Annotated in this window: 56 protein-coding genes and 1 pseudogene (2 of these 57 only partly in view); 27 read left to right on the top strand and 30 right to left on the bottom strand. The window is 55.1% G+C overall.

Features of this window, described 5'->3' with window-relative positions; translation table 11 throughout:
• From QP802_RS01055 to QP802_RS01065, 3 genes are all read left to right on the top strand, one after another.
• Window positions 1-533, top strand: partial view of a CinA family protein gene (locus QP802_RS01055; RefSeq protein WP_070976737.1) — the 3' portion only. It extends 34 nt beyond the left edge of the window; only the last 533 of its 567 coding nucleotides appear in the window; the start codon falls outside the window, past its left edge; it ends in the stop codon at window positions 531-533.
• On the top strand, window positions 533-907 hold the full coding sequence (locus QP802_RS01060) for a helix-turn-helix domain-containing protein (protein ID WP_083290921.1): 375 nt from the start codon (window positions 533-535) through the stop codon (window positions 905-907). Before QP802_RS01055 ends, QP802_RS01060 begins: the two co-directional genes overlap by 1 nt.
• Window positions 908-997: 90 nt before the next feature.
• Window positions 998-1,825 (top strand): PspA/IM30 family protein, encoded by an 828-nt coding sequence (locus tag QP802_RS01065; RefSeq protein ID WP_070977168.1) that lies wholly within the window; start codon window positions 998-1,000, stop codon window positions 1,823-1,825.
• A 76-nt stretch (window positions 1,826-1,901) separates the two neighbouring features.
• Here the strand turns inward: QP802_RS01065 and QP802_RS01070 are convergent, their stop codons facing one another.
• Genes QP802_RS01070 through QP802_RS01080 form a run of 3 tightly spaced genes read right to left on the bottom strand, consistent with a single transcriptional unit; the run spans window position 1,902 to window position 3,791 of the window.
• Entirely contained in the window at window positions 1,902-2,519 is a 618-nt protein-coding gene (locus QP802_RS01070; protein WP_407933399.1) for an energy-coupling factor transporter transmembrane component T family protein, read from the bottom strand.
• Window positions 2,509-3,204 carry an energy-coupling factor ABC transporter ATP-binding protein gene (locus QP802_RS01075; protein ID WP_284817458.1) on the bottom strand — a complete coding sequence of 232 codons (696 nt, stop codon included), beginning with the start codon at window positions 3,202-3,204 and terminating at the stop codon, window positions 2,509-2,511. Before QP802_RS01075 ends, QP802_RS01070 begins: the two co-directional genes overlap by 11 nt.
• A gap of 14 nt (window positions 3,205-3,218) precedes the next feature.
• Window positions 3,219-3,791 (bottom strand): biotin transporter BioY, encoded by a 573-nt coding sequence (locus QP802_RS01080; protein WP_070362325.1) that lies wholly within the window; start codon window positions 3,789-3,791, stop codon window positions 3,219-3,221.
• Between the two features lie 75 nt (window positions 3,792-3,866).
• Between QP802_RS01080 and QP802_RS01085 the strand changes: the two genes are divergently transcribed.
• The 5 genes and pseudogenes from QP802_RS01085 to QP802_RS01105 all read left to right on the top strand — a co-directional run.
• Window positions 3,867-4,082, top strand: coding sequence for a DUF3046 domain-containing protein (locus QP802_RS01085; protein ID WP_083290922.1), 216 nt, complete (start codon window positions 3,867-3,869; stop codon window positions 4,080-4,082).
• Between the two features lie 210 nt (window positions 4,083-4,292).
• On the top strand, window positions 4,293-5,402 hold the full coding sequence (recA, locus tag QP802_RS01090; RefSeq protein WP_071572547.1) for a recombinase RecA: 1,110 nt from the start codon (window positions 4,293-4,295) through the stop codon (window positions 5,400-5,402).
• A 3-nt stretch (window positions 5,403-5,405) separates the two neighbouring features.
• Window positions 5,406-6,008: a recombination regulator RecX gene (gene recX, locus QP802_RS01095; protein WP_284817459.1), complete on the top strand. Its 603-nt coding sequence runs from the start codon at window positions 5,406-5,408 to the stop codon at window positions 6,006-6,008.
• Window positions 6,009-6,107: 99 nt separating this feature from the next.
• On the top strand, window positions 6,108-7,634 hold the full coding sequence (gene miaB, locus QP802_RS01100; protein WP_256020332.1) for a tRNA (N6-isopentenyl adenosine(37)-C2)-methylthiotransferase MiaB: 1,527 nt from the start codon (window positions 6,108-6,110) through the stop codon (window positions 7,632-7,634).
• 20 nt (window positions 7,635-7,654) lie between these two features.
• Window positions 7,655-8,242, top strand: a pseudogene (locus tag QP802_RS01105) (Rv2732c family membrane protein); the annotation flags it as partial.
• On the opposite strand, the gene QP802_RS01110 reads toward QP802_RS01105, so the two are convergent.
• Complete coding sequence (locus QP802_RS01110) at window positions 8,239-9,291, bottom strand: GNAT family N-acetyltransferase (protein ID WP_284817460.1); 1,053 nt, start codon at window positions 9,289-9,291, stop codon at window positions 8,239-8,241. The pseudogene QP802_RS01105 and the gene QP802_RS01110 overlap by 4 nt on opposite strands.
• 11 nt (window positions 9,292-9,302) lie before the next feature.
• Window positions 9,303-10,682, bottom strand: a complete 1,380-nt coding sequence (locus QP802_RS01115) for a DUF349 domain-containing protein (protein WP_369822077.1) — start codon at window positions 10,680-10,682, stop codon at window positions 9,303-9,305.
• Between the two features lie 578 nt (window positions 10,683-11,260).
• Between QP802_RS01115 and QP802_RS11165 the strand changes: the two genes are divergently transcribed.
• Together QP802_RS11165 and miaA are read left to right on the top strand one after the other, a co-directional pair.
• On the top strand, window positions 11,261-11,440 hold the full coding sequence (locus QP802_RS11165; RefSeq protein WP_350338458.1) for a hypothetical protein: 180 nt from the start codon (window positions 11,261-11,263) through the stop codon (window positions 11,438-11,440).
• On the top strand, window positions 11,437-12,351 hold the full coding sequence (gene miaA / locus QP802_RS01125; protein ID WP_240492805.1) for a tRNA (adenosine(37)-N6)-dimethylallyltransferase MiaA: 915 nt from the start codon (window positions 11,437-11,439) through the stop codon (window positions 12,349-12,351). Before QP802_RS11165 ends, miaA begins: the two co-directional genes overlap by 4 nt.
• Here the strand turns inward: miaA and QP802_RS01130 are convergent, their stop codons facing one another.
• A complete protein-coding gene (locus tag QP802_RS01130; protein WP_070362331.1) occupies window positions 12,352-12,867 on the bottom strand; it encodes a hypothetical protein in 516 nt (171 codons plus the stop codon).
• Between the two features lie 16 nt (window positions 12,868-12,883).
• Complete coding sequence (locus tag QP802_RS01135) at window positions 12,884-13,648, bottom strand: hypothetical protein (RefSeq protein ID WP_070976745.1); 765 nt, start codon at window positions 13,646-13,648, stop codon at window positions 12,884-12,886.
• A gap of 127 nt (window positions 13,649-13,775) precedes the next feature.
• Here QP802_RS01135 and hflX point away from each other — a divergent pair, with 127 nt between their 5' ends.
• Window positions 13,776-15,293 (top strand): GTPase HflX, encoded by a 1,518-nt coding sequence (gene hflX, locus QP802_RS01140; RefSeq protein ID WP_070362333.1) that lies wholly within the window; start codon window positions 13,776-13,778, stop codon window positions 15,291-15,293.
• Window positions 15,294-15,312: 19 nt separating this feature from the next.
• On the opposite strand, the gene nagB is transcribed toward hflX, so the two are convergent.
• On the bottom strand, window positions 15,313-16,074 hold the full coding sequence (gene nagB, locus QP802_RS01145; RefSeq protein WP_070362334.1) for a glucosamine-6-phosphate deaminase: 762 nt from the start codon (window positions 16,072-16,074) through the stop codon (window positions 15,313-15,315).
• Window positions 16,075-16,136: 62 nt separating this feature from the next.
• Between nagB and QP802_RS01150 the strand changes: the two genes are divergently transcribed.
• The gene (locus QP802_RS01150) at window positions 16,137-17,429 is read left to right on the top strand and encodes a uracil-xanthine permease family protein (protein WP_070362335.1); all 1,293 of its coding nucleotides are present in this window, start codon (window positions 16,137-16,139) and stop codon (window positions 17,427-17,429) included.
• Window positions 17,430-17,487: 58 nt separating this feature from the next.
• Here the strand turns inward: QP802_RS01150 and QP802_RS01155 are convergent, their stop codons facing one another.
• From QP802_RS01155 to lexA, 5 genes are all read right to left on the bottom strand, one after another.
• The gene (locus QP802_RS01155; RefSeq protein ID WP_070363496.1) at window positions 17,488-17,757 is read right to left on the bottom strand and encodes an HPr family phosphocarrier protein; all 270 of its coding nucleotides are present in this window, start codon (window positions 17,755-17,757) and stop codon (window positions 17,488-17,490) included.
• 67 nt (window positions 17,758-17,824) lie between these two features.
• On the bottom strand, window positions 17,825-19,879 hold the full coding sequence (locus QP802_RS01160) for a PTS fructose transporter subunit IIABC (RefSeq protein WP_070362336.1): 2,055 nt from the start codon (window positions 19,877-19,879) through the stop codon (window positions 17,825-17,827).
• A 22-nt stretch (window positions 19,880-19,901) separates the two neighbouring features.
• Entirely contained in the window at window positions 19,902-20,870 is a 969-nt protein-coding gene (locus QP802_RS01165; protein WP_070362337.1) for a 1-phosphofructokinase family hexose kinase, read from the bottom strand.
• 159 nt (window positions 20,871-21,029) lie between these two features.
• Window positions 21,030-21,815, bottom strand: coding sequence for a DeoR/GlpR family DNA-binding transcription regulator (locus QP802_RS01170; RefSeq protein ID WP_284817462.1), 786 nt, complete (start codon window positions 21,813-21,815; stop codon window positions 21,030-21,032).
• A gap of 136 nt (window positions 21,816-21,951) precedes the next feature.
• Window positions 21,952-22,635, bottom strand: coding sequence for a transcriptional repressor LexA (gene lexA / locus QP802_RS01175; protein WP_070976759.1), 684 nt, complete (start codon window positions 22,633-22,635; stop codon window positions 21,952-21,954).
• 205 nt (window positions 22,636-22,840) lie between these two features.
• On the opposite strand from lexA, the gene QP802_RS01180 reads away from it, so the two are divergent.
• Window positions 22,841-23,233 (top strand): hypothetical protein, encoded by a 393-nt coding sequence (locus tag QP802_RS01180; protein WP_143000867.1) that lies wholly within the window; start codon window positions 22,841-22,843, stop codon window positions 23,231-23,233.
• Window positions 23,234-23,282: 49 nt separating this feature from the next.
• Complete coding sequence (nrdR, locus tag QP802_RS01185) at window positions 23,283-23,744, top strand: transcriptional regulator NrdR (RefSeq protein ID WP_070362341.1); 462 nt, start codon at window positions 23,283-23,285, stop codon at window positions 23,742-23,744.
• A 13-nt stretch (window positions 23,745-23,757) separates the two neighbouring features.
• Here the strand turns inward: nrdR and hrpA are convergent, their stop codons facing one another.
• Window positions 23,758-27,669: an ATP-dependent RNA helicase HrpA gene (gene hrpA / locus QP802_RS01190; RefSeq protein ID WP_284817463.1), complete on the bottom strand. Its 3,912-nt coding sequence runs from the start codon at window positions 27,667-27,669 to the stop codon at window positions 23,758-23,760.
• 15 nt (window positions 27,670-27,684) lie between these two features.
• A complete protein-coding gene (locus tag QP802_RS01195; RefSeq protein ID WP_070479000.1) occupies window positions 27,685-28,641 on the bottom strand; it encodes a hydrogen peroxide-inducible genes activator in 957 nt (318 codons plus the stop codon).
• Window positions 28,642-28,777: 136 nt separating this feature from the next.
• Here QP802_RS01195 and QP802_RS01200 point away from each other — a divergent pair, with 136 nt between their 5' ends.
• Window positions 28,778-29,374 carry a peroxiredoxin gene (locus QP802_RS01200; RefSeq protein WP_252930837.1) on the top strand — a complete coding sequence of 199 codons (597 nt, stop codon included), beginning with the start codon at window positions 28,778-28,780 and terminating at the stop codon, window positions 29,372-29,374.
• An 84-nt stretch (window positions 29,375-29,458) separates the two neighbouring features.
• Window positions 29,459-29,983, top strand: coding sequence for an alkylhydroperoxidase, AhpD family (ahpD, locus tag QP802_RS01205; protein WP_256000254.1), 525 nt, complete (start codon window positions 29,459-29,461; stop codon window positions 29,981-29,983).
• Window positions 29,984-30,018: 35 nt separating this feature from the next.
• Here ahpD and QP802_RS01210 read toward each other — a convergent pair whose 3' ends face one another.
• Both QP802_RS01210 and QP802_RS01215 read right to left on the bottom strand, forming a co-directional pair.
• Entirely contained in the window at window positions 30,019-32,562 is a 2,544-nt protein-coding gene (locus QP802_RS01210) for a DEAD/DEAH box helicase (RefSeq protein ID WP_284817464.1), read from the bottom strand.
• Window positions 32,563-32,598: 36 nt separating this feature from the next.
• A complete protein-coding gene (locus QP802_RS01215; RefSeq protein ID WP_083290923.1) occupies window positions 32,599-33,639 on the bottom strand; it encodes a PAC2 family protein in 1,041 nt (346 codons plus the stop codon).
• 136 nt (window positions 33,640-33,775) lie between these two features.
• Here QP802_RS01215 and QP802_RS01220 point away from each other — a divergent pair, with 136 nt between their 5' ends.
• On the top strand, window positions 33,776-34,933 hold the full coding sequence (locus QP802_RS01220; RefSeq protein ID WP_256008124.1) for a DUF4192 domain-containing protein: 1,158 nt from the start codon (window positions 33,776-33,778) through the stop codon (window positions 34,931-34,933).
• 13 nt (window positions 34,934-34,946) lie between these two features.
• Here QP802_RS01220 and QP802_RS01225 read toward each other — a convergent pair whose 3' ends face one another.
• The 5 genes from QP802_RS01225 to QP802_RS01245 form a co-directional block, all read right to left on the bottom strand.
• Window positions 34,947-35,633: a metal-dependent transcriptional regulator gene (locus tag QP802_RS01225; protein ID WP_284817465.1), complete on the bottom strand. Its 687-nt coding sequence runs from the start codon at window positions 35,631-35,633 to the stop codon at window positions 34,947-34,949.
• 139 nt (window positions 35,634-35,772) lie between these two features.
• Complete coding sequence (locus tag QP802_RS01230) at window positions 35,773-36,768, bottom strand: sigma-70 family RNA polymerase sigma factor (protein WP_070478945.1); 996 nt, start codon at window positions 36,766-36,768, stop codon at window positions 35,773-35,775.
• Window positions 36,769-36,860: 92 nt separating this feature from the next.
• On the bottom strand, window positions 36,861-37,295 hold the full coding sequence (dtd, locus tag QP802_RS01235) for a D-aminoacyl-tRNA deacylase (protein ID WP_256005076.1): 435 nt from the start codon (window positions 37,293-37,295) through the stop codon (window positions 36,861-36,863).
• Window positions 37,296-37,297: 2 nt separating this feature from the next.
• A complete protein-coding gene (locus QP802_RS01240; protein ID WP_256000248.1) occupies window positions 37,298-38,851 on the bottom strand; it encodes a DUF7782 domain-containing protein in 1,554 nt (517 codons plus the stop codon).
• Between the two features lie 4 nt (window positions 38,852-38,855).
• Window positions 38,856-39,332, bottom strand: coding sequence for a DUF3099 domain-containing protein (locus QP802_RS01245; RefSeq protein WP_256005073.1), 477 nt, complete (start codon window positions 39,330-39,332; stop codon window positions 38,856-38,858).
• 51 nt (window positions 39,333-39,383) lie between these two features.
• Between QP802_RS01245 and QP802_RS01250 the strand changes: the two genes are divergently transcribed.
• Entirely contained in the window at window positions 39,384-39,638 is a 255-nt protein-coding gene (locus QP802_RS01250) for a DUF3039 domain-containing protein (protein ID WP_070363499.1), read from the top strand.
• 65 nt (window positions 39,639-39,703) lie between these two features.
• Window positions 39,704-41,416, top strand: a complete 1,713-nt coding sequence (locus QP802_RS01255; protein ID WP_070363498.1) for a DEAD/DEAH box helicase — start codon at window positions 39,704-39,706, stop codon at window positions 41,414-41,416.
• A 62-nt stretch (window positions 41,417-41,478) separates the two neighbouring features.
• On the opposite strand, the gene QP802_RS01260 is transcribed toward QP802_RS01255, so the two are convergent.
• Window positions 41,479-42,918, bottom strand: a complete 1,440-nt coding sequence (locus QP802_RS01260) for an RNA polymerase sigma factor (protein WP_070478953.1) — start codon at window positions 42,916-42,918, stop codon at window positions 41,479-41,481.
• 210 nt (window positions 42,919-43,128) lie between these two features.
• Window positions 43,129-43,911, bottom strand: a complete 783-nt coding sequence (gene ppgK / locus QP802_RS01265; RefSeq protein WP_070363500.1) for a polyphosphate--glucose phosphotransferase — start codon at window positions 43,909-43,911, stop codon at window positions 43,129-43,131.
• A 292-nt stretch (window positions 43,912-44,203) separates the two neighbouring features.
• Here ppgK and QP802_RS01270 point away from each other — a divergent pair, with 292 nt between their 5' ends.
• On the top strand, window positions 44,204-44,497 hold the full coding sequence (locus QP802_RS01270; RefSeq protein ID WP_070363501.1) for a DUF4193 domain-containing protein: 294 nt from the start codon (window positions 44,204-44,206) through the stop codon (window positions 44,495-44,497).
• A 26-nt stretch (window positions 44,498-44,523) separates the two neighbouring features.
• On the opposite strand, the gene QP802_RS01275 is transcribed toward QP802_RS01270, so the two are convergent.
• Window positions 44,524-45,030, bottom strand: a complete 507-nt coding sequence (locus QP802_RS01275) for a DUF3093 domain-containing protein (protein WP_070362354.1) — start codon at window positions 45,028-45,030, stop codon at window positions 44,524-44,526.
• Window positions 45,031-45,115: 85 nt separating this feature from the next.
• Here QP802_RS01275 and dut point away from each other — a divergent pair, with 85 nt between their 5' ends.
• From dut to dxs, 4 genes are all read left to right on the top strand, one after another.
• A complete protein-coding gene (gene dut / locus QP802_RS01280) occupies window positions 45,116-45,586 on the top strand; it encodes a dUTP diphosphatase (protein WP_070362355.1) in 471 nt (156 codons plus the stop codon).
• Window positions 45,587-45,670: 84 nt separating this feature from the next.
• The gene (locus QP802_RS01285; protein WP_070478954.1) at window positions 45,671-46,534 is read left to right on the top strand and encodes a DUF3710 domain-containing protein; all 864 of its coding nucleotides are present in this window, start codon (window positions 45,671-45,673) and stop codon (window positions 46,532-46,534) included.
• Window positions 46,534-47,787 (top strand): class I SAM-dependent RNA methyltransferase, encoded by a 1,254-nt coding sequence (locus QP802_RS01290; protein WP_083290926.1) that lies wholly within the window; start codon window positions 46,534-46,536, stop codon window positions 47,785-47,787. Before QP802_RS01285 ends, QP802_RS01290 begins: the two co-directional genes overlap by 1 nt.
• Window positions 47,788-47,860: 73 nt before the next feature.
• The gene (dxs, locus tag QP802_RS01295) at window positions 47,861-49,798 is read left to right on the top strand and encodes a 1-deoxy-D-xylulose-5-phosphate synthase (protein WP_070478956.1); all 1,938 of its coding nucleotides are present in this window, start codon (window positions 47,861-47,863) and stop codon (window positions 49,796-49,798) included.
• A 12-nt stretch (window positions 49,799-49,810) separates the two neighbouring features.
• Here dxs and QP802_RS01300 read toward each other — a convergent pair whose 3' ends face one another.
• A complete protein-coding gene (locus tag QP802_RS01300) occupies window positions 49,811-51,007 on the bottom strand; it encodes an HRDC domain-containing protein (RefSeq protein ID WP_070478958.1) in 1,197 nt (398 codons plus the stop codon).
• Window positions 51,008-51,024: 17 nt separating this feature from the next.
• Window positions 51,025-51,600: a DUF3000 domain-containing protein gene (locus tag QP802_RS01305; RefSeq protein WP_070362359.1), complete on the bottom strand. Its 576-nt coding sequence runs from the start codon at window positions 51,598-51,600 to the stop codon at window positions 51,025-51,027.
• A 189-nt stretch (window positions 51,601-51,789) separates the two neighbouring features.
• Between QP802_RS01305 and hemQ the strand changes: the two genes are divergently transcribed.
• Window positions 51,790-52,491: a hydrogen peroxide-dependent heme synthase gene (hemQ, locus tag QP802_RS01310; RefSeq protein WP_070362360.1), complete on the top strand. Its 702-nt coding sequence runs from the start codon at window positions 51,790-51,792 to the stop codon at window positions 52,489-52,491.
• 55 nt (window positions 52,492-52,546) lie between these two features.
• On the opposite strand, the gene msrB is transcribed toward hemQ, so the two are convergent.
• From msrB to QP802_RS01325, 3 genes are read right to left on the bottom strand one after another with little or no spacing between them, the layout of a single operon-like run.
• On the bottom strand, window positions 52,547-52,966 hold the full coding sequence (gene msrB, locus QP802_RS01315; protein ID WP_070976779.1) for a peptide-methionine (R)-S-oxide reductase MsrB: 420 nt from the start codon (window positions 52,964-52,966) through the stop codon (window positions 52,547-52,549).
• The gene (locus QP802_RS01320; RefSeq protein ID WP_246814948.1) at window positions 52,905-54,221 is read right to left on the bottom strand and encodes a glycosyltransferase family 87 protein; all 1,317 of its coding nucleotides are present in this window, start codon (window positions 54,219-54,221) and stop codon (window positions 52,905-52,907) included. The genes msrB and QP802_RS01320 overlap by 62 nt, the downstream gene beginning before the upstream one ends.
• Window positions 54,222-54,244: 23 nt before the next feature.
• Window positions 54,245-55,000, bottom strand: a complete 756-nt coding sequence (locus QP802_RS01325; protein WP_284817466.1) for a pyrimidine reductase family protein — start codon at window positions 54,998-55,000, stop codon at window positions 54,245-54,247.
• A gap of 50 nt (window positions 55,001-55,050) precedes the next feature.
• Between QP802_RS01325 and QP802_RS01330 the strand changes: the two genes are divergently transcribed.
• Both QP802_RS01330 and QP802_RS01335 read left to right on the top strand, forming a co-directional pair.
• Window positions 55,051-56,346, top strand: a complete 1,296-nt coding sequence (locus tag QP802_RS01330) for a hypothetical protein (protein ID WP_284817467.1) — start codon at window positions 55,051-55,053, stop codon at window positions 56,344-56,346.
• Window positions 56,336-56,791, top strand: the beginning of a protein-coding gene (locus tag QP802_RS01335) for an asparagine synthase-related protein (protein WP_070976789.1). Its footprint extends 519 nt past the window's final position; 456 of the gene's 975 nt are visible here — the first part of the coding sequence; it begins with the start codon at window positions 56,336-56,338; the stop codon falls past the right edge of the window. The genes QP802_RS01330 and QP802_RS01335 overlap by 11 nt, the downstream gene beginning before the upstream one ends.

Below are 56,791 nucleotides of genomic sequence, written 5' to 3' on the forward strand. Positions count from 1 at the left end.
TTACTAAGAGGGGTGCAACAGTTGGGCTTTGTGAATCGCTCACTGCCGGTTTGGCAAGTGCCGCACTCGCAGGCGTTCCGGGTGCCTCCGCAGCGCTACGAGGCGCGATGGTGACTTACGCGACTGAGTGCAAAGTTACCTTGGCCGGCGTTCCCCAGGACGTCATCGATGAGTTTGGACCTGTTTCTCCGGTGACCGCGAAAGAGATGGCGAAGGCGGCAAAGCGGAAGCTCGACGCGGACTGGGGCCTTTCGCTCACTGGTGTGGCCGGGCCCAGTGAACAGGATGGCCACCCTGTTGGTGAGGTCTGGGTAGGGATCGCCTCAAGTGATGGTTGTGAAGCAGTTCTCGCAGGCGACATACTTTCCGACGCCCCTCTCGTACGCGGAACCATTCCAGGATTCAGACAGGCCCGAAACTTGCTACAGGCGCCGCGCAACGAGGTACGCGAGTGGGCTGTTGAAGCAGCGCTTCGCGTCCTGTTGCATGCCGTGCGGGAACAAAAACACGTTGAGGGGAGTTATACCAAGTGATGACTACGACACTTCTAATCGATACGCCGCTTGAGCCCTCGTTCGATGCACAGGATGAGGTCGCTTTTCCATTTCGCGAGTCTGGAACCCGCCAGAAAGAACCGCTGCTGAGAGAGGCGCTAGGAATGTCACTGCGAGCTTTCCGGGCGGATAAAGGCGTGACGTTGCGATCTCTTGCTGCTCAAGCCCGCGTTTCTTCTGGTTACCTCTCTGAGCTGGAGCGTGGGCGCAAGGAAGTTTCCTCAGAGCTGCTCGCATCGATTTGCGAAGCACTGGACACTACGGTTTCAGAAGTTGTTCTCGAGGCTGTTGCGAACCTTTCACTGCAATCGATGAACGATGAATTCGCTACGGCTGATGCGATTCACGCATAGCGGAGCAGCGCTGTAACAGATAGAATACGAAACAGTTTGGCCGTGGACACGGCCAATTTCAATGCTCAGCGAAAGGTAAAACGCAACACTATGGCAAACCCGTTTTCAAAATTCTGGAACTACCTGATGGCACTTTTCGACAACAAGATCGAGGAGAATGCTGATCCAAAGATCCAGATTGAGCAAGCAATTTCCGAGGCTCAGCGCCAGCACCAGGCGCTTTCGCAGCAGGCAGCCGCGGTTATCGGTAACCAGCGTCAGCTGGAAATGCAGCTGAATCGTCGCTTGGAGGAAGTCGAGAAACTTCAAGCGAACGCTCGCCAGGCGCTCCAATTAGCAGATAAGTCCCGCTCCAACGGTGACGCACAGAAGGCGACCGAGTATGAGAACGCTGCTGAGGCGTTCGCGGCGCAGCTTGTTACCGCAGAGCAGGGCGTTGAAGACACGAAGGCGCTGCACGACCAGGCACTCCAGCAGGCAGCACAGGCAAAGCAAGCTGTGGAGCGCAACGCGGCACACCTGCAACAGCAGGTCGCTGAGCGCTCGAAGTTGCTGTCGCAGCTTGAGCAGGCCAAGATGCAGGAGAAGGTTTCCGAGACCATGCGCTCGATGAACTCGTTGACCGCCTCCGGCCCGAACTTGGACCAGGTTCGCGACAAGATTGAGCGCCGCTACGCGAACGCACTGGGTGCTGCAGAGCTCGCGGAGAACTCGATCCAAGGCCGCATGGCTGAGGTGGAGCAGGCTGGAATCCAGATGGCAGGCCACAGTCGGCTCGAGCAGATTCGCGCAGAGATGTCTGGCGAGTTGACCTCGGGAAAGGAACAGCAGTCGATTGAGCAGGGCAAGACCGGCGCCCCGCAAGCAAGTGAGGACGCCGTCGCACGTCGGATGCGTGAGCTCCGCGGCGAAGCCTAAAGCGTGGTAAAAAAGCTCCAGGATTTCTATAGAAACCTGGAGCTTTTTGCTTTGCCCTGCGAAGGATTGAACGCGGTTAGTCGAGCGCGCCACGAGCGACAAGTGCATCGCCGATCTGTTCCGCCCTTCGGATACTTCGCACGATGAGCGGTACGCCAAACGCGAGGGGAGAAAATCCCAGTCCTCGGGCCTTGCGGGCGTCGAGAACTTCCTGCGATGTCTGCAAGATGAGCGGAATGAGACGGAGCGTGAGGGCGATGGCGAGGCTGATTTTCTCAGTTGGTATTCCGAAACGGCCGAGCGGTTTGAGGCCTTCCTCGAGCGATACAAGGAGCGCTTCAACTGTTGTGGTCAGAGTAAGAAGGTTTGCGGCGAGAATCGTTGCGAACAACGTAATCAGCGTGACGCCAGCAAGTCCGATGCCATTTTGCCAGACAAGGAATGCGCCCAGTATTGCGAGCAAGGGAAGAATTGGCACGAGCTGATTGGCAACGATTCGGATCGGAATTCTTGCCACGATGTACAGAACGAAGATCAAGCCTAGCAACGTGAGCGCGATTGGGAACGTACGCCCGAAGTTGGTCGCTATGAGGATGTACAGAATGAGCAGTACGAATTTCTTCTTTGGGCTCATACGGTGGAGCAGCGTTTTGCCTGGGATGTACACGCCCATTGGTAGCGAGTCAATCTTCACTGTTCGGCTCCATTAGCTGAGTGTAGAACTGAATCGTGTCTGCTGGTGTGCCGTCGTATGCAATGACGCCGTCGTTGACACAAATTACTCGGTCGAAGTCACTGAGTAGCTCTAGATCATGGGTCACCACGATTGTTTGTTGATCAAGCGAGTTCAATTCAGCGATTATTCGCCGACGGTTTCTCAGGTCAAGCAATGTTGTTGGCTCGTCTGCGATGATGGTGGTCGGTTCAGTCACCAGTACCGCGGCCAGCGCGAGAAGCTGTTTCTCGCCGCCAGAGAGCGTATGAGGTGATTGTTCTGCCTTGTGCAAGAGTTTGAAGCGTTCCAGTACCTCATCGACGCGTTGCTCTTTCTCTGCCTTAGAGAGCTTGAACTTCTTCAATGAAAACGCCACGTCATCGTGGACTTGGGGCATGACGATTTGGCTTTCTGCGTCGGAGAACACGAACCCGACACGTCGGCGGACTTCAGCGCTGCGAGTTGCAAGCGGAATTCCGTCGTAGAATACCTCGCCTGTGCTCGGCTCTTCGAGCCCATTGATAAGCTGGACGAGCGTTGACTTGCCAGAACCGTTCGAGCCAATGATGCCGATCCGATGTTCCTGCAACGTGAGTGAAAATGGTTGGAGCAGTGTGTTGTCATTACGTACGACGCTCACGTCGTTGAAGCTGATCTGCGGCATGGAAATAATCCAGTTTATGCGCGACGGAGTGAGGGGAGTGCAGCGCGAACTGCGAATGCGATGAACACAATCACTAGCACCTTGGCGGTGTCAGGGATGACAAACGGTAGCTGTGCTGCCCATGCAGCGCCAAAGGTCATGTTTGCGCGTGCCATCAATCCAAACACCCCAAAGAAGTACTGCAGGAACAGGCCAGCGAACCCGGCTCCAAGAAGGAGGGCGATATTCACGAAAGAGCTCTTGCTGGAAGCGCGGTAGGCGATGAGACCTGCAACAAATGCGCTTGCGATGTAGCCAACCAGATATCCGATTGTAGGGCTTCCCAGGGCATAGACGACGGTGCGTCCACCTGCGAGAACGGGAAGAGCAAGTCCGATGAGGAGGAACAATAGCACTGTGTAGGTTCCCCGTTTAGGGCCGAGCACGAGCGCCGCGAGAATACAAGCAGCGTTCTGCATGACGATTGGAACGCCGGCAGCGCCGACTGGAATAGAGACAAACCCGAGTACGATGATCACCGCCGCGAACACGGCGATGTATGCGAGGTCTTGGGCTTCAATCTTTGATTGCGGAATGCTTTTTGACATAGCGAGAATAGTACTTGAACAGTGTTCAGTTCGCTATGAAATCGTATTGATTTTTCTGCGCGTATATTTGAGGCCATGCGATTAACGGAGTTTCACCAACTCGTCCAGGATGAATTTGGGTCTGATCGGGCGTCATGGATTATTGAGGCGCAACTTTTGCCTCGTCATGGGTGTACCGCCGCAGAGGTTATCGAAAATGGAGGCGATTTGCGTCAAGCCTGGGACGAACTTTGTGACGCCTTTGATGTTCCAGAGGCGCGTCGCCTTGGCGTAGATCGGCCGGGTTTCTAGCTGCTCTCGCCGTTTTGTACTTTTAATTCGAACATGTATGCGTGTACACTCTGATGATGTCTCGGCACTTGCCTATAGTCAGATCCAGATTTAGAAGTCATCGGGAACCGTAACCCTCGAAGGTGAGTCTAAACATGTGTGTGGGCGATGGCGTATGCAAAAACGCCGCCGCCGAACTCGAACAGAATGAACATTAAGGAGAACATGTAAATGGCTGCGAAAAAGAAAACCGCATCAGCCGCGAAAGATCGCCAGAATGCGCTAGATGCTGCACTCGCAATGATCGAGAAGGATTATGGCAAGGGGGCTGTGATGCGTCTCGGTGATGAGAACAGGCCTCCAATTCAGTCGATTTCATCTGGGAATACGGCTATTGACGTCGCTCTGGGGATCGGTGGGTGGCCACGCGGCCGCATCGTTGAGATTTACGGACCTGAGTCTTCCGGTAAGACAACTGTTGCGCTTCACGCCATCGCTTCCGCGCAGCGGGCCGGCGGAATCGCAGCTTTTATCGACGCCGAGCATGCTCTGGACCCGGATTATGCCCGCAAGCTGGGCGTCGATACTGATAACTTGCTCGTTTCTCAGCCAGATACAGGGGAGCAGGCACTGGAGATCGCGGACATGCTTGTCCGATCTGGCGCGATTGACATCATCGTCATTGACTCGGTTGCCGCACTGACGCCTAAGGCTGAAATTGAAGGTGAGATGGGTGACTCTCACGTTGGCCTCCAGGCTCGGTTGATGTCGCAGGCACTGCGGAAGATGACAGGTGCGCTGTACAACTCCGGCACTACAGCGATTTTTATTAACCAGCTGCGTGAGAAGATCGGCGTCATGTTCGGTTCACCCGAGACAACTACGGGCGGTAAAGCGCTGAAGTTCTACTCCTCGGTTCGTTGTGATGTCCGACGTATCCAGACGTTGAAGGACGGACAGGATTCCATCGGAAACCGAACCCGCCTCAAAGTAGTGAAGAACAAGGTTTCGCCACCATTCAAGATCGCAGAGTTTGACATTATGTACGGAGAGGGCATCTCTCGGGAATCGTCCATTATTGACATGGGCGTAGAGAACGGCTTCGTGAAGAAGTCAGGTTCCTGGTTTACCTACGAAGGCGATCAACTTGGACAGGGCAAGGAAAAGGCGCGCAATTTCCTGAAGGAGAACCCGGACCTTGCGGACGAGATCGAGCAAAAGATTTTCCGTGCATTGGGGGTTGGCGAATTTGCCGATGATGATGCGCTGACTGATGACCCAGTAGACATGGTGCCAAACATTGACTTCGACGACGAGGAAGAGCCAGCGAAGGCGAAGTAATACGTGGCAACACCAGATCCGGAAAAGATTCAACGCCTGCGGGACGCACTTGCCGAATGGGAAGCTACCGGTGGGAATGGAGAACTCTTCAATTATGAACGTGAAGAAGCCCTCGCTCCAGTGCGGCAGCGTGCGTTAAGGTTGCTGGATCAGCGACCGCGATCAGAGCATGAACTCAGGGAGCGTCTTGTCAAGGCTGAGTTCCCAGCGCCTCTCGTTGATGAGGTACTGGCGTCTCTTCGCGCATCCTCGCTTCTCGACGATCGTCGCTTTGCCCATGAATGGGTTCGACAGCGGGCGAAACGTCGAGGAAAGTCGAGAAGCTTTCTGGACCGCGAGCTCAGGGAAAAAGGAGTCTCAGAAACAGATCGGCGCGCCGCGCTCGCACAAATCAGTGACGAGGACCAACACGCAATTGCTGAAGCCCTCGCGGAAAAGAAGGCGCGAGAAGTGAAAACACCACCAGCGGGGCACGCGGAGTACACCCGCGCGCTGCGCAGGGTTGTCGGAGTGCTGGCGCGTCGAGGCTTTCCACAAGGTATGTGCATGTCTATCGCAAGAACTGCACTAGATACAAGGGTTGAATCACTTCGAGAGACTTCCTAGGGAGCAATTTGCGGCGTTTGGGCGGGGTAGTTGGCAGTGGCTAGAATGTTCAGCCGTGCCTGCGTAGGCCCGCGTAATCAACCAGGAAAGGCGAACCAGATGGCTGCATCAAGGACATACGAAGTACGAACCTTCGGATGCCAAATGAACGTTCATGATTCGGAGCGGTTGTCGGGTCTGCTGGAAGATTCGGGGTACGTGGCAGTTGAAGATGGGCAGGCCCCAGACCTCATCGTTTTCAACACCTGTGCCGTGCGTGAAAACGCAGACAAGCGTTTGTACGGAACGCTTGGACATTTGAAAAAGGTTAAGGAATCGCAGCCTGATTTGCAGATTGCGGTTGGTGGATGTCTGGCGCAGAAAGACAAAGACCATGTTATCCAGAGAGCACCGTGGGTAGATGCGGTCTTCGGGACCCACAATATGGGCTCACTGCCGGTACTGCTGGAACGTGCACGAGTACAGGGCGAGGCGCAAGTTGAAATTGCAGAAGCGCTCGAAGTATTTCCTTCTGTTCTTCCAGCGAAACGTGAAAGTAGCTATGCGGGCTGGGTTTCGGTGTCTGTCGGGTGCAATAATACGTGTACATTCTGTATCGTTCCGAGTCTGCGTGGCAAAGAAGTTGATCGCCGTCCGGGCGATATCCTCGCCGAGGTACAGGCGCTCGTGGATCAAGGCGTCTTAGAAGTCACTTTGCTTGGCCAAAACGTCAATGCTTACGGTGTGCATTTCGTTGACGAGGAAATGGAGCGAGATAGGTCCGCGTTTTCAAAACTGCTACGAGCGTGTGGCGAGATCGATGGCCTCGAGCGTGTTCGCTTCACCTCCCCGCACCCCGCAGAGTTTACATCTGACGTCATCGACGCAATGGCAGAAACCCCGAACGTTTGCCCGCAGCTACATATGCCGTTGCAGTCGGGGTCTGACAAAGTACTCAAGGACATGCGCCGTTCGTACCGATCCAAGAAGTTTTTAGGCATTTTGGATGAGGTCCGTGAGAAGCTTCCTGAGGCTTCGATCACCACCGATATCATTGTCGGATTCCCAGGCGAGACGGAAGAAGACTTCCAGGCAACGCTTGATGTAGTTGAGAAGGCACGATTCACGTCCGCCTATACATTCCAGTACTCACCGCGCCCTGGGACCCCGGCGGCTGAAATGGAAAACCAGGTTCCGAAAGCTGTGGTGCAGGAGCGGTTCGAACGACTGCTTGAACTCCAGGAACGAATCAGCCTGGAAGAGAATGAAAAGCTCGTCGGATCTGTGCAAGAACTCCTTGTTCAGCAGGACGAAGGTCGAAAGCACGAGACGACTCACAGAATGTCAGGACGCGCTCGCGACGGCAGGCTCGTGCACTTTGCTGTCGATGAGGCCAATCGATCTGCCATCCGTCCGGGTGACATTGTTACCGCTCGTATCACCGAAGCAAAGTCATATTTTCTGATCGCGGATTCTGGTGTGCTTTCACACCGACGCACACTCGCGGGTGATCACGCTGAGGCAGGCGAGGTACCAACGACTGCACCTGTTGGGGTGGGACTTGGAATTCCTACGGTTGCACGTCCAGACATCGTTCCAGTGACTAACGTAAGCAACACTGGCTGCTGCACGACTCCTGAAGCGTAAACCACGCGACTACTGGAAGGGAGACTTCAATGAAAATGGAATTAGGATCCGCGCGCTGGGTACTCGGTATTGCAAGTATTGGGTGGCTTGTTGCGCTGTTTTTGCCCTTCGTTGGTGACATTCCCGGATGGCAGGTGCTCGCGGTGGGCGAAGGCGCCCGCAGTGCAGATACCAAGATCACGGAGTACGTATTTGTATGGCTAGGCTTCTTAGGCGTAGGCGTTTGCACGTCGCTAGTGACGGTTTCGCGACGTTTCGGAATGGCCACAGCCGCGTGGATGATTTCAACAGTTGCCCTGGTTAGCTCGTTGCTGGCAGTGTGGCTGCGGAAGTCGAGTACCGGTGTTGCAGGAACGTTTCAGCACGGGCCCGGGTTTTACCTAGAAGTTGTCGCGGTACTCCTGGTCGTGTTGACGTACATTCCGTTGTTCGTGCGAAAGACAGCGGTTGCCCCGGAACTGCTCCGGAATCAGCCAAGCGAAATCGACGCGGATATCGCGGATGCGCAATTGAATGCGACGCGGACTCATCAGGAGCAAGAAACGAACCCACTGCTTGTCGATGACCGACGGGCGAACGCGGCACGACGCCACAAAAGAAGCAACTAGCTATCGAGCTTTGGTACGCCCTTCTGCCAGGCCGTCGCCTGGCTTATCCCGGTTGGGGCATAGTGGTCGAGAATGTGGCTCGCACCCGGCTGCGGGTTGGGATAAGAAGCGTAGATCTGCTTCGTTTGTGGCCAAATCGAGAGCGCGGCTGATATCGCAGAAGCCAAGGCGCGCTTGCCTAAACCGAGTCCCCGGTTTGCCTCCCGTACGTACACCAGCCCGATTTCTGCAACAGAATCTGCGTCATTCTCGAATTTTGCTACTTCTGCAAGCCCGACCGGTTTCCCTGAGACATCACGGGCAATGGCGGTGATCTGGGAGCCGCCGCGGTCCTTGAGACGTGCAGCAGCGTCCTGAAGACGGGACGCTGACCACTGGACAGGCTCGAGCGATAATGAGCCACGAGGGTATTTCGCTGCGGACTCCTGGAGAGTAGCTAAGAAGGAGGGCAGATCAGTAGGGTCGAATGCCATGTCTTCAATCACGTCGCACCTATCATTCTGGTCAGGCGCCACGATAGCGTCCGCGTTGATAATTGCCTGTCGCTCACAGTGCGCCGGCGTGTAGCCGTCAGCGCGAAGGAATGGGTGCTCCGGTGCCCCCAATGGCTCCGTGATCCAAATCTGACGGATGGGACGGTGCAACTCTGCAGAAAGCGCGTCAATCAGCGCGAGCGCACTTCGCCATACGTGCGCCGGCTGATCCTCTCCGGGAAGAGGAGCGATGGAGGCGTCGATAGTGACGTTCGCTTCTAACACATCGACGTCCTCAAGTAGAGGAAGCGATATGAGCACCCAGCCTTCGACGTCGTACAGATCATCCTCAGTCAGCACTGGGTAACCGAACGCTCCAAGGGGCCGTGGCGCTGGTTTGCTACACAGCGCGAAGAGAAGCGCTAACGATTCTTCGGATCCCTCCAGGCGTTTCGCGAGATGGGCTGCACTCACTCCGGAGTGCGCTTCTCCCGTAATGTCCTGGATAGCAAGCGTGACTGAGAATGCGTAGGAGGAGACTGCGGCGTGTGACGGGTCGGCACTCCCTACGATCAAGGGATATAGCACTACTGCTCGTCGACGGCCTTCGCTGCGACGTTGGCAAACTCCTGCCACTGCTCGGCCTGTTCACGGAGCTTCGCCGCCTTGGAGGAATTCCCGGCTGCCTCAGCTTCCTGAGCCTGCTGCAGGAAGTGATCAGCTTTCTCCTGGAACTGATTCACCCGCGCTTGTGCCTCAGGGTCTGCTTTGCGCCATCGTGATTCCTCTGCATCCGCTACGCGCTGTTCCAGCCGAGCAATCTTGTCTTCGTACGTACGGACCTTGTTGCGAGGCACAAATCCAATTTCGTCCCACTTCTCCTGGAGCTCACGCAGCTTGGCACGTGCCGCACCTAGACCCTTCTCTGGAGTGATGAGCGCATCGTACTCATCTATAAGTGCGTCCTTAGCTGCAGCATTTGCTTCAAATTCGCGGTCGCGCTCCGCGTTTACGGCGTTGCGGGCGGCGAAGAAGTGATCCTGAGCAGCGCGGAACTGTGCCCACAGCTCATCGTCGACGCCACGTGGGGCGCGTCCGGCTGCTTTCCACTCATCCATCAGAGAGCGGTAGGCACGGGCGGTGGCGTTCCAATCCGTTGAGTCCTGGATTGCCTGCGCGCGGGCGATGATATCCTCCTTGATACGACGAGCCGTTGCGCGATTCCTATCGAGCTCAGCGAAGTGAGCCCCACGACGGCGATTGAAGGCATCGCGTGCACGCGAGTAGCGCTTCCAGAGCGCGTCGTCGGTTGTGCGATCGATACCGCGGATCGTCTTCCATTCTTCGAGGATCGCTCGAATCCTGTCCCCGGCAGCCTTCCAGTCCGTAGACTTCTCGGCGATCTCCTCAGCCTCGGCCGCTAGACTTTCCTTTTTGGCAATTGCGTTAGCCCGTCGGGTCTGCTTGAGTTCCTTTGCTTCGTGTTCCGCAACCTCTGTTTTGCGCAGTAATTCTTCTAGGCGTGCCTCGAGCGCTGCGAAGTCGCCAATTGCGGCGACGTCTTTCAGCGAGTCTTTCAGCTCAGTCACGCTGCGATGCAGAGTGTGTGCGTCCTCTGGGTGTGCAGTGAGTCGCGCCTCCAGGACTTCAGTTTCGACGATGAGGTCGTCGAAACGCTGCCCGTAGTGGCGAAGTCCTTCCTCGGGAGACCCGGCCTGCCAAGATGCGATCTGACGCTCAACGCCGTCACGGGTGACAAAAACATTGCCGGCATCATCGACGCGCCCGAACTTCGACGGATCAGTGTTCGCTGATGACGACTGAGCATGCGCGAGTGGAACAACCCGCTGTGAAGGAACAGACTGTGCCGCACCTGGACGAGGTCCGGGCTTCGGCGTTTGCTTCGGCATGGCAGCCGGGTTCGGACGTCCAGCTGGTGGCTGTGGCTTTGGAGTCGAGGAAGTCATGAAACAGTCCTTTCACAAATAGCTGTGCCGCGCGTCACGGCGCCGAGATACATAATCGACGGCATTCTCGTCTTCATAACTCTAGCGTGTTGCAGACGAACATGCGTCATGTGTCATGGTTTCAACTCCGAGAAAACCCCACTATGGTGGGCGAGGTGAATGAAGCCCGTGCCTGCCTACTTGTCATGCCTGGTTCGCCAGCTCTCGTGCGAGAACTCGCACCTGCTGACGAACCGTCGCAGCGTTTGCTGAACTCAATTAGAGAGACAGCCGGAAAACTGACGAAAACTATTGACATTGTGTGCAGCCACGACAGGAGATGGGCAACGCACCTTGCTGGCTCGTTTGCTGCCTGGGGAGCACCACACGTCGAAGTAGGAGGTGGGCACGTATTAGGCGAACTTGTCGCCAGATACTGCCTTCACGGGGCTACGGTGCGTGAGAGTCGTGAGCACCTGTTGCCGTTAGATCCTTCAGTGCTCACAGTGATGGTAGTCGATGGACCTGCAGGGCTGACAACTCGCGCCCCGCTAGCGTTAATCCCTGCGGCTGCTGATACGAACGACAAACTCCAGGCTTTGTTGTCAGGAAAGCAAAGCTCCCTGATCCGTGAGCAGGAAATGCGAGACGCAGGAGTACTGGAACCAGATATTTGGCTTGAGCTACAAACACTGCAGCCAACGAAGGCCACACTCGTAGACGTAGACGACACGTTGGGCGTTGGTCGGTATGTTGCTTACTGGGAGGTAGAGCAGTGAACAAGGAGATCGGACACCAACCAGTAGCAATCGTCGGCCCGACGGCTTCAGGTAAGTCCTCGCTGAGTCTCGCGCTTGCGCACGAACTCGATGGTGAGATTGTCAACGTTGACTCGATGCAGCTTTACCGCGGGATGGATATCGGCACTGCCAAATTACCTCTCGCGGAGCGACAAGGAATACCGCACCACCTGCTTGATATCTGGGAGGTTACGAAAACCGCCAGTGTCGCAGAGTATCAGCAACGAGCGGTGGAGACCGTTGAGGAGATCTCCAATCGAGGAAAGCTGCCGATTCTCGTTGGTGGGTCCATGCTGTACATGCAGTCACTTGTCGACGCTTGGCAGTTCCCGCCAACCGACCCCGAAGTCCGCGGGCGCTACGAGTCTCTATTGAAGGAAATCGGAATAGATCGCCTTCATGCGCAGCTAGCTGCAGTTGACCCTGTGGCGGCGTCGATAATTGAAGACCGTGACCCCCGGCGCACAGTGCGTGCACTCGAAGTCATTGAGCTTACTGGTAAGCCTTTTCAGGCATCTCAACCCCCCAAAAACGCCCCTACACGCTGGGGTACGCGCATGATTGGGCTGGAGACAACCCCAGAGTGGCTCAACCCGCGGATTGCGCAGCGTACTGATGCGATGTTCGAGCAGGGGCTCATCGATGAGATTCATCGGTTGGTGGGCCAGGGATTAGCGAAGGATTCGACTGCTGGCAGGGCTATCGGATACGCCCAAGGACTTGGAGTTATCGACGGCCACCTCACCATCGACGAAGCCTGCGAGGACACCAAACTGCGAACGCGGCGCTATGTGCGGCGTCAGAAATCCTGGTTTAGGCGCGACAAACGAATCACTTGGATTGACGCGGCGAACTATGACGTTGCGGAACTAGTAGCACAGCTTGGTTGATTACGACGGACCAATTTCTCGAGCAGCGTTACGGGCAGCCACCCAGGCGTCCTCAAGCTCGAGGGCGCGCTCGTCCGCAATTCGAATGAGTTTTTCAAGGTGGACGCGTTCCAAGTCCGGTGACTGCAAGTAGGTGTCAACGCGCGCGAGAAAGCGCTGTGCCGCACTGTACTTGAGATGAAATTCGCTGATTTCTGGTACAGAAAGATCGGTGTTCGCAAGCGCGGGAAAATGAAGCGTGCGGTCGGCCAACGCCTGCGTCGAGCTACCATGTTGCAAGTTATCAAATGCTTCAACGATGTCGCGGATGTCATCGCACGCAATCAGAAGCGATGAGCGAAGCGACTCTACTTCCGGGTTAGGAATAAAACGCCTGCGGGTCAAAAGCGCCGTGACACCAATCAGCCCGGCGATGATGGCGCCAGGAGTCTTGAGGAGCAGCACAAGCAGCACCATGACGGCGAAGATCAGGGCGCCCCACAGTGCTATGGAAAGATCACGACGTGCTGGATCCATGAGTAGTGCCTAGTTCCTAGCAGCCGCCACCGCAACCGCAGGAGCCACCACAACCACCACATCCGCCACCTGTAGGCACCGGGATGGTACCGACCATGACGGCGTTGCCTGCGATGACTTGGTCGCGTTGGGGGAGATCGCCATCAGGTAAGCAAACGTCGAATGGAAACGCCCCGTCGACTGAAACATGAATGAAGCGGTCACCCGTCAACTCCGACGTGCGGTATTCAGCTTCCAGCACGCGTGCGGAAAAAGTGGCTTTTGCATCGGGGGAGGAGGCTGCCCCAGTTGCAATCGCTTCGGCTCCTGCAGAAATGACTGTGCCAACCGTGCTACCAGGGTGCTCCTCAAGATAAGCAGAGGTGGATTCGTACGTGCTCACATCGAGTGCAAGGGCGGTCACGCTGAGCTCTTGCCACTGGATTGTGGGCTCATCGACGATCAATGGCTCCTGCGCCAGGTTTAGCGTCAGAGATCCGATTGGATTCCCATGTGGATCCACAACCTCAGCAAGCGCAACCACATCGGTTGCCGGGGTGATGTGCGCGTTTGTGCGTGTGATGCCCTCAAAGCCGGCAAAGGTGGCGAAAGGCTCAACTGCCAAGATATTCAGCTGCGCACCAGAGTGGTCCTGGTATTGGACCATTTGGCCGCCACGTACCTCACCGATAACACCGAGGCGACCGGATGCGATTGCAGCTTCTACCGCGTCTTGCCACTTAGGAAAGCTCAGGCCGATCGCTGCCAGATCCTTGTTTTCAGTCAGAGGTTGTTGGTTCATAAATGTGAAGCCTAGTCGAATGCGCTCTGAGGTGAAGAAATGTGGTGGAAGAAAAATGGGTGGGCTACCGTTGAGCAAGGAAGAAAGCGAAAAAAGTTACGTATACCCACTATTTTTGAAAGCTTGCATGAATTCGAAATCAACCACTCCTGATTCGCATGAGGCGTTGCTGGATGAAGCGTTTCGCCATAACGCACAGACGCGCACCGAAACCTCGGGAACAGACCTATCGACGCCAACACAGGGCGCACTCGACCTAGAGGAACGAAACTCGTTTCGTCGCGTAAACACCACGACAGAGCTGCGCAACGAAGACCGGGAAGACATCTACGAAGTCGAGTACCGTAAACTGCGGCTCGAGCGCGTCATCCTTGTTGGAGCATGGACTGAAGGTTCCACTGCCGAAATGGAAGCAAACATGCGGGAATTGGCAGCACTGACCGAAACCGCAGGCGCTGAAGTTATTGACATGCTCTATCAAAAACGAGATAAGCCGGATCCAGGGACATACATTGGTTCCGGAAAGGTGAAAGAGCTGCGCGAGATTGTCGACGCCAGTGGAGTGGACACCGTCGTATTCGACGGTGAGCTATCCCCTGGTCAAATGGTGGCGCTAGAGGAAGCCCTCAACTCTAAAGTGATCGACCGAACGATGCTCATTCTGGATATCTTTGCTCAACACGCAAAGAGCAAGGAGGGCAAAGCACAAGTTAGCCTCGCGCAGATGGAGTATCTCTACACCCGTACCCGTGGTTGGGGCGGCAACCTTTCGCGCCAGGCCGGTGGTCGTGCGGGTTCGAATGGCGGCGTTGGTTTGCGCGGTCCTGGTGAAACCAGAATTGAGGCAGACCGGCGAAGGTTGCGCTCAGAGATGGCAAAGCTGCGTCATCAATTAGCAGACATGGAGACTGTTCGTCAGATTAAGCGCGCGAAGAGGCAGAGCTCGACGACACCCAAGATTGCGATTGCCGGATACACGAACGCAGGGAAGTCCTCACTCATTAACGCAATGACGGACGCCGGCGTGCTTGTGGAAGACGCATTGTTTGCAACGCTTGACCCATCCACGAGACGCGCAACGCTGGCTGATGGGCGAAACGTCGTTTTGACGGACACAGTTGGTTTCGTTCGGCACCTGCCGACCCAGTTGGTCGAGGCGTTTAAGTCGACGCTGGAGGAAGTGAGCAATGCAGACCTTTTGCTACACGTCGTTGATGGAGCAGACGAGTTCCCACTCAAGCAGATTGCTGCCGTGAGCGAGGTGCTGGCAGAGATCACGCGAGATAAAGATTCCGAATTGCCTCCGGAGATTGTGGTCGTCAACAAGATTGACTCCGCTGACCCTGTGGTTTTGGCAGAGTTACGCCACGTGTTTGACGCGACCGGTCGGGAAGCGGTGTTTGTCTCAGCGCTCACGGGTGAGGGTATTGCTGAACTCGAGGGAAAAATCGAGATGTTCCTGAACACGCTCGATGAGCATGTAGTCATGCTGATCCCCTACACCCGAGGAGATGTTGTCTCACTCGTCCATGAACACGGGACGATTCGCTCCGAAGAATATGAAACCGACGGCACCAGGATCGATGTCCGCTTGCCACGAGTTCTGGCGCGCCAGTATGACGAGTTTGTCCAGCAGGTCTACTAGAGACTGCTGGAGTGGTGAATTAACGCCAGTAGGCGTCGATCTCCTTGTAGAACTCCACATCGCCGAGGCCGGATGCTGCGGCTTCGTCGAGTAATATGCACACATCGTTGTGCATTTGCAGCGATGAGGCAGGGCAGAAAGAGCTCAAGGGCCCTTCGATCATTGCTTGGACAGCCTCGGCCTTCGCTGCACCGGTAGCGATGAGGAGGATCTTCTTCGCTTCCAAGATGGTGCCGATGCCCTGTGTCATTGCCTGGCGAGGCACTTCATCTTCTGACTCGAAGAAGCGTGCGTTGTCAGCAATGGTCCGCGGGCGTAGATCAATCAGTCGGGTCCGGGAACTCAGCGAGCTGGTCGGCTCGTTGAAAGCGATATGGCCGTTCGCGCCGATGCCGAGCAGCTGAATGTCGACACCACCGGCGTCTTTCATCATGGACTCATACGTCGCAGCCTCTTGCTCCGGATCGGCCGCTGAGCTGCTAAGCGAGTGCACGGCCGCGTCATCGATATCGATTGATGCCGTCAGCTCGCGTCGGATTGTGGACCAGTATGACTGCTCGTGGTGTTGATCGATTCCGTAGTATTCGTCGAGCAAGAATGCGTCACAGTCGGCGAAGCTGAGGCCTTCCTCGCGGTGCTTTCGGATTAGTGCCTGATACGTTGGACTCGGTGTCGAGCCAGTAGCAAGACCAAGCGTTGCACCTTGCTTGACGAATGGTTCAATCATGTTTGCAGCGAAATCGCCAATTTCGTCTGCCGTGCGGCGAATGAAAATCTCCATGCGTATTACGCTACTTTGCCCAATTCGCTTTCGGCAATTATCTAGCGACATAATATGAGCCTGTGAGTAAAACTATTGGATGGACCTTGCATGGCGACGGGCGCCGCGTTCTGCCCGGCGCGGTGGTCGCCCCTGATGAACGCCTTTCTTGGCCTCGAACAATTGGCATCGGCATGCAGCATGTCGTAGCAATGTTCGGAGCCACACTTCTCGTTCCAACGTTGACGGGATTCCCTGTAAACACAACGCTGCTGTTTTCAGGACTGGGAACCATCATCTTTTTGCTGATTACCCGTAATAAACTGCCTAGCTACCTTGGCTCGTCATTCGCTTTCATCGCGCCGCTGTCTGCGTCGTCCCAGTACGGAATCGGCTCTCAGTTGGGCGGGGTACTCATCACGGGTCTGACGTTGATTGCAGTTGGCTTTGTTGTTCAACTTGCAGGCAAGAAAGTTATCGACGCCGTCATGCCTCCCACGGTCACTGGTGCCATCGTCGCGTTGATCGGTTTCAATCTTGCGCCGACTGCCGTTTCTAATGTGGAAACTCAGCCCGGGGTCGCGTTTGTCACGCTCGGCACGATTGCTCTGCTGACTGTCGCTGCGAGGGGAATGCTGTCTCGTCTGAGCATTCTGATCGGCGTCATCGTCGGCTGGGTGTTTGCGGCGCTCACTGGCGGGTTATCGGATGATGCACTGGACACAATTGGCGCTAGTCCTTGGATCGGCTTGCCGCAGTTCCATACGCCAGAGTTCCACCTCTCAGCGATTTTGGTGACGCTTCCTGTCATCGTCGTGCTGATCGCGGAGAATATTGGTCATGTCAAGGCAGTTTCTGAGATGACGCAACGCGACCTGGACCCATACCAAGGCAGGGCGTTGATCGGTGACGGTATCGCGACGACATTGGCTGGTGGCTTTGGCGGCTCTGGTACAACGACTTATGCGGAGAACATTGGCGTGATGGCTGCTACCAAGGTTTACTCGACGGCTGCGTATTGGGTCGCATCGTGTTTCGCGATCGTTTTGGCGTTCATCCCGAAGTTCGGCGCAGTCATCTTCACAATCCCAGCCGGTGTGCTGGGCGGAGCGTGCCTGGTTCTTTACGGCCTGATTGGAATGCTTGGTGTACGTATTTGGCAGGATAACAAGGTAGATTTCACGAACCCGGTGAACCTAACAGTTGCGGCTGTGGCACTCATTGTTGGTATCGGCAACCTGTCGTTCACTGTCGGTCAGGTGACGCTTGAGGGCATTGCCCTGGGGTCGGTCGGCATCATCGTGTTCTATCCTCTGTTGAAGTGGATTTACAACACAGTGGGTGAGGGGCAGTTCAACGCTGCATCTCGAAAATAGCTCGAACAAGCAAAAGCCCGAGCGCTCAGATGTAGCGCCCGGGCTTTTGTTGTGGGATTTACTCTTCGTCGAGGTTCTTCTCGATCAATGCGGCAATCTTTTCAACTGCCTCACTGTTGTCAGAGGTAACGGTGACCTCATCACCGAACTCGGCGCCCATTGCCATGATCATCAACGAGGAAGCAGCATCCGTCTCTTCCTCGTCCTCGTCACCGACAAGGGTCAGGATGACCTCGTCATCGTATTCACCGGCGGCGTCAGAAATAATGGTTGCTGGACGTGCGTGCAGTCCAACGGTGGATCCGACTTTAACTGTCTTTGAAGCCATGTGCTTCATCCTTTCTGCTTTGAAAGTATCTATCGAGTTTCTGTATTCAGTTTAGGGGCCTGTGTCCTTAGTTCGCCACCGCTGCAGGTTCTGCTTGGGCAGCGACCTTCTGGATCTCCTCGTTTGGCCAGAACTGCTTAGCGACGATGACCGCTACAGTTGCGACCGCCACGCCTGCAATGAGCGCGACGAACAGTCCCCACCAAGGCTCGTAGGCAAAGAGCACGAAGAGACCACCGTGTGGAGCCTGCACACCAACATTGAGTGCCATGCTGACCGCGCCAGCAGTGGCGCCACCGAGCATCATCGAAGGGATAACGCGGAACGGGTCAGCTGCAGCAAACGGGATTGCGCCCTCGCTGACAAACGACAGTCCGAGGAGCCATGCGGATTTGCCGTTCTCTTGCTCCGCCGGGGTAAACAATCCTTTGCGGAGGAACGTCGCGATTGACAGTGCGATCGGGGGAACCATGCCAGCAATCATTACAGCCGCCATAATTTGGAAGCTTGCCTCCGTTCCCGCAGACAGACCAGCGGTTCCGAAGAGGTACGCCGCCTTGTTGACTGGGCCACCTAGGTCAAAGCACATCATGAGCCCGATGATGACGCCGAGCAGGACCGCAGAGGATCCGCTCATCGACTCAAGCCAGCCCTGCAGTCCCAGCATGAGAGACTCAAGCGGACGCCCCAACAGTAAGAACATGATGAGGCCGATAGCAAGGGAAGTCAGCAGCGGGATGATGACCACTGGCATCAGGGACCCGAGCCAGCGCGGAACCTTCCATGTCTGGATCCAGTATGCGATCAAACCAGCCAGCAGACCTGTGACAAGGCCGCCGATAAAACCTGCGCCAACCATGACGGAGATAGCACCGCCGATAAATCCTGGCGCGATACCTGGACGTCCTGCAAGGCCATACCCGATGTAGCCGGAGAGCGCCGCAACAACGAAGCCCATGCCCATCTGGCCTGTCGCGAACATGACAGCACCGAGATACAGAAGCCAGCCGGAACGGCGGAACGTCATCATTTCACCGTCGACATCGATTGTATGTCCAGGCAGGTGGGTCGGGGAGAAGTTCGTGACGAGGGACTGCCAGCCATTCGCCATGTCGTATCCGCCGAAGAGGAAACCAAGCGCGAGGAGCAGGCCGCCTGCTGCAACGAAAGGCACCATGTACGACACACCGGTCATTACAGCTTGCTGGATCTTCTTTGGCCAGCTTTCACCAGAGGAAGCGGAGTCTTCTCGCTGCTCCGATCCCGCCGTGGTGACTCTTGGTGCATTCGGATCGTTTGCAGCGGCAATGGCCTCGTCGATCATCTTGTTTGGCTCGTTGATGCCACGCTTTACTGGACTATCAACGACCGGCTTGCCTGCAAAACGTGCTTTGTTACGCACAGCAACATCATGGGCGAAGATTACGGCGTCAGCACTGTCGATGTAGGCCTGATCCAGAGGATCGCCGCCGGAAGAACCTTGCGGCTCCACCTGAAACTCGACATCATCGCGAGCCTGCGCAGCTTGTGTCAGAGCGTCGGCTGCCATGTATGTGTGGGCAATGCCGGTCGCGCACGATGTAACAGCTGCAATCCTAAACTTTTTCACGCCATCGGTCTTGCCCGTCGCAGCGGGAGTAGGTGCTGCGGCAGTTTTCTTCTTAGGAGCAGCGTTGACGACGTCCAGCACCGCGTTGACGACCGTTTGCTCATCCTTTGCCTCGCGGAGCTGAGTTACGAAGTCGCCGCGTACCAAGGCACGTGCGAGCTTGGAAAGGATCTTCAAATGCGCCTTACCGCCGCCTTCAGGAGCAGCGATCAAAAATACAAGCTCTGCGTCTCCATCTGGCCCCGAGAAGTCAACGGGCCGCTGTAACCTGGCAAAAACCAACGTTGGGGTTTCGACTGCTTCGGTGCGGCAGTGGGGGATTGCAACACGGCCATTCACACCGGTGCCAGCTTTCTGCTCACGGGCGTAAGCTGCGTCGGCTAGCTTCAAGCTGTCGCTTGCTCGGCCTGCGTCCTGGGCTTGCTGCGCGAGGTGTTCGATGACCTCTCTTGGCGTCGACCCGTAGTCCACATCGAGACTAACGAGTTGTGGAGTGATGATGTTGTCACTCATGGTGGACTCCTGTTCTCTTAAATTATGAATCGATTTCTACGACTTGGGTTTGTTCCAAGTTGATGTCGTCAGGGCTTGGAATCCCGGTACCTGGTAGGCCTGCTGCAGCAGAGCCATAGGCGACCGCGGTTTGGAGGCACTGGTCCAACGGCAGGCGTTGAGTGCGAGCCATAACATATCCAGCAAGTGAGCTGTCGCCTGCTCCAACGGTAGATTTCACAACAGTCGGTGGGGGCGTTGCTGCCCAGGCAGAGTCTGCGGTGACCAGGCAAGCACCTGCGCCACCGAGGGTGACGAGAATTTCTTTAGCCCCTCGCTGAATCAAGCGTTTCGCTGCCTGAACAACCTCGGAGTAGTCTCCGGCTGAAGCGCTAGTCTCTAGTACATGCCCATCGGCTCCCACCAATTGCGCTAATTCAAAAGCGTTGGGTTTCAGGATATCGGGGGCTGCAGATTCAAGCTGATCTCCCAGCTTTACCAGGGGTTCGTCTGATGTGTCGACGGCCACCAGTACGTCTTCGGCGAGCCTCAATCGGATTTCTCGGGTCAACGTTGCGTAGAGATCCGCCGGGGCTCCACTTGGCAGCGACCCTGCCATGACGACGGCCTTACATTCGCTGCTATGCGAATCAAGCGCGTCGAGGAACCCCTGCTGGACATCAATGGTGTATTGAGGGCCAGGCTCATTGATTTTGGTAGTCGTACCGTCGGATTCAGTAATCGCAGTATTGGTACGGATATTGCCCTCAACCGGGATGAAAACAAAAGGAAAACCGAGTCGGTTAGCAGCGAACTTGAAAGGGTCGCTTTCCCCGCAGGGAACTACAGCGAGTGCCGCTCTTCCAGCCTTCGCTACGGCGTGGGCCACGTTGACGCCTTTTCCGCCAGCTTCTCGCGTAGCGGTAATGGCACGGGCGACTTCGCCGCGACGCAACGTTGCTACAGAAAGCGTTGCATCTGTACTTGGATTCGGAGTGAACGTCAGAATCATGTGGCGCATCCTTAGAGTAATTGGTGCTCTGTGGGGTAGCGCCTACCGAAAGTCTGTTGTGCAGCTGCAGTATCGAAAAGCGCTACTAAAGCCATAATGCCCGATTATGTCCGTTAATGCAATAGAACGGGCACAATCGGGCATTTGATTCCTTTTGTTTCACTCTTCGGCAAGGACGACCTTGATTCCACGCTCCCGCAATTCGCTGACAAAGCTCTCTGGTACGTCTGTGTCGGTAACAACGACGTCAATTGCGTCTAGCGGCGCAAAGCTAACTAGATAATCATTGCCGAGCTTCGTGGAGTCGCAGAGCACAACTACCTTGCGTGCATTGGTGACCATTGAAGATTTGACCGCAGCCTCTTGGGCGTCGGCGGTAGAGAGGCCGTGGTCAATAGTCAAGGCATTCGTGCCAATAAAAGCAACATCTGCACGCATAAGCGCGAGAGTGCGTAATGCCGTATCGCCTACAACAGCTTGGGTGATTGCACGGACTGTCCCCCCGAGGAGCTGAACGTCTGTAAGCCCGCAGGATGATAGGTCTAGCGCGATCGGGAGGGAGTTCGTAACTATAGACCAATGTTGTGTTTTTCCTGCTGCGGCAATAAGATCGGCCAGTCCATTGATGGTGGTGCCGGCGTCGAGAAAGATGCCAGCGCCAGGATCCTCTGGGAGAAACTGTGTCGCAGCGCGCGCGATCGCCGATTTGGCGGTCGGTGCCGACCGGAACCGGGCATCAAGAGAAAACTCTGTGGTGAGAAATGATTGGCTAGCGACGGCTCCGCCGTGAACGCGGTGGACAATTCCTTCATTATGGAGAATTGCCAAGTCCCGCCTGATGGTCTCGGCTGTTACATCAAACCGTTCGGCCAGCTCCGTAACATTCACGCGTCCTTCGACTGCGGTAAGTGACGCGATCTGCCTTCTTCTCTCTTCGGCGTACATACAACTCCTCCGTGGGGCAACCACGAATCAGCAGGGTTCAAAAATTAGGTTGCCCCTATTGTTGCAAAACCGTGCGCCCGAATGCTTTTACATGTGTTTGATAGCCCCCGGTTGGGGGCGAAATGGCGAAAAATGGCTACAGGGTCCGGAAAACAGAGACCACTTTGCCCATAATCTCGGCGTCGTTGCCTTGTATCGGAGAAAAGGCATCGTTATGAGGAATGAGCCATACTCCGGAAGAGTCCTTATGAAACTCCTTGACAGTTGCCTCCCCGTCAATTAGCGCTGCTACGAACTCGCCCTCTTCGGCAACATGTTGTGAGCGGATGACTACCCAGTCACCATTGAGAATGCCTGCATCGCGCATTGATTCTCCAACCACCTGAAGCATGAAGAGGTCGCCGCTATCGAGTAGTTCTTCCGGCAGGGGGTAGTAGTGTTCAATGTTTTCCTCTGCCAGGATCGGAGTTCCAGCGGCGATTTGGCCGAGGACAGGGATCATCCGTGCTGGAGAAGTTCCATCAATGTCCGCATCGTCTTTCGGTGTAACCGAACCTCCCATAGATTCTGGCAGGTGGCGGAGGTCTACGGCTCGTGGCTTGTTTGGGTCACGGCGAAGGAACCCTTTCTTTTCGAGCTCCTTCAGCTGGTAGGCGACAGAAGAAGTTGATTGGAGTCCTGCGGCGTCGCCGATCTCTCGAATGCTTGGTGGATAGCCACGTAATACGACGGCGTCGCGAATGACTTGAAGGATTCGCTTTTGTCTGTCTGAAAGTACGCTCATATCGAACTTTTCACTGGTTGTGTTCTTGCGTGCCATGGGTCCTCACATTGAGTCTCGATAGTGTCTTCTGTACAGAATATATCAAAGAGGGCAAATATGTTCGATAGTTGGGGGGGGTTGTGGGGATCTGATATGAGATGGTATAAATCGAACATAGAAGTTAAATCGAACAAATACGCTAAAAATGTTTCGCGTGAGATGAGAAACCTTCGAATTCGCGAAATGAAGTAAGGGGCATTTTATGAGCATCATTGACCAGGCGAAAATAATTTCTACTCGTGCTGATATGGCGGGAGCTCCACTTGCACCACGGTCTTCAATGCCAGCTGAAGTGTGGGATTTTGTACCCATGCGGGGTGATCGAGGGGGTGAGCCGTCACGCCACGAGCAGGTTATCAACCAGAACTTTCGTTGCCGCTGGGCGGCTGCAGATGCTCCCGAGCCAACCGTTTATTCTTCCGCCGAGCCTCAAGAGCAGCGAGCAAACGTTCTAATGGGAGCCCTTCTTGGGGTAACTATGTTCGTCGCTGTACTTATCTCGGGCGATTTCGGTAATAGCGAGTGGGACTCGGTGTCGCGGGACGATTCGAACGTTGCTCATAGCTATGAAGTCGCTTCTGCAGCGCAACGTTAACCCGCTAATGTAGGGGGTGATAACTGTTCTCCGAGAAAGTGGGGTGTAGATGTACTGTCCGTTTTGTCATCACGAACAATCGCGAGTTACAGATTCTCGTGTTGTAGACGGGGGCTCTGCTATCCGGCGGCGGCGAGAGTGCACATCGTGCGGGGGCCGATTCACAACGATCGAGAAGGCCGTGCTGACCGTTGTGAAGCGCAATGGAGTAACTGAACCGTTCGACAAGGAAAAGTTGATCGTTGGTGTTCGGCGTGCTTGTCAAGGCAGGAACGTTAGCGACGACGCATTGAAGCGGCTAGCGCAGCAAGTAGAGGAGACGGTTCGGGCCCAAGGAAGTTCTCAAGTTGCGGCAAATGACATTGGACTGGCGGTATTGGAACCGCTTCGCACACTGGACGAAGTTGCGTACCTGCGATTTGCCTCGGTGTACAAGTCTTTTGAAAGCGCCGAAGATTTTCAGTCGGAAATCCGCTTGATGAAACGACGCGAGCGAGAGGGACTGGAATAAAGTCCGAGGCTCACTAGCGAAGTTTATCGACCATTTTTTCAATACGACGCACGCTCACAGGCTTTTGGGTGCCAAGGTGTTGTGCAAACAAACTCACTCGCAGCTCCTGAATTCGCCACATCACGTCCTTGTATGCGCGTGTCTTCCTGCGTTGGGCAGGGAGCTGTTCCAATCGTCGCTCTAGGTAAGCCTTAGCATTTGCTACTTCAGCCTGCCGCTCTTCGTCACGTTCCGGTTCCGCTTCTAGATGCTCAAGCCGTATCTGGATTGCCTCTATGTAACGGGGGAGGTGCTGTAGGTGTTGCATGCCATGAACCGTGATAGCGTTCGCGGGCAGCATGAATGCTAGTTGCTCCCGAATATCGTCAATCGCAGGACCAGACCAATTCTTGAGCTCTTGCATCAAATCTGAGTATGCAGCGAGACCTGGCGCGATCGATACAATTGATCGTCGGACAGCTCCCGGAATAGTCGGTTTAATTCTCGCACATAGTGCGTCGAAATCAGCAGGTGACCTCACAGGGCCGCCGGCTTGAATCATCGCGTCGCGGATTGCTGCAATGCGAGCGTCTTCGACAAGGCCGGAAGCCCCGCCATGTGGATACCTATCAACAGCGACACGTTGCTGTAGTGGCAGTCCCTTCGTCATCTGAGTATCGGAAACCTCGATTGCCCGCAGCAGCAACGTGAGCGTTGCCGTCATCATTGATGCATCAGCACTCGCCCGGGTTGGATGCACAGCAACGCGAACGCCTTTGGGAGTCACCTCGAGCGCAGGATAGGCCTCGACTTTGTTGCCATCAATGGTTGTGGTCGTACTTTCGGGAATATCGCCGAGTGTGTCTTCGGTCCATACAGGAACTTCGGCAGTTTCAGAGTGGCGGCTTGCTTTCGCGACTGAAGAACGAATCTGTGTGGCCCGACGCTTCTTCAAAGCAAGGAGACTCTTGTCTGAGTCGACAATCTTCCCACGTTTATCAATGACTGCAAACGTTATGAGCAAGTGCGGTGGCAGCAGGTGCGTGCGGAAATCATGCCCGCTAATGCCGCTGGCACCCAATTCAGTGAGGACCTGAGCCAGTGCTTCGGTAACCGACGTGCGTGGATCGAACGTCATACGCTCAAGTGCACGGTCAGCGAAGTCTGGAGCGGGGACGACGCCCTTGCGTAGTGGTTTCGGCAGTGAACGAATGAGTTCAGTCAGCAACTCTTTACGTAGCCCAGGTACAAGCCAGTCAAATCCGACTGATTCAACGCTGGCCAGTAGAGGCAGGGGAATTGCGATGGTAACACCGTCGTAGGCGGTTCCAGGCTCGAATTTGTACGACACATCGAACCGCATCGACCCTTGTGACCATGACATTGGAAAGTCTTCTGCAGAGATAGTCTGGGCAGAATCGTCAACGAGTTTACTTGGATCAAAGTGAAGATATCCGGGATCGAGCTGCCGTTGCTTCTTCCACCAACTGTCAAAATTGTTCGCTGTTGTGACTGAATCCGGCAGTTTCACGTCGTAGAAATTGAATAGAGTGTCTTCGTCAACGACGATGCCCCTACGCCGTAGCTTTTCTTCAACTTCTGCGGCTTCGCTTAGCAACAAGCTGTTGTGTTCGAGAAACTTATGAGTCCTCGTCCAATCGCCGTCAATGAGTGCGTGACGAATAAACATCTCGCGCGCAGCCGTAGGATCAACGCGGTGGTAGGGGATAAGTCGGTCTCGCACGATAGGGATGCCGTACAATAACGATTTTTGATGAACCATTGCGCATGCGCGTTTCCGTGACCAGAACGGTTCTGAATAGACATGTTTCAGGAGTGATCCTGCCGCGTGCTCGATCCATGAGGATTCTACTTTTGCCACGTCTCTGGCCCAAAGCCGCGAGGTTTCTACAAGCTCGCTTGCCATCAAAAACTCTGGTGGGGTCTTGGCCAGCGATGACCCTGGGAAAATCAGGAAACGGGTACCACGAGCACCTTGGTATTCCTTGCTGTTTCCGTCGCGAGCACCGATATTCGAAAGTAAGCCAGTGAGCAATGCTCGATGAATCGAGTCAGCGTCACGTTTCGTTGTCATTGTCATTGCTTTGTCGACGTCCCAGCCCAGTCGACGTTCGACGTCGCGGAGCTGACGAACGAGGTCGTGCCATTCACGAATTCGCATATAGTGCAAATACTCACGCTTCATGCGCTTTCTGAACTGATTGCCTGAAAGCTCTTCACGGAGACCTCCGACGTAATCCCAGAGCTTGAGCGCTGAAAGAAAGTCGGATGTCTTGTCTTTGAAGCGTGCATGGGCTTGGTCTGCTTGTGCCTGAAATTCCAGGGGGCGTTCGCGCACGTCTTGAATCGACATATGGGCGACAACTGCGGTGACATCCTCCAACACCCGGTAGCGTTCGGCCTCGACGAGCATGCGAGCCATCTTGGGGTCGACTGGGATTTTCGCAAGCGTATGGCCAATTTTCGTGAGTTTTGGAAGTTCACCCTTTGGTATTGCTTTGATTGCACCGAGCTCGTACAAGAGCGTAAGGCCATCGCGAATAGCTTTGTCGTCTGGGGATTCCACGAATGGAAAGTGCCGCATGTCGCCGAGATTGAGAGAAATCATTTGCAGGATTACACTTGCCAAGTTGGTCCGCAATATTTCAGGGTCAGTAAATTCCGGGCGTGAATTAAAGTTCTCTTCCGAGTACAAGCGGATAGCGATACCGTCAGCAACACGTCCACAACGGCCCGAGCGCTGGTTTGCTGAGGCTTGGGATATCTCCTCAATTGGAAGACGCTGTACTTTAGTCCGCGTTGAATACCGTGAAATGCGAGCGAGGCCAGTGTCCACAACGTAGTGAATTCCCGGCACTGTGAGCGAAGTTTCGGCGATGTTCGTAGAGAGGACGATCCTACGCCCGCTATGTGGGGAGAAGACGCGGTGCTGTTCTGCGTTCGAAAGGCGTCCGAAAAGTGGCGCGACTTCAACATTCTTCCAATGCTGCTTTTCAATTGCTTCCATGCAGTCACGGATGTCACGTTCTGAGGCGAAAAAGCAGAGGATGTCACCGTCGCCTTCTGCCATCAACTCCTTGATGGCGTTGATAACACCGTCAATCATGTCAATATCAATTTCACGATCGCCGGCATTTTCGACGAGCGGACGGTAGCGCACCTCAACCGGGTAGGTACGACCTGAAACCTCAATAATCGGGGCGGGGTTGCCTTCTTCGTCACAGAAGTGCTGCGCGAAGCGTTCGACGTCAATGGTGGCGGACGTGATGATGACCTTCAGGTCGGGGCGTTTAGGGAGAAGCTCCTTGACGTATCCAAGCAAAAAGTCGATGTTCAGGGAACGCTCGTGCGCCTCATCGATAATGATGGTGTCATACGCGTTGAGGAACCGATCACGCTGAATCTCCGTAAGGAGAATTCCGTCTGTCATGAGCTTCACTGAGGTAGTGGTGCTGACCTTGTCGTCGAAGCGAATAGCGTAGCCGACCGATTCTCCAATGCTCTGACCTAATTCGTCCGCTATGCGTTCAGCGACAGTTCTAGCAGCGAGACGGCGCGGCTGAGTATGCGCGATACGCCCTCGTCGACCGCGGCCGAGCTCGAGCAGCATCTTAGGAATCTGGGTGGTCTTGCCGGATCCAGTTTCACCAGCAATAACAGTCACTTGGTGGTTCGCGACAGCTTCTAAGATGTCATTCTTGCGCTGAGAAACCGGGAGTGCATCTGGGTACTCGATGTTCGGAATGAGTTCATCCCGCGCCCGAACGACGTGCAAGCTTCGGGCAATTGCCTCTTCAACTTTGTTAAGTTCCTTGCCGTTCTTGGCCTGTCGAATGCGACGGCGAAGACGTCGGACATCGCGTAGTTCCACGTTGTCTAGTTGGCGGAAGAGTTCTTTCTTAGGTGTTTGTTCCTGGTCCTTCATAACTAGCGTCCCAGTTTAGCGGGACAGAATCGCATCACTGGTTTTCGCTACCTCTTTGTACGCCTTTCTACACAACGCTCCAAGTTCCTCAAACTCATGGATGCGGGAAGAAGAAGAGCGGTAGGCCAGTCCAATTGTACGCTTCGCGTCGACACTCTTCTGGAAGGTAGAAAGCCCCAAACCAGGACGTGTGCACTCAGCTGCAATAGCTGACTTGGGAACGAGGGTTGATCCAAGGCCAGCCACAACCAGCTGCATGATGGTAGTCAGTGACGCAGCCCGTGTATCTGATTGGCTTGAATTTGAGGGTGTAGTTTGAACGTTCTTGCAAAGGTCAACTATTTGGTCGCGCAGGCAGTGGCCGTCGTCGAGAAGAAGCAAATCGAGTTCTTCCAGGACATCGAGAGTAAGGTTTTGGAGCCCAGACAACTTGTGTTTCTCATTTGTTACGACGATGAAGTCTTCGTCATAGAGTTCCAATTCACTGACTCCAGGCGCGTGTGTAGGCAGGGCTAGCAGCGCCACATCGACGTTTCCGTCGCGCAATTTAGCGAGTAGGTGCTTGGTGGGCTCTTCGATGATTCGAGGAGTTAAATCGGGGAACTCGCTCTGAATCAGTTGTAAAAGGGTGGGCAGGATATACGGTGCGATGGTGGGGATGATGCCGATATTGAGAGGCCCGGAAAGGACCCCATGTGCACCGCGGGCATGTGCAACAAAAGCATCGGCTGCTTCAAGCGTTGCTTTCGCATAGGGGAGGAGCGCCTCCCCAGTTGGAGTGACGATGACCTTTCGGGTGGATCGCTCGATAAGTTGAATCCCTAAACCGGTCTCTAGCGCGACCAATGCCTGGGATAATGACGGTTGAGAAATGTTGAGCTTGCTCGCAGCAGTGCCGAAGTGCCTATTCTCGGCGATGGTCACAAACGTACGAAGTTGGGCCAAGGTTGGTTTATATTCTTTATTGTTCATTCTTATAACCATACGGCATTGCAATAGGTTTTGCTGTTGAAATTGCGCGGCGTTTCTGGCACAATGTTTGACAGAGTGCGAGCGATTGCATTCCAAGACCGTATATATACGACATCTCACATTCGGAGGTTAAGCTATGGCAATTCTGACTGTAGGCGAGCGTTTCCCTGAGTTCGATCTGGTAGCGCTGAAGGGTGGCGACCTTCATGAGGTCGACGCAACAAGCCCAGAGGACTACTTCGAGAATGTATCCCTGGAAAAGTACGAGGGTAAGTGGAAGGTCGTTTTCTTCTACCCGAAGGACTTTACGTTCGTCTGCCCAACCGAGATCGCAGCGTTCGGCAAGCTGAACGAAGAGTTCGAAGATCGCGATACGCAGGTCCTTGGTGGCTCCACTGACAATGAGTACTCCCACTTCAACTGGCGTGCAACGCACCCAGATCTGAAGGCCGTTCCGTTCCCAATGTTTGCTGATGTCCGCCACGACTTGATCCGTGCACTGGGCGTTGAAAATGAGGCAGGCGTCGCTGATCGTGCAACGTTCATCATCGACCCAGACGGCGTCATCCAGTTCGTGTCTGTCACCCCGGATGCTGTTGGCCGTAACGTCGAAGAGGTCCTTCGCGTTTTGGATGCTCTCCAGTCCGAAGAGGTCTGCGCCTGTGACTGGCAGAAGAACGACCCAACGAAGAACATCGACAAGTTGGCTGTCGTTCAGGAATCCCTGAAGTAAATGAACTCCGAGTCCCCGTCACTAGTCCAATACTCAGTGACGGGGATTTATTAATAAACAATAGAGAGGAAAGAGAAAAGAGATATGTCGATCGATAACCTGCGCAGCGCTTTGCCTGAATATGCAAAAGACCAGAAGCTGAACCTTGGCTCCTTGACACGCTCTACAGAGCTGAACGAGCAGCAGCTGTGGGGCACTCTCGTTGCTTCCGCTGCAGCGACAAAGAACCCCACCGTGATCTCTGAGATTACGGACGAGGCCAAGGAGCACCTGTCTGAAGAGGCTCTCGATGCCGCTTTCGGCGCAGCAACTGTTATGGCAATGAACAACGTTGCCTACCGCGCAAAGGGCTGGCTCGGCGATGACTTTGCACAGGTAAAGTTTGGCCTTCGCATGAACATCATCTCGAAGCCTGGCGTCGAGAAGGCAGACTTTGAGCTGTGGTCGCTCGCAGTATCTGCTATCAATGGCTGCGAGCATTGCGCTGTTGCACACTCCAATGTCGTGCGCGAAGAGGGCCTGACCAAGGAGCAGGTCTGGGAGGCAGTAAAGATTGCTGCTGTTATCCAGGCCATTGCGCAGACCGTAGTGGTAGAAGACGCACGCTAACTGTTACGTCTTCTGCACGATAGTCGGCTGAGGGACTACATCTGGACAACGTCCAAGTCCCTCAGCCGAACTTCTCCTGCCTCATCAGAGGCATCGAGATCGACGACGCCGTGGAACTGGAAGCTGCGGTCCCCATCTGGATCTTTCACGATCTGTACGACTTCCCAGAGCCGCGAGCTTTCATCCTTAACTCGGAAATACTCTGGCCCGCGAGCATCTGCGTCTATCATGACATCGTCGTACTCGTCGAAGTAATCGTCAAGAAGCGAGGGCCAGTCGGGCCGAACATCGGGGTCGAGATATTCAAGCATCGACTCCAGGGCTTCTTCCTTTTCGAACGCAAACAGTTCGACAAGCCTAAAGAAGTAGTTGCGAACCATGATTTTGAACGCCCTGCGGTTCGCTGTGAGCGCCGTAGGATCCTCAACACCGAATGCAAGCTCGCGGTCGAGAACGTCCTGGGAGATTGGGGCGTCGTCATCAGCTAGCGTCGCCCATTCGTCAATGAGCGACGAGTCCACCTGACGGATCAGTTCGCCAAGCCATACGATGATATCTTCGAGCTCTTCAGTCATGTATGCCTCGGGCACAGAGTGGGAGAGGGTGCGCCACGCATCGGTAAGGTAGCGGAGCACCACACCCTCAGAGCGGGATAGCCCGTAGGTTGCGATGAGATCCGAAAACGTCATCGCATGCTCGATCATGTCGCGTACCACCGACTTTGGCGAAAGCTGCCACTCTTTCGCCCACGGGTTACTGGAGCAGTAGGTTTCAAATGCATCTTCCAGTTCCTCCGCGAGCGGCTGAGGGTACGTCACGTCTTCGATGAGTGCCATGCGCTCCGTGTAGTCGACGCCCTCTGCCTTGAGAGCTGCGATCTCCTCGCCGCGAGCTGCTGACTGCTGAGCTTGCAGCACCTGACGGGGGTCATCCAAGATTGCCTCAAACGCTGAGATTACATCCAACGAATACGTTGAAGACTCGGGGTCAAGCACCGTGAGAAATGCCAGCGCGAACGGGGAAAGCGGTTGGTTGAGCGCAAAGTCCCTGTCCAGCTCTCGCGTGAGAGTATAGGGGCGATACGCTGGGGAATCAGGAGTGCACTCTACAATGTCAGCCTGGATGAGCCCGCGAAACAGATCGACTGCCGTAAGAATGTCACGGTTCTGCTTAGCGCGTGTGTCATGGTTGCTCCGAATCAAGTGCTTCATGTGCTCGTAGCCGTCACCCGGGCGAGCAATAACATTGAGCAACATGGAATTCGATACTTGGAACTGGCTAGTGAGTTCCTCCGGTTCTGCCGTTGTGAGGCGCTGGAAAGTTTTTTCGGACCAGGTAACTTCGCCATCACGAGCTGACTTCTTGTTGAGCTTCTTAAGCCGCTTCGGATCGTCGCCGGCGCGACGCCGAAGCTTTGCATTCTCAATCTCGTGTTCTGGCGCTTCGACGACGACCGTGCCCTCGGTGTCGTACCCAGCTCGCCCCGCGCGGCCGGCGATTTGGTGAAACTCCCTCGATTTAAGGATGCGTTGTTTCGTCCCGTCATACTTTGCCAGGCCGGTAATCAGCACAGTACGAATTGGCACATTGATACCGACGCCGAGGGTGTCCGTTCCGCAGATCACCTTTAAAAGCCCTGTTTGAGATAGTTTTTCGACGAGCCGTCGATACTTCGGCAGCATTCCGGCATGGTGAATGCCAATGCCCTTTCGAAGTAACCTCGACAACGTCTTACCGAAGGTAGTCGTGAACCTAAAATTCCCGATCTCCTCTGCGATACGTTGCTTCTCCTCTGCGTTGATGATTTTCATACTGGTCAGAGCCTGCGCTCGCTCTGCTGCCTCGCGTTGTGAGAAGTGCACAACGTAGATCGGCGCTTTGTTATCCGCCAGTAGTTCTTCAATCGTCTCGTGGACGGGGGAGAACACGTAACTGAAATCGAGTGGCACGGGACGCTCCGACCCACCAACATACGTGGTTGGGCGACCGGTGCGCTCGGTGAGATCCTTTTCTATCCAGGCAGTTTCTCCAAGCGTGGCAGACATCAAAAGGAACTGGGCCTGGGGGAGTTCCAATAGCGGCACCTGCCATGCCCATCCGCGGTCCGGCTCCGAATAGTAGTGAAACTCATCCATGATGACCTGCTGAATCTTCGCGTGCTCACCTTCTCGCAGCGCAATATTCGCGACGATTTCAGCGGTGGCTGCGATAATAGGGGCGCCGCTGTTCACTGTGGCATCACCGGTCATCATCCCTACGTTTTCTGCTCCGAAGATCTCACACAGTGCAAAGAACTTTTCGCTCACAAGCGCCTTAATTGGGGCAGTATAAAACGAGCGCTGCCCTCGAGCCATGGCAATGAAGTGCGCAGCGTTTGCCACCATCGACTTTCCCGAACCGGTTGGCGTCGCCAGGATCACATTATCCCCAGCAAGCAACGCAAGCGAAGCTTCTTCCTGAGCTTCATAAAGCGAGATTCCACGACTCTGCGTCCACGCAGTGAAAGAGTCCCAGACGGCCTCTTCAAAAAGGCCTGCTGGAACGTCGTCAAGGTCTGCCAAATACGTAGAAAGAGTCACGCCAACTACCGTAGCCGAGTTCGTCGCGAAAAGCCGCTACTCGTCTTCCTCATCGGTTGGCTGAGCTGGGTCAATATAGTAAAAATCCTGCAAAGCCTGACTGAGATCATCGCCAAACGGCAGTCCCCGTTGTCCGTCGACAAGCGGACGACTCTGCTGGTCCTCGATCGCCGTGAGATAGTTCTCGAAGGCTTCGCTGATCTCATCACCGGAAGGAACCTGTGCCTCACCGGGCATCTTTGCGTTGGGATTGTTCCTGCGGTACTCCTCAACTTCACGGTCGTAATGCTGTTCGAGAGCCGAGACGACCTGCGCGATCTCCTTTGACGCAGCCGTTTGCTCTGCTAATTGACGCTGAACACTTGTTATCTCTTGCTCGAGCGCGCGGAGTGGCAACTGAAGATTTGCTGTATCCTCGAGCGCCTGCATGAGCTGGAACGCCGCCATCGGGTAAGGAGAGTTTGCAATGTAATGAGGTACATGCGCAGTAAAACCAGCGACCTTTTCGCCTCGCTTATCTAGCTCTCGCTCGATCATGATGGAGGCAGCCCCGGGCACAGTAATAATTCCGTCGAAGAGATACTTGTCTTTCACCAAGCTCTCATCATTTCCGTGTGTGGAAACCACTACTGGGCGGGTATGGGGAGCGGCAACAGGGGCAGCGTAGAGGCACAGCGTTTGCTGAACTCCAAACTGCACTGCAAGGTCAGCCACAGACTTGCTAAATGCCTCCCAACGCAGATCAGGCTCTGGCCCGCTCAGCAGCAGAAACGGCATATCCTTTGTGTCGCGGACAACACGCAGCTCAATGCCGATCTCTTCGACGTCGGCCACCGTGTGATTCGCCAGGGTTACAGCAGGCCTGCGAGAGCGGTAGTCAATGAGTTCATCGTTATTGAAGGTAGCTAAAGTGCGGGTTTCCAACGCCGCGTTGAGATGATTCGATACCCCTTCAACCGCATGGCCCGCATCTGCGTAACCCTGTAACGCAACGACGAGCGTTGGCCCCTCAGGAGATTCGCCAAGACTCGAGGGAGACGGGTACTCAAGTTCATACATGCGATTATTCGTTGGCATGACCGCTCCTAGGATAATTTGAAAGGATCTAACTTTGTACTTACCCACAACGTCTGGGGTGAAGAAATATTCCTGCTGAAAATAAGGAATTCTAGCAAAGCGGGAACCGATGCTGTGTTGGCTACGTCTAAACTGTATGAAAATAAATGCAGCTAATTCATCACTTTTTGGACCATCAGATATCATCGCAGCCCTGCCCGGGGTTCTAGGGTTTTATCCTCAAGAATCGGTCGTGGTGCTCGGCATCATTCCGGACAGCGAAGGAACAGGTGGGCTTCAACTTGGACCTGTAGTTCGCGTTGACCTCACGCGCCTCGAAGCATTCATAGAAAGCCTCAAGACCGACGTGACGCAATACCTACTGGGGGATGACGTCATCGCGTACCTTGCAGTCATTGTGAGCCGTATTCCGAACTCAGAGCTCGTCAAAGACGCAGTTGATCGCTTGCAGTTCCTCGAAGAAGAAACCGGTTTCAAAGTCGACCTGTGCTGGCATGTTTCCGAAATTGCGCAGGGTACCCCATATACATTGCTTTTTGGACCGCCATTGAATGCGGCCGAAGAATGCGATCGCGCGTCCTCCCTCATTGGTGGCTGTGTATCGTCAGTGATTTCCTCTCCATCGATGCGCCCATACGTTGAGCAGGGGATACTCCCAGAACTCGATAGGCAAGACACGTTTAGCTATTTTGAGCCGGTCGATTCGGAGTCCGTCCAACTGGCGCAACAAATCCAGGCACAGACACGCAAAGACGGGTTGCAGCTACTGAAAGATTTGTGGGGCGGTAGCCACGCTGGGGAGGAGGAACACCCGGCAAAACTGGCGAAGGAAGAAATTGAAAGCATTATCGAGGTTCTGCTTTGCTTGCCCGAGACTTGCCTCATCGGCCAGCGCGATGCTAATCCAATCGGCGAAATCTCGAATGAAATGAGAATCGCGCTCGAAGGCTTGACGGCTCTGCTCACCCATGCTCTACTGCGGGATACACTTATCCCCGCGATTATGCAGAACCCAAAGCGACTTGCTGCTCCACTACTATTCTTGTCGCGCCATGCTGTGGGGACAGTGCGGGCAAACGCGTTAGCGTTGTGGGCTGTAATCGCTGTGCGGTGCGAGATCGGGTCTTGGGCAGGGGTCGCACTACAGTGCGCGCTGCAAGAAATGCCGGACCACTCATTAAGCGACGTGCTCCTGCAGTTACTCGCGATCGGTCAATATGAGGGTCTCCTGCACGCAGTTGAAGAAGGCGGGGAAGCAGTCTGGATGGAGCTAGAGATGCTTGCAGGTTCCTAACAGCAGATTGTCTCTACCGAAGCTCAATGCGCACGGCATGCGCGAGGTCATCAGGAATGACGAAATCTTGTTGCTCAGGAAGTGATAGCTGTAGCCCGCCATCATCCGGAAGGCTCACTATGACTTTCTGGCCGACGATATCGCCTAAGCCTGCCAGCTCCGGCAAACGCTCTGCTTCAAGCTGCAGAATCTCACTGATTTGGACCACTACAGCTTCGCGACCCTCGGAGAGATCTAAGTCCGTTGCGCGAGTGCCAAGCTCAGGCTTAGCAACATTTGAACCGCCAATTTCATCCAACGCAGGGATGGGGTTGCCAAACGGAGATACCTGAGGGTGGTTGAGTACCTCGTATAGGCGCTTTTCCACGGCTTCACTCATCACGTGTTCCCAGCGACATGCTTCGTCGTGCACTTGTTCAATATCCAACTTGAGGATGCTGGTGAGAAGGCACTCTGCGAGGCGGTGCTTACGCATCACCGCAGTCGCACGGGCGCGTCCCTCGTCGGTAAGGGAGAGCGAGCGATCTGTTTCAACAACAATCAGGCCGTCGCGCTCCATGCGGGCGACGGTCTGGGAAACTGTCGGGCCAGACTGCTCGAGCCGCTCTGCGATTCGTGCGCGGAGCGGCACAATGCCTTCCTCCTCAAGTTCGTAAACTGTACGTAAATACATTTCTGTTGTGTCTACGAGATCACGCACGTGGAACTCCCTTGCCTAAAAGTCGCTCTGAAGCGTTGAGGCTGCATCAACATTCAACGCAGTCCAAGAATCGACGCCTATTAACGATTGCTATGGTAACCCAAAAAACTATTAGTTGCGGAACGCTTCGTCGCGGTTGTTACATTGCGTAATCCCTAAGGCGCTCTGCCCGGTCACCTACGCGAAGCTTCGCCATGACCTCTCGTTCGATTTGGCGAACGCGCTCACGAGACAAGCCGAATTTACGCCCAATCTGGTCCAACGTGCGGGGAACACCGTCGGTTAGCCCATAGCGCATACGGATGACGTCCTGCTCGCGCTGCTCCAAACCGTTGATGACATCTTGGATGTCATCGTGACGGAGCACGGATACCACCGCGTCTTCGGCGTCTGTAGCTTCTGCATCTTCAATGAAGTCCCCCAGGGGGGCCTCTTCATCCGCTCCGACCGGCATGTCAAGACTCACGGGGTCTCGGGATTGACGCAGGAGGAGCTCAATCTTGTCCTCTTCGATGCCAGACTCCTCTGCCAACTCCTCATTCGTTGGTTCGCGGCCAAACGACTGGTACATCTCGCGGCGAATTCGGGAGAGTTTATTGACTTGTTCTACAAGATGCACAGGGAGACGGATAGTACGAGACTGGTCTGCCATGCCGCGAGTAATGGCCTGGCGAATCCACCACGTCGCGTACGTTGAGAATTTAAAGCCCTTGGCATAGTCAAATTTCTCCATCGCGCGGATCAGTCCGAGGTTGCCCTCTTGGATCAGATCGAGCAGTGGCATCCCGCGTCCTGTGTAGCGCTTTGCCAACGACACAACCAGACGAAGATTTGCCTCGAGGAGGTGGGCGCGAGCTTTCCGTCCTTGCTTCGCCAGAATTTTATAGTCACGTTTCTGGGCTCGGGTGAGCTTGCAGTCTGGATCATCAAGAAGCTGCTGGGCATAGAGTCCAACTTCGATCTGCTGGGCTAGTTCGACCTCTTCTTCTGCATCGAGCAGGGCAGTCTTGCCAATGCCATTGAGATACACGCGAACAAGGTCAGCCGATGGATTGTCGTTCGTTTGATTGCGACGACTACCGCGGTCAACTTTTTCTTCGTTGTCCGCTGTTAAGGTCTGACTCTTCGACGTCATTGAGCACTGCCTCCTTGGACGAGTGGAACAGGTAATCTTCTACACCCTCAACGATCTTGGACACATTTTTGTTCCCAATGATCAAAAGAGTGCTAGGCCTCGACAATCACCGTGAATGGGCCGTCGTTGATGCTCTGCACCTTCATATGGGCACCAAACTTTCCTTCAGCGACCGTGATGCCCCGGTCCCGGAGGTAGGCTGCGATTTTTTCAATGATGGGTGCTGCTTCATCTGCGGGGGCTGCGTCACTCCATGATGGCCTCCGTCCTTTTGCCGTGCGACCCATCAACGTGAACTGACTCACAAGCAAAACAGGGGCTTGTGCGTCCACTACAGACTTTTCGCCCTCCAGGATTCGCAGTTCCGCGATTTTGCGAGCAACCGTTTCCCAAGCGTCGTCGCTATCCTTACGTCCTGCTCCGACAAGGGCCAGAATTCCACCAGTCGCCTCGCAGTCGATTGCTCCGACGACTTCACCGTCGACGGTGACGCTCGCGCTCGTAACTCTTGTCAATACAGCCTTCATTCCTACTCCACCTCTGCAATTTCCGACGGCAGCACGATGCCGTGGCGGATAAGATCCACAACAGCTGCAACCGTTTGGTTTTCCAATTCTTCAAGGGCCTGCTGGTCGTCGACACCTCGAGATGCTGCTAGGATGCCCACCACGTCACGCAGTGGCAAGCCGGCGGGATGCAATCCTGCAAGGACGGTTTTCAACGCCTCATCCAATGAATGAGAGAATCGTGGGCCATCCATTCGAGTAATGCGCAGCTCTTCGCGCGTGAAACCCAGCCCCTCTTCAGTATTTGGCACAGCGATGTCTTCGATCGCGACTGTGGGCCGGACCAGGAACGAACTATCTAAGAGTTCCTGGACGGATTTTTGCCGTAGCCACGCCTGCCGTAGATAGTATTCTTCGACCTCAGGCCCAAGCGGGTCCGTGAACGGGTGTGTTAATTCTTCCGCAGTAATCTCGGAGGGCTGGTCGCCGATGTGTTGCATGAAAATCCAACCGAAACCAATAGCGTGAACACCCGCGGCTTGGAAGTAATCGAGCCACTGTTGTGTGCGGGCTATGCCGCTTTCAGTCCTGAGGTCGACTGATTCATCTTTCAGCCACGTGGCGACGTAGGTCTCGGGGTCAACCACTTCTCGTTGAAGCACCCATGCGCTGACTCCTTGCGAAGGGACCCAACTCGCAACTCGCGACTGCCACGCCTCACCATCAATATGGGCCCATGAGCCCAGCATGCACAGCATCCCACCTTCTGCGAGATATTCAGGTGCGTGCTCTGCCACGAGGCGACTTGCTTCATCCAGTGGCATGCCGGAGTCGCGGTAAACATGCCCCACCTCCGGAATGCCGACTACAAACGGCGGGTTGGCAACGATCCTGTCAAACTGCTCGCCCGCGACAGGCTCAAACCAAGATCCTTCGCGGAGCTGAACGCTAGTGATGCCATTCATCTCGAGCGTGGCCTGAGCCAACTCGATCGCTCGATGATGAATGTCAGTACCGACGATCTGATCTGCAAGGCCAGATTGTGCTACCGACAGCACCCCTGAACCGGTTCCAAGGTCCAAAACCGTTCCAGTCGGTGACTGCGGGATCGCGTGCAACAGGGATTTCGACGCCGCTCCGACTCCAAGTACGTGATCTTTGCCGGGAACGATTGCAGACGTAGAGGCGTCGAGATCTGCAACTATGAGGTGATGCTGTTGAGACAACAAATGAGGCCGGATGTCGTAAGCAACCTCGTAACGTTGCTCTTTGGTCTGGCGAAAGACACCTGCGCTGATGAGTTTCTCAGCAAGTGACGAGCCAAATAACGCCTCGAGCTCGTTTTGGGAAGTCGGGCGCCGCAACAACAAAGTGGATATGGCCGATCCGATAACGTCTTCTGAATGGCAGCGACGCAGGACGGCTCCCACCTCGCCCCGGTAGAGAGCCTGGTATGCATTTGGCCCAAGGTAACTTCCAATCGAAGATGTGGTGTAGGGAAGCGCGCGCAATCGTTCACCGAGCTCCCGCGCAAGTCCAGGGTGTAATCCAAATGCTGTAGATGATAAATCTGTCATGCTGCTACTCCGAGTGGGATTCGTGATCGATAACGGTCGGCGTCGTATCTGTTGAAGCCTGGTTCGAGGATAGTTGTTGCCTCGACTGCTCCTCCAACGCGGCATAGGCACGACTCAGCGCAGGCTTGTAGACATTCTTTTCACGCGGATCACGCGACTCTCCTTTCGCGTTGCCCAACATCACTGCGACCCAGGGGAGCGGTACGGAAACAATAAAGAGCAACGTCGCAATCCACCAGTTTCCGAGCCACCACGCAGATGCGATCGAAAGCAAAATGAATGGGATTCGAAGCGCCTGCAGCCAAAGGTATTGAGCTTCTCGGCTCTGCAGGTTTTGCTCCGGCGTCTGCTTCGCATCCGTAATGAGTGCACGGTGTCGTTTTGAGCGGAAATGACGAAAAAGGAAATGCTTATCGTCGTGGACTTCGACTTCCGCATCAATCGAGACGTGCTCTTGTGCCTCGTCCTCTCTCTCGTTCATAAATACACAGGTTAGCGCCTCGGCTTAAAAACTTTGCCAAAGTGGGGCATGATGGGAGTCGTGAATACGACGACGAAGACTCTTGAGCGCACAGACCTTCGGGAAGACACATCGTCAACAAATGATGATGGAACCCCCAAGTTTTTCCACTATGTGAAGAAGGATCAGATTTTCGATTCTGCGATTTCTGGAAAAGTCGTAGTCGCACTCTGTGGCAAGACATTTCCGGTGAAGAAGCAGGCGAAGCCTGGGTCGCCAGTATGTCCTGACTGCGAACGCATCTATAAGGGGTTGCGTCGGAAGTGACGGCTCCAGGTACGTCGGCCGGGCCTCAGCTGCGCGCATGGCAGCAAGAGGCCCTCGATTCGTTTATGCGCACCAAACCTCGAGACTTTCTCGCTGTAGCAACTCCTGGTGCGGGTAAGACGACGTTTGCACTGACACTAGCCAGCAAACTGCACGCATCGAAGGCAGTGCAGCGCATCATCGTCGTCGTACCAACAGAACACCTAAAACACCAGTGGTCCCAATCAGCAGCGAGGTTCGGCCTTTCGCTAGACCCAAACTTCACAAACTCATCTGCGGTAAACCCTGCCTATGACGGCATTGTCGTGACGTATGCGCAAATCGGTATGCACCCGTTCAAGCATCATGCGGTGGCCACTGCGAAGCGCAGTTTGGTGATTCTTGATGAGATTCACCATGCTGGTGACGCCAAAAGTTGGGGGGATGGAGTCTACGAGGCTTACAACGATGTCGAACACCGCTTAGCGTTGACAGGTACGCCGTTTCGCTCTGATGATTCCCAGATTCCGTTCGTCCGATACGTCGAAGACGGCGATGGGCACCTCGTTTCACAAGCGGACTACACCTATGGGTACTCCCACGCCTTGGCCGATGGCGTCGTCCGCCCAGTTGTATTCCTGGCATATTCCGGCGAGGCACAGTGGAAAGACTCCGCCGGGGAAGAGTATTCCGCAAGGCTTGGTGAGCCACTGAATGCCGAGCAGACCGCGCGTGCCTGGAAAACTGCCCTAGATCCGAAAGGGGACTGGATCAAGGCAGTCCTCCAGGCGGCACATACAAGGCTGAAAAAACTTCGTACGAATATGCCGGATGCCGGAGGCCTCGTCATCGCTACGAACAAGACGACAGCACGCGCCTACGCCAAGATCCTCTCCAGCATTTCGAGCACGCCCGTTACGGTCGTGCTCTCAGACGAAGCCGGGGCATCCGACCGCATCGACGAATTCTCCGCGTCCACCGACGAATGGATGGTCGCAGTCAGAATGGTCTCTGAGGGAGTCGACGTTCCTCGCCTCGCTGTCGGAGTATATGCAACATCAGCATCGACACCACTGTTTTTCGCGCAGGCAATCGGACGATTCGTACGCTCACGCATGCCAGGCGAATCCGCCTCCGTTTTTCTCCCGTCGGTCCCGGTTCTGCTCCGCCTCGCGGAAGAAATGGAGGTGTCACGCGACCACGTTTTGGGCAAACCACACCGAGAATCAGGGTGGTCCGACGAACTACTAGCCCAAGCAAACCAAGTTCAAAACGAACCAGACGACAACCCTTCGTACGAAGCCATCGGCGCATCAGCCGAGCTAGACTCTTTAATTTTCGACGGCTCCACCTACGGCACACCCACCGTCGCAGGATCCGCAGAGGAACAAGACTTCCTAGGCCTTCCAGGGCTGCTTGACGAAGAACAGGTCAAGACTCTGCTCCGCAAACGCCAAAGCGACCAACTAGATGCCCGAGAAGCAGAAGAAAAAGCGCGAAAGGCTGCCGAGCGCCAAGCACGCGAGCGTGCTGAAGTACTAGGAGAGCACTTGGCTCCCACTCAGCCGTCCAAGCAAACCTCCGCGCCGGGTAGCAGCGAGGAGGCATCAGTGGCGGCTGATGAGATTCCCCAGTTGAGAAAGGAACTCAACGCTCGCGTTTCAATCGTCGCTGGAAAGACGGGTCGCCCGCATGGTGCGATCCATACGGAAGCGCGTAAAGCGTGTGGTGGTCCGCCGACCGCGCTGTGCAATGCGGAACAGCTGCGGGCGCGTATTGCGTACTTACGAGATTGGTAATACACGAAACCGGTAGGAGAGTGGACCTCCTACCGGTTATTGCTTACTACGTAGAAACGCATTTAATCGAGGTAATCGCGCAGCACCTGTGAACGCGACGGGTGGCGAAGCTTCGACATCGTCTTGGACTCGATCTGCCGGATGCGTTCGCGTGTCACACCGTACACCTGGCCGATTTCATCTAGCGTGCGAGGCATGCCATCGGTCAAGCCGAAGCGGAGCCGCACGACGCCGGCCTCACGCTCGGAAAGTGTGTGGAGGACATCCTGAAGTTGGTCCTGAAGAAGCGTAAAGGAAACAGCGTCGACTGCCACAACGGCTTCGGAGTCTTCGATGAAATCACCGAGTTGGCTGTCGCCTTCATCGCCGATCGTCTGATCCAATGAGATCGGCTCACGGGCGTACTGCTGGATCTCCAACACCTTCTCTTCGGTGATGTCCATCTCTTTTGCGAGTTCAAGCGGTGTAGGTTCGCGTCCAAGATCTTGTAGAAGCTCACGCTGGATACGGCCAAGCTTGTTGATGACCTCGACCATGTGCACCGGGATGCGAATGGTTCGAGCCTGGTCTGCCATGGCACGTGTAATTGCCTGGCGGATCCACCACGTTGCATAGGTGGAAAACTTGTAGCCCTTGGAATAGTCGAACTTTTCAACTGCACGGATGAGACCGAGGTTGCCCTCCTGGATGAGGTCCAAGAAGGCCATACCGCGACCGGTGTAGCGCTTTGCCAGCGAAACCACGAGTCGAAGGTTAGCTTCGAGCAGATGGTTCTTCGCCTTGCGACCGTCTCGGGCGACGGCGCGGAAGTCGCGCTTAACCGCAGGGGTAAGGCGTGCTTCCTTGTCTCCCTCCTCAGCTGCACGGGCCATCTCGTCGAGTCGGTGTTGCGCGTAGAGACCAGCTTCAATGCGCTTCGCGAGAGAAACCTCCTGCTCAGCATCGAGCAGAGCAACCTTACCTATTTGCTTCAAATACGCACGGACAGAGTCCGCAGATGCGGTGAGCTGAGCGTCCTTGCGGGCTTGGCGAAGTGCAGCAGATTCCTCGATATCCCAGACAGAAGATCCGTCGTCTTCCTCGTCTTCTTTTTCCTCGTCGTCATCACCAAGATGCTCGTCAAATTCTTCGTCATCTTCTTCAGCCGTCAGCGGGTCGAAGTCCTGCTCCTGGTCAGAATCGTCGAGCGATTCGTCCGTTTCTTCCAGCGCGGAGTCGTCGCTGGTGACCTCATCAGTTGCGGGTGAAGCAGCCTTCTTTGCGGCGGTTTTCTTTACTGTCTTCTTCGCTTTCTTAGCTACCTTTGACGCCTTTTTCGCGGTTTTGCGTGCTGTTTTCTTCGCAGTCTTCTTGGCGGTCTTTTTGGCAGCCTTTTTGGCGGTTTTCTTGGCTGCTTTTTTGGTGGCTTTCTTGGCGGTCGTTGTGCCGTCGGTTACGCCGCCGGAAGTGCTCTCTGCCGCATCGTTGACGGAGTTTTTGCCTGAAGCTTCGCTGGCTACCACGTACGCCCTTTCGCCTTTGTGAACTGATTGATGCTTTTGCGGACACCGAGACTTCCTCCAACAATGGATGGAAAGAAAGTCACTCTGGTGAAAGCAGACCAGCAAACGCCGGTCTGCCTTCCTAGCGTACGCAAACTGTGCTGATTTTTCAGAACGCCTATCTTAACAGCATTGTCAAGCTGCTTTGTGTTAGACGCCGAGTCTCGCTAGTTACGGTGCGAGGTGCTCATTGGCCGCCATCGCTGCTCCGACAATGCCTGCTCGGTTGCGAAGAGTGGCCACGACGACAGGAGTGTCGACAGTCAATAGAGGGACCCATTTGTCAGATTTCCGCGAGATGCCACCACCGACGACGAAACACTCTGGATTAAACAGTCGCGCGTATTCGTGCAGCACCTTATCAACTCGCTTCGCCCACTTCTTGAAGCTCAGGTCTTCCCTCTGCTTTACAGCTGAGGAGGCGACGTGCTCTGCTTCCTTCCTATTGACGATTAAATGGCCAATTTCTGTGTTAGGGAAGAGGTGCCCATTAACCAGGAACGCTGAACCAATACCAGTGCCAAACGTGAGGAATATGACAGAACCGTTTCGGGCTCGTTCATTGCCAAAGGCAACTTCAGCAAGCCCCGCGGCGTCGGCGTCGTTTAATACAGTGACAGAGCGCTCAGGGAGATGCTGCTCAAAGAGCTCATGCACATCGGTGTCGATCCACGACGGGTCGATGTTAGCTGCGCTCTTTGCGATCTGATGCTGAATCACCGACGGCAGCGTTACTCCCACAGGGCCGTCCCATTCGTGGAGACGGACGATCTCTGCGACTGTTGATGCAACAGCTTCAGGTGTAGCTGGCTGAGGAGTTGCGATCTTGATCCTGTCGCCGACGAATTCTCCGGTTTTGAGGTTGACGATGGCGCCCTTGATTCCAGAACCGCCGACATCGACGCCCATACCATAGTGCTCTTGGGCACCATCAATTCCACTTGTTGTAGTCATAACATTGAGCATACAAAAGGTGTGCTCATTGCGCATGTAGGAAAATATTTAGGAGCGCGGTACCTAGAACGAGCGGGTTGACGTCGCTGTACTTTAATTAGCTATAAAGCCTTTGATGTGTAGGGAACCCGTGGGTATTGGCCTGCTGACCTTGTAATATGACATATAGCTTTGTGTGCTTTATTATTCGGCTCCAAACCAATAAAAAGGCTGAGGCTCATCTATAGGAAGCGTATCTCCTCAACGGGCCTAGGCATTGCTGAACTTGACTACTCCTGGAGGCACCACCACCATGGCGACCGATTACGATGCACCGCGTAAGCGCGCAGAAGACGAGCTTGAGACTGACTCCCTCGAGGGCTTGAAGGCTGCGGAGGTTGCGGGCAGCAGCATGGATGATGACGGTGAAATCGTTGAACCGTTTGAACCGCCACTTCAAGATCTGTCTGGTGAGGAACTGAACGTTGAGGTAAAGCCTCGCCAAGATAACGAATTCACTTGTGCGTCTTGCTATTTGGTTCAGAAAAAGAATCGGCTGGCTTACGAAACCGAAGACGGCCAGAAGATTTGCCTCGACTGCGAGTAGTAGCGAGCAACGCAGTCGCGCGATCCCTAGGCGGTCCGCTGCTCAGGCAAAAACATTCCGAGGATTTTCTCCGGTTCTTTCGCAGCAATTAGCCAGTAGGGGGTTGGGTCCTGAGGATCGTCCAAGACAAGCAGAATATGTTCTTTCACCCAACCATGCGATACCAAGAAAGCAGCTGGGTCTAACTGTCGTCCGAGAGCATTTCGCTTCGCTGATGCAGGGACAACCATAGATCTGCTGACAACGGTGTTGGGTAAGTTGGCGTCGTCAACGACGAGCCAACGAGTGCCGTCGCTGTCTTGCTCGACCGCAATTGTAGTTTTCGAAAGCCATGTCAAGAACCAAAAAACTAAACTTCCGATAACGAGCACGGGGATAATAAACCACCAAATATTGCGGTTGAGCGTAAGTTGTGCCCCGATGAGCAGCGTTAATGCTGCACCGATGATCCACCAGTACCAAGGCACCCATTGACGCTCCGTATATAAGACTTTGGAACCACTGGATGCCGGTGCGTTTTGGTTGCTATTCATACCCTCATCAACTCGTCAATTCGATGTACTCCCGAATACGTTACCCAATAACACTAGGCGAAATTATCTTAAGAATGCACACGCAATGGAATCCCGTAAGGTGTATGAAGTGACCTCTCTTGAACCAATTTCAGTAAAACGTCTTGATCCAGACATGCCGCTTCCTAAACGAGCGCATGAAGGTGACGCCGGGGCGGACCTTTACTCCTCGGAAACACGGACATTGGCTCCCGGCGAACGGGCGCTCATCGGCACCGGAATTGCTGTCGCGTTGCCCATGGGAACTGTCGGGCTCATTCATCCTCGTTCGGGACTCGCTGCCAAACACGGGATTTCTATTGTGAACACGCCAGGCACCATTGATGCCCAGTATCGAGGGGAGTTGAAGATTTGCCTTCTTAATACCGACCGTGAATGTTCGTTTACAGTTGAACGAGGAATGCGGATTGCTCAACTAGTGGTGCAAAAAGTCGAGTTGGTTGACTTCGTCGAAGTTTCCGAGCTTGACGATACCCAGCGTGGTGCCCAAGGATACGGATCAACGGGGCTCGCCTGAGGCCACATTGGGCCCGTACTAGAGTAATTCTCACCCGAAGAAACTTTTTTGAAATACACAACTTCACTCGAAAGGTGATCACCCATGGCATGGTGGCCATTTGGTAAAAAGAAGAAAGACCAGCAGAAGGAAGACGCTGCCCCCGCTCAGACGGAGGCAGAGACCAACGACGATCTAGAGGTCACAGCACCAAAGTCTCAGGACACGGGGATTGCAGCGGATACTGATCCATCCCAGACTCCATCAGCCACTGGTACTCTTGCCGATTATGATCCAATCAGTGGATCTACCGGTCCGTTCGACGGCGACAACGTCGACATTGAGGAGTTCGATTTTTCTGACTTCTCCCAGGTGAACCTCAACCTCGGATCAATGCAGATTCCGCTGCCAAAGGATTCGCAGGTGCAGGTTGAAATGGGCGAGAACGGCCCGAAGATGGTGCACATCGTTACCAGGTACGGTCGCATCACTCCGGTTGCTTTCGCTGCACCGCGTAACGGCGGCCTGTGGGCCGAATCGGCAGAAGAAATTGCCGAGGGCATGAAGAACGAGGACATGCCTGTCGAGTTTGAAGAGGGCCCCTGGGGAACCGAAATCGTTGGTACTGGCGCTAACGGTGTGATCCGCATCATCGGTGTTGAGGCGCCTCGATGGCTGTACCGTGTCACGTTGGCCGCTCCGGCGGGAATGGAAGAACAGCTTGCTGAGCTCGGGCGGGAAGTCGTAGCACGCAGCTTTGTTTACCGCGGTCCGGACCCAATTTTGGCGGGTAACTCTTTGCCAGTCGTCCTGCCTGCGCAGTTGGCTCGGCAGGTGCAGCAGGCTGTACAGGAGCGGGCTGCGCAGGAGTCGCAGCAGCAGAGCCCACAGGCTGGAAACCCGAACGCCCTGAGTGACGCGCTGAAACAGATCATCGCACAAAACAACGAAGCGAATAAGAATAATTAATGAGTGCCCAACCATCGCTGACACCAGGCGACAGCATTCAAGTCACATTCCACGCCTTTGCTCACGGCGGTGAGGCTATTGCCCTTGCCAATGACGGACGAGTTGTCTTCGTGCAAGGCGCTCTACCTGGAGAAACAGCGACCGTCAAACTGCTGAAAGTGAAAAAGCGGTGGGCTCGCGGTGAACTGCTCGAGATACAACAAACTTCACCAGATCGAGTGAAGGTAGGATGTCCTGCTGCTGCGGCAGGTGCGGGCTGCTGCGACTTTGCGCATATGAGTGAATCTCTGCAGCGGGCCGCCAAAACAGAGGTACTTGTTGGACAGCTTGAAAAAATGGCACGTCCATCTGGTGTGCTTGATGGCATTGATCTCACCGCCATTTCGGTTCAGGCTTTAGCGCCTACGACCGGATGGCGGACGCGTATCCGACTCGGCACTGATGCGCAGGGGCGTGCCGGTTTCAGGAAAGCACGTTCCAATGACGTCGTCGCCGAGCGTTGTACTCAGGCGATGCCGGAACTGTTTGACGGGATTGTTGGCGATGGGGCACGACGATTTACTCCTGGGTCTGAGATAGTCGTCGTCATCGATTCTCTCGGGAACCGGCATGTCGTTGAAACGAGCAAAGTCCAACGCGGACGGCGCGTGGAACGAATAGACCGTACGGTTGAAGGCTCCGGCAACATCGTAGAAATGGTCGGAAACGATAGGTTTGAGTTTCCGGCGACTGCGTTTTGGCAGGCGCACCGTAGTGCACCGTCGGCATATGCAGATCTGGTGCGTGAGTGGTCCCTTGCGGGGAGGCCTTATCAGAACAATTCCGGTTGGGACCTCTATGGCGGAGTAGGGCTCTTTGTTCCATCCATGTCCGCGGCACTCGGTGGTGGTCCGGTTGCAACCGTCGACTATTCGAAGTCCGCGATGGCGCATTCTCAGCCTGCACTTGCAAGCCTCGACGTCAACAAAGTCAACTCCCGGGTAGAAACAGGAATTCGATCCTTGCCCCCCGCGGGCCTGGTTGTGCTCGACCCTCCTCGAACTGGTGCTGGAGACAAAGTGATTCATGATATCGCAGCGGCGAGTCCGCAGCGAGTGATTCACATTGGGTGCGATCCGGCAACATTTGCTAGAGATTTAGCAAGTTGGGGAGCATGCGGATATCACGTAACTGAGATAAAAGTCATCGATGCATTTCCAGGAACGCATCACTTTGAAACGCTTGCATGCCTGGAGCCTCTGCGTCCTCATTAGGAATGGGGCGTGCGCCCCGCAAGGTGTAAACTAGCGTCAACTATTGCTTGTTCTAAAGGAGAAGTAGAGGACCGTGGGACTGATAGGTAAACTCAATTCGCCAGCGGATTTGAAGTCGTTGGCGCCTGGGGAATTATCAGATCTCGCTGATGAAGTACGCCAGTTTTTAATTGAGAAGGTGTCAGCAACGGGAGGTCACCTGGGGCCGAACCTCGGCGTTGTCGAGTTGACAATTGCACTGCATTACGTATTCGACTCGCCAACGGAACCGGTCGTTTTTGATACCTCTCACCAGTCGTACGTGCATAAAATTCTGACCGGGCGTGCTGGTCAGTTTGATTCCTTGCGTCAGAAAGACGGTCTTTCTGGCTATACCTCGCGCTCGGAGTCGGAACATGATTGGACTGAGTCATCGCACGCGAGTGCTTCGCTTTCAATTGCAGATGGCTTAGCGAAAGCCAAGTACATTCAGGGCAAGGGCGACGAAAATGTTGTCGCCGTCGTCGGTGACGGTGCACTGACAGGTGGGATGTGCTGGGAAGCGCTGAACAACATTGCAGCCGCAGAACGCAACGTAGTCATAGTCGTAAATGACAATGGTCGCTCGTATTCGCCAACTATTGGTGGTTTTGCGAACAACCTGACTCGCCTTCGTGATCAGCTCGCAGCTTTGCGCATGAAACCCGGCTACGACGACGTAATGGAATCCGGTAAGAAGACCCTCAAGTCGATGGGTTGGGTCGGAGAACGGACGTTTGAAGCGCTTCATGCGCTGAAAGAAGGAGTGAAGGCCCAGGTTATCCCAACAGAGATGTTCCCGGAGCTGGGGATGAAGTACGTTGGGCCAGTAGAAGGTCACGACCTCACGGCGTTGCTAAGCGCTTTCGAGTACGCGAAGACCTACGAGGGGCCCTTGATTGTGCATGTTGTGACTGAGAAAGGCCACGGCTTCGCCCCCGCAGTTAACAACATCGCCGACCAAATGCACTCCACTGGTGCGATTGACCCTGTTACAGGAGAAACTCTGAAGAAGTCCAAGCCAGGGTGGACATCAATTTTCACCGAGGAACTTCTCGACGCCGCTAGGACTCGACGTGACATTGTCGCAATCACGGCCGCTATGGCTGGGCCGACAGGCCTTGTACCGTTCGCAGAGGAATTTCCTGATAGATTTTTTGATGTCGGTATTGCGGAGCAGCATGCGATTGCCTCTGCCAGCGGGCTTGCTCTCGGGGGACTGCACCCCGTTGTCGCGGTCTACTCCACATTTTTGAACCGAGCTTTCGATCAGCTCCTGATGGACGCAGCACTTATCAAGCAGCCGTTGACTGTAGTGCTCGATAGAGCGGGCGTCACTGGTACGGACGGCGCAAGCCACAACGGCGTGTGGGATATGGCGCTGACGTCGATCGTCCCAAATATTCGTGTCGCGGCGCCTCGCGATCCGCAGCAGCTAAGGGAACTGTTTAGGGAAGCTTTGACTGTTAAGGACGGGCCAACTGTCGTCCGCTTCCCTAAGGGGAACGTCGGCGAGAACCGAGCAGCTATTAAGCGGCTGCCAGGTGGCGTCGATATTCTTCGAGAGCCATCATCGACTGCGCAAGATGATGAAAGTGACCAGACAGTTGATGTGTTGATTGTTGCAGTGGGAGTTTTTGCGGATTCGGCACTACGGGTCGCTGAACGATTGGAATCGGACAATGTTCGAGTTACCCTGGTAGATCCTCGTTGGGTTGTGCCTGTTTCCCCTGATATTCTCGAGCTTGCGGTTGAGTCCGATCTTGTCGTGGTGTATGAAGACGGGATCGTGCATGGAGGCGTTGGTTCAGCAATTGCAGAAGCGTTGTCCTACGCTGAAATCGACACACCGCTGCGGCATATTGCATTTCCTCAGGTGTTCCCAGAGCACGCTTCCCGGGAACAGATCTTTGAAGAATTCGGTATGGACGAGTCAGCTGCGACGAAAAAGATTCGCGAGTGGGTACGCGGCCTTGAGGACCGCGATCAATAAGGCACTCGCTGCCTAGCGGCGAGGTTCCGGCTGTTCCGCCACGAAAATAGGTGCTAGGAAGTCTATTTGCCATTCGCGCAGTCCCATCTGCTTGAGCAGGGGACGGGTGTATTCCATTGGCCAATCTAGACGTTCGTGGAAGGCGGTCCATATGGTCCGTTCGAGGACCTTGTTCGTCAAAATCAGCTCTTTGCGGATCTTAAGAGTCTCGGCGATTTCGGCGACCCGATTGTTTATGTTTTGTCGCGTACGTAGCGCCACTTTGTTGTGCCTTGTCCACTCCCAAATGCTTTTCCTAGTAGGTAAGCGAAGTTGTTCCCTCAGTGCGGTTTCAAATGGGGATAACAGCGCATCATGGATTGTCTCGAGCCAGAAGTATGGATAGGTGGTGAGCGCATGGGTTGCACCGTCAAACGCCAGCAATTCGTCAACGGTCGTTGGGCGGGACTGAGCCAGTGGTACCAGCATCTTGTTCGGAAGTACTAATCCCGGAGCTATGTCTTGGTCGTAGGCAAAACAATCGCGAGCATCCCAAAGCCACTTCGTCAAAGTGAGCTCGAGATCCGACAATTTGTCCGAAACCTGGGGTATATCGAGCCAAGAATGTTTCTTTACCCCCGGGTTTGAACGCGTAGCTACCAAATGAGCAAATTCTTGATTCGCGTATTCAAGTTTGCCTTGCATATCGAGGAGGTGTACTAAGGCCTGTTCAAGGTGGGGCAGGTAAATAACGTCCTGCGCTGCGTACTCGAGCATTGAGTCGGTCAGTGGTGTCTGTGACCAATCGGCATCGCCGTGCTGCTTGGGAAGTGAGACTTGGCAAAACTCCTTTACCAACACGCCAAGTTTGGTTGCTGGGTAGCCTGCAAATCGTGCTGCAAGTTCGGTATCGAAAATAGTGGACGGACGTAATCCTAATTGCGCGAGACACGGTAGATCCTCTCTCGCCGCGTGTATTACCCACTCCTGATCATTGCAGACTGGTGCAAAGTACTGTTCGAACTCGTCTCGATAGTGCTCAGGGGCAATGAGGAACGTTCCCGCGTCTTTGCGGTAGATCTGTACGAGGAATGCTCGGTCATCGTAGCGGTACGCGCCGGCTCGTTCGGTATCGATACAAAAAGGACCAAGTCCTTCGGCTAATCGATCAGCTACCTCGGCAAACTGCGATGGATGATCGACAAAGGTGTAGGACAAATTCACTTCCATGCGTACACATACTAATGCTACGAAATAGTTCGCACACCTTCGGGTGGCAGACCCGCCACTAAACTGAGGACATTTGCAAACGCTTCCACATGTGATGACAGATCAATTCCTTCAGCTGTCCAAGATGCGCGCATCTCCAATTGGTACGCCCGCGGAGGGCCGCCAATCTCCCCGTAGCGGACGGAAGCTGTGGAGGTTACCGTACCTCCAAGGTTGGTAAACCCGGCCCCATTGCCATCGAGCGACTCGTTAAGCCACTGCCATGCCACATCGGGGAGAAGTGGATCCGCCGCAACAGCATCGTCCATATCTGCCTGGATATAGGCGACTAGTCGCATTGAACCCTCCCAGGCCTCTTCAGCGTCGGGGGAATGAAGCAGGATGAGGCGACCGAACGCGTCACCTTGGTCTGGCTTGGTCTGGATAACCTCAAGCCCAACGGCGTGGCTAAACGGTGCAGGCCGCTGAGGAGGCCGAATGGTACCGATGGAGATTTCTGGGCGCACTTGAGCCTTATGCATCGATTCGACCGCTGCGGTGAACTCCGCAGGAGTCGACGCGCTCTCGCTTGGGGAGGTGGTATCCGAGTTCATCACGCCAACCAAGCTAATGAGGATGCGGCTTTGAGGGGGCGAGGCGCGCCGTATATTGGTTCGCAAGATTCAGCGTTTGCAGCGAAGTGTACACTGAACTAGTACTTTCGTTTGATGTATGTTTTTATAGCGACGGTTGGTCGCCTTGGCATCCAACGTGTTTCCGTGAATCTCAGAAGGAGAGTTTAAATGGCGAAGCTTGACTACGAAAAGCTGAACGCAACCCAGCGCTACCTGCAGTACGCGGTATTTCGTGCGATCCCAGGTGCACTTGGTACCGAGCGCGACGAAGTTATCGCAGAAGCAGAAAAGTTCTTTGAGCAGCTCAAAGAGGAAGGGAAAGTTGTCGTACGTGGTATCTATGACAACACTGGTATTCGGGCTGACGCGGACTTCATGATCTGGTGGCATGCGGAGGAATTTGAGTACATCCAGGATGCACTCGCGCGATTCCGCCGTGACACTGCGTTCGGTCAGCTGTTGGAGGTTTCGTGGCTCGGTAATGGAATTCACCGCCCTGCGGAGTTCAACAAATCGCATCTTCCGAGCTTCATCATGGGGGAGGATCCGAAGGACTGGATTACGGTGTACCCATTCGTTCGTTCATACGACTGGTACGTAATGGAGCCTGAGAAGCGTCGCAAGATCCTAATGGAGCATGGCATGGCAGCACGCGACTATGCAGACGTTCGTGCCAACACCGTCGAGGCCTTTGTCCTTGGCGACTATGAGTGGATGCTTTCGTTCGAGGCGGACACGCTGGAGCGTATTGAGTCACTTATGAAGACGATGCGCTACACAGAAGCGCGCCTTCACGTCCGAGAAGAAATCCCGTTCCAGACCGGGCGCCGCGTCGCAAGCATTGCTGACGTCATAAAGGTTCTGCCGTAGCTGGCATTGCGAAATCAAAAACTCCCTCAGCGCATCTCGGCGCTGGGGGAGTTCTTTAATCGTCCTTTCTTGGGGCATCAAACTTCAGAGAAATTGAATTGATGCAGTATCTCTGATCGGTTGGTGTGTTGAAACCCTCACCCTCGAATACATGCCCCAGGTGGGAATGGCATTGAGCGCAAAGCACCTCAGTTCTTACCATCCCGAGAGAGTAATCGGCTCGCTTGATGACGGCGGCTTCGCTATCAGGAGCGTAGAACGCTGGCCACCCGCAGTGGGCGTCGAACTTCGTTGTAGAGCGGAACAACTCTGCGCCGCATGCGCGGCACACGTAGATGCCTTCTTCGAAATGGTCGGTGTACTCACCAACTCCAGGTGCTTCGGTGCCGGCTTGCCGAAGTACACGGAATTCCTCAGGGGCGAGGTGAGCTTTCCACTCTGCTTCCGTCATCTGCTGAAAACGATTCTCTGTCATGAGGGTCTCTGTCGCCTTTCTTTGTTGTGAACACTGTTGTGAGTACCCAGGTGGCCGTCGATACGATGAACACAGCCCAACCCAATGTGGGGAGGAATGTAGTAATCCAGTTCCCGATGAGAGGGTTTCGAAGTGTCGTCCATTGTAACGGTGCAAGGCAGAAAAATAGTCCGATCCAGGGGCCGCTGGTGTGCATTGGGCTTCGTGCTGAAAGAACAGTGAAAGCCGCCGGGAAGAGCATCATCGAGTAGTAAGCCTGGCCGAGGGACGAGAGCAAACATACACCCGCGAGTAAAACCGTGGAGCTAAACGTGAGCCATAGGAGCTCGTCTGACCAGCGCCAGCGGGCAAGCCCCAGGACCGCTATAGCGACAGTGATGCCGAAAAAGACGAATAGTGCGTCGTAGAACTGCGTCGGAAAGCCAAAGTAAGTCGTGAAGCCGGCAAGCGATGAATTGGCATAGTCGCGGGTGATCTTTAGATAGGGGACGACGACATCGATGTAATCGCGGGCGCCCGGTGTCATTGGCCATGCGACAACGTTGAAGAGCACGGGAACTAGGACACTCGGTACGACGCAACGCCAGCGGAGTTGCATGAGTGGCAACACCACCAAGGGGGCAAACATCGGCTTGACCAGTATGGCGAGGCCTAGGCAGACGCCGGCTAACGCAAAGCGCCTGTGAGTATAGCTATAGAGGAATACGGTAAAGAGGAGCAGCAATACACCATTGATGTTCGAAAAGACGAGTGTGTTCACAACTGACTCGGTGCAGAAACTGAGCACGATGCTGATAGGTAGCAGCGGGTGGCTCAGCGGTTTTCCACTGAGCTTCGTGAGGATTCCAAGTGCCGCAAGAATGGCGGCGGTGTTTACTAAAACAAAGAGTGGACGGATCAGCGAGGCGTCGTCAAACAGGCCCAAAGGTGAGAGCAGTAGCGTAGCTCCAGGATTGTAAAGATAGTGCGGATCGACGTGGTGATACACCTCGTTGTAGACGGGGACGCGCTCGACAAAGCGACGGGTGGCAGCCCACACGGTGGTGAAGTCGTCGGTCTGGGAGCCGTGCCTTGCAAGAACGGCAACTCGGTGGATGGTGAGCAGAAGTGCCAGTGGCCAGGCAGCTGCGTTAGCGGCGGTTTGTAGCGTGCGCGTTGCCGCTGTGGTGTGCGAGCCATTCTGTGGGGCAGGAGCGGTCCAGATGTTGTTCAGGCGCTGCGCCCAGGCGGGGGGAGTGTCTTGTGCGTACGTCACTTGCATAACAGTACCGAATGCAGTTACCCCTCGTGGGAAGCAGCAGTGCCCCACAGACGGTAGCGCACGAACATCGTCGAGTCCTCGCTCACCCGCACGTCTTCGAGCTCGAGCGGGGTGGCATAGTCTCCACCTCCGCCGAAGAGGGGCTTTTCTACCTTGCCTTGCAACGTAGGGTCGATGGTCAGGTGCAAAATGTCACCGAGCCCAGCAGTCAGGAGCATGTCGTAGAGTCCAGGTCCGCCCTCGCAAACGATGCGGTTAAAGCCCTGGGCGTGCAGGGCATCGATAATTGAGCGTGCAGTGCCATCGCCAGTGGACAGAATGCGGCCGCCCGCGTGCAGGAGTGCTTCTCGACGCTCGGCGAGCTCCGGATCGTCGACGTGGTGCTCCGGAGCGAGGAAAAGCGGAGGCACCTCCGTGTCGTAAAACAACTGTGTGTCCACGTCAAACTCGAAGCTTTCGGTGATGATCGCAAGCGGTGGGACCTCCGCCTGCCCGCGGGACCGACGTTCGGCCTTGTCCTCGTCGGTGCACTTGACTCCGAAGTAGTTTTCCGCCCGCGCGGTGCCTCCACCGACTAAGACAGCGTCGGACCACACACGCAGCAGGTTGAGCAGCGTGGCATCGATGGCGTTGCCAAGGGAGCGGGAGGTGCCATCGAGAGAGGCCGCGCCGGAAAGTGTCATGACCGCAAGCAGACGCAGTTCCGGGACTGAAGCGGGCAGCACAGTGCCCAGCAATTCAGCTGGTTCGAAAGTGCGGCTCGCGTCTATCATGGCGTCAAGCGTACACATCTGACTGCCAGGATTTTAAAAGGAGACAGCACGTGCTCGATCGTTTTCCGCTCGTGGAAGAGGCGCAGCGGGTATGGATAGGTGGCGAGAACCCTGACCGGCTCTTCGCAGCGCTCTTTGACCCAGACGTGGCAGATGCCGATTGGAAACAGCAGGTCTGCGTACTTGCAGACGCGGTGTTCGGTGAGACCGTCTACCGTGAAATCGATGCGTTTGAAGCGATGTTCAACGCCGTGACCGACGCAACATGGAAGGCACGTGAGCGCTGCCTCGGTGAGCACAACGAGGAATGGCTTCGGCTGTTGCCGGAATGGGCAAGGCAGTCTCGCACTGCAGAGTTCGCGCTCATCCTTATCGAGCTGCAACTCCATCGCTTCAACTTCGACCACGATGGCATCCGGCGCGTACTCGATATGGCGAACGATGCGCCCCTGCGCTTCCACAACCTGTCGGTGACCGTCAACCTCAACCAGGTTTTTCTCACCTTCGCCAGGCTGCTCTCGGGTCGTAGGATTGACCCGCAGCACGTCTTCGACGCCGTGGGAGCCCCACCCAGCGACGGGAACGAGCATGCCGTTTCTCAGCTGGAACAAGTGCCACTGAAGCTCAAACATCTCATGCTCCACGGGTTGTGGCTCTACCCAGACACCGAGTATGGGGAGCAAATACTCGCCTTCTCTGAGGCAATCTTGCGCTATCACTCGCCAAACGACTACATCGCGCACTACCGGCGTGCCGAGGGATACCGCCGCATGGCAGCCATCGAAGCAGCACCACGCTCCGACGTGTTCTCGGGACACACGGTTCGTTCCCGGGACGACTTTTACGCCGAGGCACTTCACTCTGTGCAGATGGCCATTAAGAACCTACCCGCGGATGCCACAGCGCTGCACGGGGAGTTCGTCTCCTACCGGATGATGATTGCCACCGAACGGCAGGTACAAAACTCCATTCAAGGACGTGTAGATGCAGAGCTTGCGCACGTCGGCGCCGAAGTAGAGCGGATGTCGGAGAGGATTGAAGCAGAGTCACGCAACAGTCTCTTACGGAGCATAGAGATTCTGTCTGTCTTCCTCGCTGTCATTGGGGTGCTGTCTTTCAACATCTCGCTCGCAGGGCTAGAACAGATTGGCACCTTTGAACGCTTCGGCCTGATCCTTACCGCCGGGGTCATCCTGGGCGCATTCTCCTGGATGGTGCACGTGGCGGTCTACCGCCATACGCACGCCGAACCGGTGGTGATGAAAACGCGACGGAAACAAATAGGAGAGCTGCAGCAGCGAATTGCAGCGCTTGAGGAAAGGACGAAAATTGGCTGTGACGGATAAAGGCTGCGAATACGTCGCCGACGAGCGCAGCATCGAGCCAGGTACATACGAGATCACCGAATATGCGCCAGCTAAACACGCTGTCGTCGACTACCTGCGTGCACGCCTCACAGCGGTGCTCGGGCGCTGGCCGGGGCGCCCCACTCTCATGCTCTCCGGCGGCGTCGACTCGATCCTCATCGCCGCGGTGCTCGCCCAACTGCGTACCGACGTCCTCGCGGTGACGTTCAGCCAAGACTCCTCGCAACAGGCAGCGGAGGAGACCAAGGTGGCGAGTGAGGTGGCCCGCGCACTCGGCTTCGAGCATCACGTCGTCGCCCCACGCGGGGAAGCGCTGGAGACGCTGCTCAAGGAAACCATCGAGCGCCTCGACACCGTGGAACCTTGGGAAGTGCTCTCTGGGGCCATTTTGGTAGCCATCGACACGTACAGGCAGGAGTATCAT

This window comes from Corynebacterium sp. UMB10119B, assembly GCF_030228125.1.
GTDB classification, from domain to species: Bacteria; Actinomycetota; Actinomycetes; order Mycobacteriales; family Mycobacteriaceae; genus Corynebacterium; species Corynebacterium pseudogenitalium.

What these genes read in the sequence shown, in the direction of transcription:
- QP802_RS01155 (WP_070363496.1), bottom strand. Translation starts at nt 17,757, where the DNA reads ATGGCTTCAAAGACAGTTAAAGTCGGATCCACCGTTGGACTGCACGCA.
- QP802_RS01230 (WP_070478945.1), bottom strand. Translation starts at nt 36,768, where the DNA reads ATGACGTCGAAGAGTCAGACCTTAACAGCGGACAACGAAGAAAAAGTT.
- QP802_RS01300 (WP_070478958.1), bottom strand. Translation starts at nt 51,007, where the DNA reads ATGGAAGTGAATTTGTCCTACACCTTTGTCGATCATCCATCGCAGTTT.
- QP802_RS01130 (WP_070362331.1), bottom strand. Translation starts at nt 12,867, where the DNA reads ATGGATCCAGCACGTCGTGATCTTTCCATAGCACTGTGGGGCGCCCTG.
- QP802_RS01275 (WP_070362354.1), bottom strand. Translation starts at nt 45,030, where the DNA reads ATGAATAGCAACCAAAACGCACCGGCATCCAGTGGTTCCAAAGTCTTA.
- nrdR (WP_070362341.1), top strand. Translation starts at nt 23,283, where the DNA reads ATGTACTGTCCGTTTTGTCATCACGAACAATCGCGAGTTACAGATTCT.
- QP802_RS01245 (WP_256005073.1), bottom strand. Translation starts at nt 39,332, where the DNA reads ATGAACGAGAGAGAGGACGAGGCACAAGAGCACGTCTCGATTGATGCG.
- hflX (WP_070362333.1), top strand. Translation starts at nt 13,776, where the DNA reads ATGAATTCGAAATCAACCACTCCTGATTCGCATGAGGCGTTGCTGGAT.
- hemQ (WP_070362360.1), top strand. Translation starts at nt 51,790, where the DNA reads ATGGCGAAGCTTGACTACGAAAAGCTGAACGCAACCCAGCGCTACCTG.
- QP802_RS01215 (WP_083290923.1), bottom strand. Translation starts at nt 33,639, where the DNA reads ATGCCAACGAATAATCGCATGTATGAACTTGAGTACCCGTCTCCCTCG.
- QP802_RS01220 (WP_256008124.1), top strand. Translation starts at nt 33,776, where the DNA reads ATGAAAATAAATGCAGCTAATTCATCACTTTTTGGACCATCAGATATC.
- QP802_RS01060 (WP_083290921.1), top strand. Translation starts at nt 533, where the DNA reads ATGACTACGACACTTCTAATCGATACGCCGCTTGAGCCCTCGTTCGAT.
- QP802_RS01305 (WP_070362359.1), bottom strand. Translation starts at nt 51,600, where the DNA reads ATGAACTCGGATACCACCTCCCCAAGCGAGAGCGCGTCGACTCCTGCG.
- QP802_RS01085 (WP_083290922.1), top strand. Translation starts at nt 3,867, where the DNA reads ATGCGATTAACGGAGTTTCACCAACTCGTCCAGGATGAATTTGGGTCT.
- QP802_RS01255 (WP_070363498.1), top strand. Translation starts at nt 39,704, where the DNA reads ATGCGCACCAAACCTCGAGACTTTCTCGCTGTAGCAACTCCTGGTGCG.
- QP802_RS01270 (WP_070363501.1), top strand. Translation starts at nt 44,204, where the DNA reads ATGGCGACCGATTACGATGCACCGCGTAAGCGCGCAGAAGACGAGCTT.
- QP802_RS01135 (WP_070976745.1), bottom strand. Translation starts at nt 13,648, where the DNA reads ATGAACCAACAACCTCTGACTGAAAACAAGGATCTGGCAGCGATCGGC.
- QP802_RS01325 (WP_284817466.1), bottom strand. Translation starts at nt 55,000, where the DNA reads ATGATAGACGCGAGCCGCACTTTCGAACCAGCTGAATTGCTGGGCACT.
- QP802_RS01240 (WP_256000248.1), bottom strand. Translation starts at nt 38,851, where the DNA reads ATGACAGATTTATCATCTACAGCATTTGGATTACACCCTGGACTTGCG.
- QP802_RS01080 (WP_070362325.1), bottom strand. Translation starts at nt 3,791, where the DNA reads ATGTCAAAAAGCATTCCGCAATCAAAGATTGAAGCCCAAGACCTCGCA.
- QP802_RS01170 (WP_284817462.1), bottom strand. Translation starts at nt 21,815, where the DNA reads ATGTACGCCGAAGAGAGAAGAAGGCAGATCGCGTCACTTACCGCAGTC.
- dtd (WP_256005076.1), bottom strand. Translation starts at nt 37,295, where the DNA reads ATGAAGGCTGTATTGACAAGAGTTACGAGCGCGAGCGTCACCGTCGAC.
- ahpD (WP_256000254.1), top strand. Translation starts at nt 29,459, where the DNA reads ATGTCGATCGATAACCTGCGCAGCGCTTTGCCTGAATATGCAAAAGAC.
- QP802_RS01290 (WP_083290926.1), top strand. Translation starts at nt 46,534, where the DNA reads ATGAGTGCCCAACCATCGCTGACACCAGGCGACAGCATTCAAGTCACA.
- dut (WP_070362355.1), top strand. Translation starts at nt 45,116, where the DNA reads ATGGAATCCCGTAAGGTGTATGAAGTGACCTCTCTTGAACCAATTTCA.
- ppgK (WP_070363500.1), bottom strand. Translation starts at nt 43,911, where the DNA reads ATGACTACAACAAGTGGAATTGATGGTGCCCAAGAGCACTATGGTATG.
- msrB (WP_070976779.1), bottom strand. Translation starts at nt 52,966, where the DNA reads ATGACAGAGAATCGTTTTCAGCAGATGACGGAAGCAGAGTGGAAAGCT.
- QP802_RS01250 (WP_070363499.1), top strand. Translation starts at nt 39,384, where the DNA reads ATGGGAGTCGTGAATACGACGACGAAGACTCTTGAGCGCACAGACCTT.
- QP802_RS01195 (WP_070479000.1), bottom strand. Translation starts at nt 28,641, where the DNA reads ATGAACAATAAAGAATATAAACCAACCTTGGCCCAACTTCGTACGTTT.
- recA (WP_071572547.1), top strand. Translation starts at nt 4,293, where the DNA reads ATGGCTGCGAAAAAGAAAACCGCATCAGCCGCGAAAGATCGCCAGAAT.
- QP802_RS01285 (WP_070478954.1), top strand. Translation starts at nt 45,671, where the DNA reads ATGGCATGGTGGCCATTTGGTAAAAAGAAGAAAGACCAGCAGAAGGAA.
- QP802_RS01180 (WP_143000867.1), top strand. Translation starts at nt 22,841, where the DNA reads ATGAGCATCATTGACCAGGCGAAAATAATTTCTACTCGTGCTGATATG.
- nagB (WP_070362334.1), bottom strand. Translation starts at nt 16,074, where the DNA reads ATGGAGATTTTCATTCGCCGCACGGCAGACGAAATTGGCGATTTCGCT.
- QP802_RS01065 (WP_070977168.1), top strand. Translation starts at nt 998, where the DNA reads ATGGCAAACCCGTTTTCAAAATTCTGGAACTACCTGATGGCACTTTTC.
- QP802_RS01200 (WP_252930837.1), top strand. Translation starts at nt 28,778, where the DNA reads ATGGCAATTCTGACTGTAGGCGAGCGTTTCCCTGAGTTCGATCTGGTA.
- QP802_RS01115 (WP_369822077.1), bottom strand. Translation starts at nt 10,682, where the DNA reads ATGACTTCCTCGACTCCAAAGCCACAGCCACCAGCTGGACGTCCGAAC.
- lexA (WP_070976759.1), bottom strand. Translation starts at nt 22,635, where the DNA reads ATGGCACGCAAGAACACAACCAGTGAAAAGTTCGATATGAGCGTACTT.
- QP802_RS01160 (WP_070362336.1), bottom strand. Translation starts at nt 19,879, where the DNA reads ATGAGTGACAACATCATCACTCCACAACTCGTTAGTCTCGATGTGGAC.
- hrpA (WP_284817463.1), bottom strand. Translation starts at nt 27,669, where the DNA reads ATGAAGGACCAGGAACAAACACCTAAGAAAGAACTCTTCCGCCAACTA.
- QP802_RS01165 (WP_070362337.1), bottom strand. Translation starts at nt 20,870, where the DNA reads ATGATTCTGACGTTCACTCCGAATCCAAGTACAGATGCAACGCTTTCT.
- QP802_RS01075 (WP_284817458.1), bottom strand. Translation starts at nt 3,204, where the DNA reads ATGCCGCAGATCAGCTTCAACGACGTGAGCGTCGTACGTAATGACAAC.
- miaB (WP_256020332.1), top strand. Translation starts at nt 6,108, where the DNA reads ATGGCTGCATCAAGGACATACGAAGTACGAACCTTCGGATGCCAAATG.